Origin of the sequence: Delftia sp. CH05 (genome assembly GCF_009827015.1) — a bacterium.
GTDB classification, from domain to species: Bacteria; Pseudomonadota; Gammaproteobacteria; order Burkholderiales; family Burkholderiaceae_C; genus Comamonas; species Comamonas tsuruhatensis.
Genome location: NZ_WUMG01000003.1, coordinates 111231 through 167963, shown reverse-complemented (window position 1 = coordinate 167963; position 56733 = coordinate 111231). Strand labels below are relative to the sequence as shown.

The following is a 56733-nucleotide window of genomic DNA, read 5'->3' as shown; positions in this document are numbered from 1 at the left end:
AACACGGCCAGGCAGATGTAGGGGTAGAGGCCGAAGAGCAGGTGGTCTATCCAGGAGGGGGTCATGTCAGGCTCCTTTGGCGGGGTCCTTGGGCTTGGGGCGCCGCCGTGCGGCGCACGAAATGCACGGGCTGCTCGGCGCCGGGGCGCGATTGGCCCTGGCTGCTGCAGCCGTCGAAGGCGGCGGGTTCAGCCCAGGTCTCGTCCATGGCGGGCTCGGGGCGGATTTCCACGCGTTCGGCCCGGTGGCCGGTGATCTCCAGCACGGCCGCGATCACGCTGGCGTAGGGGCTGTCGCGCCGCGCCAGCGCCGTGAACAGGGCGTTGAGGATGTGGGCCATCTCGCCCAGGAATTCACGGGCGATGGCCGGCGGCTGGGTGGAGGCGAACTCCAGCACCACGGCCAGGTGGTCGGGCAGTTCGTCGGCCTCGAAGGCCAGGCCCGCGCGCTCGTAGGTCTGCTGCAGGTCGATCAGCGCCGGGCCCCGGTCGGCCGAGTCGCCGTGCACATGCTCGAACAGGTGCAGTGAGGTCTGGTGGCCCCGGTCGAAGGTGTCCACGTAGCGGGCCTCGGCCTCGAAGGGGTCCATGGCCTGCAGCTGCTCGGCCAGCTGCTGCAACTCGCGCAGCCGCGCGGGCGCCACGGATTGCTCCAGGCGCAGGGCGTCGATCAGGCCCGGCAGCAGGGCGCGCAGCTCGGCGCCGGGGTAGCCGATGAGGCAGGCCAGCGCGCGCAGCGTCAGGCGCACGGGGGTGGAGGTGTTGTGATTGAACATGGCGGCAGTCCTCACATTTGCGCGCGGATGGGGATGGTGCGCGGCTTCTTGCCGCCGAACAGGCTGGCGTCGGTGCTGCCGTCGGAGCAGCCGTTGCCGAACGAGAAGCCGCAGCCGCCGCGCAAATCGAACGCGCTTTCGGCGTATTCGCGGTGGGCCGAGGGGATGACGAAGCGGTCCTCGTAGTTGGCGATCGCCATGGTCTGGTACATGTCCTCGACCTCGTCCACCGTCAGTCCCGCGTACTGGAGCACGGCCAGGTTCTGCTCCTGGTCCACGTGCTTGCTGCGCTGGTACGCGCGCATGGCCAGCATGCGTTCCAGCGCGCGCACCACGGGCGTGGTGTCGCCGGCGGTGAGCAGGTTGGCCAGGTACTGCACGGGGATGCGCAGCTGCGAGACATCGGGCAGGTCGCCATTGATGGGGCTGCGGCCGACACTGTCGAGATGCCCGGCGTTCGCCGCCGAGGTGATGGGCGACAGCGGCGGCACATACCAGACCATGGGCAGGGTGCGGTACTCGGGGTGCAGCGGCAGGGCCACCTTCCAGTCCACGGCCATCTTGTAGACGGGGCTGGACTGGGCGGCCTCGATCCAGGCGTCGGGGATGCCGTCGATGCGGGCCTGGCGAATGACCTCGGGATCATTGGGGTCCAGGAAGATGTCCAGCTGCGCCTGGTAGAGGTCGCGGTCGCGCTCCACGCTGGCCGCTTCCTCGATGCGGTCGGCGTCGTACAGCAGCACGCCCAGGTAGCGGATGCGGCCCACGCAGGTTTCGGAGCAGACGGTGGGCTGGCCGGCCTCGATGCGCGGGTAGCAGAAGATGCATTTTTCGGCCTTGCCGCTTTGCCAGTTGTAGTAGATCTTCTTGTAGGGGCAGCCGGAGACGCACATGCGCCAGCCGCGGCACTTGTCCTGGTCGATGAGGACGATGCCGTCCTCCTCGCGCTTGTAGATCGAGCCCGAGGGGCAGGACGCCACGCAGGCCGGGTTCAGGCAGTGCTCGCACAGGCGCGGCAGGTACATCATGAAGGTGTTCTCGAACTGGCCGTAGATGTCCTTCTGGATCTGCTCGAAGTTCACGTCATGGCTGCGCTTGCTGAATTCGCCGCCCAGGATTTCCTCCCAGTTCGGACCCCATTCGATCTTCTCCATGCGCTGGCCCGAGATCAGGCTGCGCGCGCGCGCCGTGGGTGCGGCCTTGCTTTCCCTGGCCGACTGCAGGTGCTCGTAGTCGTAGGTGAAGGGTTCGTAGTAGTCGTCGATCTGGGGCAGGTTGGGGTTGGCGAAGATGCGCATCAACAGGCTCCACTTGCCGCCCTGGCGGGGCGCGATGGAGCCGTCCGTGCGGCGCATCCAGCCGCCGTTCCACTTGGCCTGGTTTTCCCACTCGCGCGGGTAGCCGATGCCGGGCTTGGTCTCGACGTTGTTGAACCAGGCGTATTCGACACCGGGGCGGCTGGTCCAGACGTTCTTGCAGGTGACGGAGCAGGTGTGGCAGCCGATGCACTTGTCCAGGTTCAGCACCATGCCGATCTGTGCGCGGATTTTCATCGTGTTTCTCCTTGTTGTTCAGGCATGGGCGGCTGCGCCGGCCGGAGCTTCGTCATCCAGCCAGTCGATGCGGCGCATCTTTCGGACCAGCACGAACTCGTCGCGGTTGGTGCCGATGGTTCCGTAGTAGTTGAAGCCGTAGCTGTACTGCGCGTAGCCGCCGATCATGTGGGTGGGCTTGAGCACGATGCGCGTGACCGAGTTGTGGATGCCGCCGCGCGTGCCGGTGATCTCCGAGCCCGGCGTATTGATGGTCTTCTCCTGCGCGTGGTACATCATCACCATGCCCGGCTTGACGCGCTGGCTGACCACGGCCCGCGCCGCGATGGCGCCGTTGGCGTTGTACAGCTCCACCCAGTCGTTGTCGGCGATGCCGGCGCTCTTGGCGTCGTCCTCGCTGAGCCAGACGATGGGGCCGCCACGCGCCAGCGTGAGCATCATCAGGTTGTCGCCATAGGTGGAGTGGATGCCCCACTTCTGGTGCGGCGTGATGAAGTTCAGCGCGATCTCGGGATGGCCGTTGGGCTTTTGGCCCTGCACTTCCTGCAGCGCCTTCATGTGCACGGGCGGGCGGTAGCTGACGAAGCCTTCGCCGAAGTCGCGCATCCACGGATGGTCCTGGTAGAACTGCTGGCGGCCGGTGAGGGTGCGCCATGGGATCAGCTCATGCACGTTGGTGTAGCAGGCGTTGTAGCTGACCTTCTCGCTTTCCAGGCCCGACCAGGTGGGCGAGCTGATGATCTTGCGCGGCTGGGCCTGGATGTCGCGAAAGCGGATCTTCTCGTCCTCGCGGTGCAGGGCCAGGTGGGCGTGCTCGCGCCCCGTCTGCTTCGACAGCGCCTCCCAGGCCTTGACGGCCACGTGGCCGTTGGTCTCGGGCGCCAGCATCATCACCACCTCGGTGGCGTCGATGTCGGTGACGATGCGCGGGCGGCCCTGGCTCACGCCTTCCTCGCGCACCAGGCCGTTGAGCTCGCCCAGCTGCTCCACCTCGGTCTCGGTGTTCCAGCCGATGCCCTTGCCGCCGTTGCCCAGCCTGTCCATCAGCGGGCCCAGGGCCGTGAAGCGCTTGTAGAGGTTGGGATAGTCGCGCTCGACCACGGCAATCTGCGGCGCGGTCTTGCCGGGGATCAGGGCGCACTCGCCCTTCTTCCAGTCGCGCACGCCATCGGGCTGGGCCAGCTCGGCGGGGGTGTCGTGCATCAGCGGCGTCAGCACCACGTCCTTTTCAACACCCAGGTGGCCCACGCAGACCTCGCTGAAGGACTTGGCGAAGCCCTTGTAGATCTCCCAGTCGCTCCTGGCCTGCCAGGCCGGGTCCACGGCCGCCGACAGCGGATGGATGAAGGGGTGCATGTCGCTGGTGTTGAGGTCGTTCTTCTCATACCAGGTGGCAGTGGGCAGGACGATGTCCGAGTACAGGCAGGTGGTGCTCATGCGGAAGTCCAGCGTGACCAGCAGGTCCAGCTTGCCTTCGGGCGCCTTGTCGTGCCAGCGCACTTCCTGCGGCTTGGCCGAATGGCCGGCGCCGGGCCGCCCCAAGCCGGCCGCCCCCTGGGGGGAGGCGCGCAGCGCATCGGGGGGGTCTTGTTCTCCCAGGTCTTTTCCTTGCACGCCGTGCGTGGTGCCCAGCAGGTGCTTGAGGAAGTACTCATGGCCCTTGCCCGAGCTGCCCAGGATGTTGGAGCGCCACACGAACATGTTGCGCGGCCAGTTGGCCGGGTGGTCGGGGTCCTCGCAGCTCATGGACAGCGAGCCGTCCTGCAGGGACTGCACCACGTGGTCCTTCACGTCCAGGCCCTGGGCCTGGGCGTCGCGCACCAGCTGCAGCGGGTTGGCCTGCAGCTGCGGCGCGCTGGGCAGCCAGCCCATGCGCTCGGCGCGCACGTTGTAGTCGATCATGGCGCCGCCGTACTGGCTGCGGTCGGCCAGCGGGGACAGCACCTCTTCCACGCCCAGCTTCTCGTAGCGCCACTGGTCGGTGTGGGCGTAGAAGAAGCTGGTGGAGTTCATCTGGCGCGGCGGGCGCAGCCAGTCCAGCGCAAAGGCCAGCGCGGTCCAGCCGGTCTGCGGGCGCAGCTTTTCCTGGCCCACGTAGTGCGCCCAGCCGCCGCCGCTCTGGCCTATGCAGCCGCACAGCATCAGCATGTTGATGATGCCGCGGTAGTTCATGTCGCAGTGGTACCAGTGGTTCATGGCCGCGCCGATGATGACCATGGACTTGCCGCGCGTCTTCTCGGCGTTGTCGGCGAACTGGCGCGCAATGGCGATCACCTGGTCACGCGGCACGCCGGTGATCTTTTCCTGCCAGGCCGGGGTGTAGGGCGCATCGGCGTCATAGCCGCCATCGGCGCCCTCGCCCTCCAGACCGCGGTGGATGCCGTAGTTGCCCGCCAGCAGGTCGAACACGGTGGCCACGATGGCCTCCTCGCCGTCCAGCACCATGCGCGAGACAGGCACGCGGCGCAGCAGCACATCCGTGCCCTGCTCGTTGGCGTCGAAGCCCGGCGACTGCAGGCCGCCGAAGTAGGGGAAGGCCACGTCGGCCACTTCACTGTCCACGCCCTGGCCGTCCAGCACCGAGAGCTTGAGCTGCACGTCGTTGCCCGTGCGCGCCTCCTTGGATTCGAGGTTCCACAGGCCCTCGTCGGCGCGGCCGGCCTCGCCCCAGCGAAAGCCGATGGAGCCGTTGGGCAGGGCCACGCCGCCGTCCTCGCCGTAGGCCACGGTCTTCCATTCGGGGTTGCTGTCCTGGCCCAGGTGGCCGTCGAAGTCGCTGGCGCGCACATAGCGCTCGGGCACCAGGGCCGTGCGGCCATCGGGCAGTTGCTGGCGCTTGAGGCGGATCAGCAGCGGCAGGTCGGTGTAGCGGCGCGCATAGTCCTCGAAATAGGCCGGGCGGCCGCGCTCGCCGAAGTAGAACTCCTTGAGGATGACGTGGCCCATGGCCATGGCCACGGCCGCGTCCGTACCCTGCTTGGGGTGCATCCACAGGTCTGCCAGCTTGGCGACCTCGGAGTAGTCGGGCGTGACGGCCACGACCTTGGCGCCCTTGTAGCGGACCTCGGTGAAGAAGTGGGCGTCGGGGGTGCGCGTCTGGGGCACGTTGGAGCCCCAGGCGATGATGAAGTTGGAGTTGTACCAGTCGGCGCTCTCTGGCACGTCGGTCTGCTCGCCCCAGGTCTGGGGGCTGGCCGGCGGCAGGTCGCAGTACCAGTCGTAGAAGCTCATGCACACGCCGCCGATCAGGCTCAGGTAGCGGCTGCCTGCGGCATACGAGATCATGGACATGGCCGGAATCGGCGAGAAGCCGATGATGCGATCCGGCCCGTGCTTCTTGATGGTGTAGACGTTGGCCGCCGCGATCATGCGGTTGACCTCGTCCCAGCTGCTGCGCACGAAGCCGCCCAGGCCGCGCTGCTTTTGCCACTCGCTGCGCGCATCCTCGTTCTCGACGATGGCGGCCCAGGCATCGACCGGGCTCCTGGCCACGGCCAGGGCGGCACGCCAGTGCTTGAGCAGCCGGCCGCGCACCATGGGGTATTTGACGCGGTTGGCGCTGTACAGGTACCAGCTGTAGCTGGCGCCGCGCGCGCAGCCGCGCGGCTCGTGGTTGGGCAGGTCGGCGCGCGTGCGCGGGTAGTCGGTCTGCTGGGTCTCCCAGGTCACGATGCCGCCCTTGACGTAGATCTTCCACGAGCACGAGCCCGTGCAGTTCACGCCGTGCGTGGAGCGCACCACCTTGTCATGCGCCCAGCGGTCGCGGTAGGTGTCTTCCCAGGTGCGGTCCTCGCCCGTCACCTGGCCATGGCCGTTGGAGAATTCCTGCCGGGGCAGGGAGAAGTAGGAAAGCTTGTCCAGAAAATGGCTCATCGCGGGACTCCTTGTTGTTCGTTACGGTGCGTTGCTGTTCGGTGCAGTGGTGCCTGCGGCCCGGGGCTCAGCAGGGCATCTCGGCGTTCCTGCGCGCGTAGTACCACCAGGTCACGCCCACGCACAGCACATAGAAGGCGGCAAACACCCACAGCGCCAGCTCGGGCCCGCCCGTGGCGGCGATGGAGCTGCCGTAGCTCTTGGGGATGAAGAAGCCGCCGTAGGCTCCCAGCGCGCCCGCAAAGCCCAGGGCGGCCGCGCCTTCGGTATTGCCCTCCTTGAGGGCATGGGCCTGCGCTTGCTCGCTGGGATGGGCTCCGAGCTCGCGCTGCTTGAGGGCCAGGAAAATCGCCGGGATCATGCTGAAGGTCGATCCGTTGCCGATGCCCGTGGTCAGGAACAGCACCAGGAACATCAGGAAGAAGCCCATGAAGCTGCCCTCGGCAGAGCCGAAGCCCAGCGCGTAGCCGCCGCTGCCCTTGGGCAGGAAATACAGCACGCCCACCACGCCCACGGCCATGACGAGGAAGTTCCAGAACGTCACGCGCGCGCCGCCCGCCTTGTCGGCCAGCCAGCCGCCAAAGGGCCGCGACAGCGCGCCCAGCAGCGGGCCCAGCCAGGCATAGGCCAGCGGATTGACCGCCGGGAACTGGCTCTTGATCAGCAGCGGAAAGCCGGCGGCAAAGCCGATGAACGAGCCGAAGGTGCCCAGGTACAGCAGGCACATCACCCAGTTGTGCTTGCGCCGGAAGATGGCGGCCTGGGCGGCGAAGCTGGCCTTGGCGTCGGCGATGTCGTTCATGCCGAACCAGGCGGCCAGCGAGGCGATGGCGATCCACGGCACCCAGATGAAGGCCGCGTTCTGCGCCCAGACCCGGGTGGTCTCGCCGGCCTTGGTGATGGTCTGCGCATCGCCGCCGAAGACGCCGAAGATGCCGGCCGTGATCACCAGCGGGCTCAGGAACTGCACCACCGACACGCCCAGGTTGCCCAGGCCCGCGTTCACGCCCAGGGCCGAGCCCTTGCGCTCCTTGGGAAAGAAGAAGCTGATGTTGGCCATGCTGGAGCTGAAGTTGCCCCCGCCCAGCCCACACAGCAGGGCCAGGATCAGCATGGTCGGATAGCCGGTGCTGGCATCCTGCACCGCGTAGCCGATGCCGATGGCCGGGATCAGCAGCGAGGCCGTGGACAGCGCCGTCCAGCGGCGCCCGCCCATCAGCGGCACCATGAAGGAATAGAAGATGCGCAGCGTGGCGCCCGACAGCGCGGGCGCCGCCGCCAGCCAGAACAGCTGGTTGGTGGAGTAGGTGAAGCCCAGCGCGGGCAGGTTCACGGCCACCACGCTCCAGACCTGCCAGATGGCAAAGGCCAGGAACAGGGCGGGCACCGAGATCCAGAGGTTGATCCTGGCGATGGCCTCGCCCTCGCGCTCCCAGAACTGTTTGTCCTCGGGGCGCCAGAGGGTCAGCACGCTGCCGGGGCGGCTGCGCGCGGATGCCTTTGCGGCGGTCTTGGTGTTCGCATGCATGTGCAACTCCTGCGGTTCAGCGCGCGGCCGGCTGCACATCGCTGTGGCCGCCGTGGCTGTTGAGCACGTCGGTGCGGCGCACCTCGGTGAAATACATCCAGATCAGCGACACCCAGACCACGCCGTACAGCAGCATGAAGGCGCTGGAGCGGATGCCCGTCCAGTCCAGCAGCACGCCGAACAGGATGGGCAGGATGAAGCCGCCCAGGCCGCCGGCCAGGCCCACGATGCCGCTGATGGCGCCGATGTTTCCGGGGTAGTCGTCGCTGATGTACTTGAAGACGCTGGCCTTGCCGAAGGCCATGGCAATGCCCAGCACGAACATCAGCGCGGTGAAGGCATAGACGTTCAGGCCCAGGTGAAAGCGGGTGCTGCCCTCGGTGGTGAGTACCGTGAAATCCGTCTGCGGATAGGACAGCAGGAACAGGCAGATCCAGCACACCCACAGCACCCACCAGGTCACGCTGTGTGCGCCGTACTTGTCCGACAGCCAGCCGCCGATGGCGCGCAGCACGCCGCCCGGCAGCGAAAAGCAGGCCGCCAGCAGGGCCGCCACGCGGATGTCCAGGCCGTACTCGCCCACGTAGTACTGCACCATCCACAGGCTCAGCGCCACATAGCCGCCGAAGACGATGCTGTAGTACTGGCAGTACTTGAGCACGCGCGGGTCCTTGAGCGCCTTCAACTGGTCGCTGAAGCGCACGTTGCTGGGCACCAGGTGGGCCGGGTCGCTGTGGCTGAACAGCCAGAACAGCACCAGCGCGCCCAGCATGATGGCCGCATAGGCATGCGGCACGGCGGCCCAGCCGAAGGCCACCAGGATCACCGGCGCCACGAACTTGTTGACCGCCGCGCCCGAGTTGCCCGCGCCGTAGATGCCCATGGCCATGCCCTGGCGCTCCTTGGGAAACCAGCGCGCCACATAGGGCGTGCCCACCGAGAACGAGCCGCCCGCCAGGCCCACGAACAGGCCGATGGTCAGGAAGTGCCAGTACTCGGTGGCATAGCCCATCACCCAGATCGCGGGCACGGTGACGGCCATCAGCACCGCCATCACGATGCGCCCGCCGAAGCGGTCGGTCCAGATGCCCAGCGGCACGCGCACCAGCGAGCCCGTGAGCACGGGCATGGCCGTGAGCAGGCCGAACTGCGTGGCGTTCAGATCCAGCATCTTCTTGATGGGGATGCCGATGATGCCGAACATCATCCAGACCATGAAGCAGACCGTGAAGGCCAGGGTGCTGACGGCCAGGACCGACCAGGCCTGGCGGTCGTGGCGTGTGCCTGTGCTGGTGCTCTTTCGGGGGTCGCCCTGTGCGGTGGGCGCTGTGTTTGCCATTTTGTTTTCCTCGTGGGGGCTATGGCTTGCATGGTCCCGCGCGAGGGCCGCGCCGCACATCCGCCAGCCGTACGCTCGGACAAGGCGGAAGAACTAGGAGCGCGCAGGCGGGCCTAGTTCCAAAGAACTATCGAGGATAAAAAGGCTTGACGCAGATCAGGAGCGCCGGCCGAAGACCGATTTCGGGCTGCGCCCGTAGAACCGCGTGAACGCGGCACTGAAGTTCGACGGATGGGCATAGCCCACCTGCCAGCCGGTCTGGGCGACCTGGCAGCCGGTCTCCAGCAACGCCCAGGCACGGCGCATGCGCAGCTCCAGCAGCAGGGCCTGGGGCGTGGTGCCGAAGACGGCGCGAAAGCCCTGCTTGAGGCGGTGCTCGCCCAGGCCCACGGCGGCGCTCAGGTAGGCCAGGGTCAGCGCGCGGTCCATCTGGGTGGACAGCAGTTCGCGCGCCTGCTCCAGCCGGGCCAGTTCGTCGGCCGACCAGCGCGGTGCCGCCTGGGCCGGCTGCGGCGCAGGTGCCAGGTGGCGCAGCTCCAGCGCGGCCAGGCTCAGCATGGCGATGTGGCGGTCCAGCGCATCGGTGGGCTGGTGCCCGGGCGGCTGGGCCAGGCGCCGCGCCAGCGCCAGGCTGGCCGGCAGGCTGGCACGGTGGTCCAAGGGCCGCACGCCGGCCGCGCCGTCCACCTGCGTCAGCCGCTGCGAGAGTTCAGGCCCCAGATAGCGGTCGAGCGCCGCGCCCGACAGCAGCAGGCGCAGCTGGCGCACGGTCTGCCCGGCCGCATAGCGGCGCTCGCCCTGGCTGCCGCGAAAGGCTGCCAGCGTGGTCTGCCCTGCGCCGAAGCGCAGCGCCGCGCCCGTGCGCGCCACAAAGCCCGATTCGCCCGCCAGCCCCAGCGTGATGACCAGGGTGCGGCCCTGGTCCGAGGCATCGGCCTGCACGCTGTCCTCCACCAGGTCGCGCAGCGGGCAGTAGTGCGAGCGCGCCAGCACGATGCCGTCGCCCAGCGTGAAGCGCTCCGCATGGCAGTCGCCCAGCTCGGCGGGCAGGGCATGCCGCGTCCAGCCCGGTGCACAGGGCTGGGGCAAGGCAAGCGAGGAAGGGATGCGGGAGGTCATGGGAGAGGAATGGAGGCGCGCTTCGCATAGGAAATGCTCCGGCGCGCATACGTTTTCAAATGATAGCGATTCTCATCTTCCCTAGCATCGGTCTCCAACGAGATTCCCTTTTGGAGAGGACGAGAAAACCATGGCATTCCCCCTTCGCTGGCCGGCCGCGCTGGCCCTGGCCCCCTTCACGGTGGCGGCCCAGGGCCAGGCGCCCGAAGCCACCCTGCCCGAGATCACGGTCACGGTGAACAAGCAGGCCGAAAGCCTGGACGCCGTGCCCGCCAGCGTCTCCGTCTTCGAGGGCGCGGCGCTGGAGGCGGCCGGCGTGCGCGGGCTGGACGCGCTGTCCGCCCAGGTGCCGGGCTTGGTGTTCCAGGCCTTCGGCCAGTCGGGCGTGCAGCCGCCCGTGATGCGCGGGCTGACGGCCAACTTCGTGTCGTTCTCCTCGTCCACGCTGCTGCTGGTCGATGGCGTGCCCACGCTGATGGCCCAGGGCTTCGAGCACAACCTGCAGGGCGTGGACCGCGTGGAGGTGCTGCGCGGCCCGCAATCGACCTTGTACGGCCGCAATGCCGAAGCGGGCGTGGTCAGCATCGTCACGCGCCAGCCCGGCGACGCGCCCTATGCATCGATCAGCGCCGAGGCCGGCAACCACGGCCAGCGCGCGGGCAGCTTCGAGCTGGGCCGCGCCCTGGTGCCGGGCCAGCTCTACATCGGCCTGTCGGGCGAGTGGCGCGCGCAGGACGGCTTCATACGCCAGCAAGCGACGGGAGCGCGCGTGGACGACCGCGAGCGCGCCAGCGGCCGCCTGGCCCTGCGCTGGACGCCCACGGCCGAGACCGAGGCCACGCTGCGCTACGCCCGGCAGCGCTGGGACGACGGCGCCGCGCAATGGGGCAGCATTGCCGCGCCGCGCGCCACGGTGAACTCGGGTACGGACAGCTGGAACCGCTCGCGCGGGCAGACACTGTCGCTCGATGTCTCGCACCGCTTTGCCTCGGGCCTGCGGCTGCGCTCCATCACCGCGCGCAATGTCTTCGACGACCGCGTGCTGCAGGACACGGACTTCCAGCGCGCCGACCTGCTCCACGTGCGGCGCGACTACCGCCTGGCCACGACCTCGCAGGAACTGCGCCTGGAGGGCGAGGCCGCAGGCCTGTGGAACGCGCGCTGGCTGGCCGGCCTGTACCTGGACCGCGACGACCATGACCTGCGCTACGAGCAAAAGCTGCCCGCCGCGCTGATGCGGCCCACGGCCGGACTCAAGGGCAGCACGGCGGCGCTGTTCACGCACTGGACCGTCCCGCTGTCCGAGCGCTGGACGCTGGCGGCCGGCGCGCGCGCGGAGCGCAACCGCGTGGAACTGGCCCCCGTGGGCGCGGCGGCGCGCAGCGACGACTGGTCGCGCTTGAGCCCCAAGCTCTCGCTGCAATACCAGTGGTCGCCCCAGGGCCAGGTCTACACCAGCCTCAGCGAGGGCTACCGCGCGGGCGGCTTCAACGTGTTCTCTCCGGCCATGGGCTATGCGGCCTACGAGCCAGAGACCGTGCGCGCCTGGGAGATCGGCACCAAGGGCCGGCTGCTGGGGCAGCGCCTGCGCTATGCGGCCTCGGTCTACACCCAGCAGGTGCGCGACATGCAGGTGCAGCAGATGGGCCTGCCGGGCGTGGTCTACATCACCAATGCGGCGCGGGCGCGCTCCACGGGTGCGGACTTCGAGCTGGACTATGTGTTCGGCGGCGGCTGGCAGTTGCAGACGGCCCTGGGCCTGAACCGCACGCGCTTCGGCAGCTTCCGCGACGGCGCCGCCGTCTACGACGGCCACCGCAACCCGTTTGCGCCCGACATGACGGCCCATGTGGCGCTGCGCTACGACGCGCCCGGTCGCTGGTGGGCGCAGGCCGCCGTGCAGGGCACGGGCAAGGTCTACCTGGACGCCGCCAACGCCTACCGCCGCCCCGGCTACGGGCTGCTCAACCTGTCGGCCGGCTATGCCCAGGGGTCCTGGGAAATCGCCGCCTACCTGCGCAATGCCGCCAACCGCCGCTACGACGCCGTGGGCTACCTCAACGGCCAGGTCGTGGTCTACAGCCCGCCGCGCGAGTTCGGCGTGCGGCTGACCTGGCGCATGTGACTCCCTTTCGTGAAAAGGACCTTCCGATGAATACACCCCGCCGTGAATCCCCTACCCACACCCCCTCCCACGCCCTGCAGCCGCTGTGGGACCTGGCCGCCGCCCAGGTCCAGGCCGAGGCCCTGGTGCTGGCGCTTGAATCGGGCGCTCTGGACCGCCTGGCCACGCCCCAGACGCCGGCCGAGCTGGCCCAGGCCCAGGGCTGGAACGAGGCCAATACCTCCCACTGGCTGGAATTGCTGTGGAGCATGGGCCTCCTGCGGCGCGGCCAGCACGCGCCCGTGAGATACCTGTTGGCCACCGATGCGCTGCGCTACCTGCACAGCGCATCGCCCGAGTCCTGCGGCGCGGCCTGGCTGTTCCGCCTGCGCTCGCTGCGCCACTCCGCCACGCTGCTGCGCGGCCTGGTCGAGCACGGCCCTGCCGGGGACGGCTCGGCCTGCAGCACCCCCTTGGCCACGGGCAATGCCGAAGGCTGGGCCGCCGCCGCACGCGCCCAGATCGGCCAGGAGCAGCGCGCCGTCAGCGTGCCTGCCGCGCTGAACCTGCTGCAGCAGGTTCCCGAGGCAGGCGCCGCGCGCCGCATGCTGGACCTGGGCGGCGGCCCCGGCTGGATCGCGCTGGCCCTGCTGCGCCGGCAGCCCTCGCTGCAGGCCAGCGTCTTCGACTGGCCCGAGGCCGTGGCAGTGGCGGCGGACAACGCCCGCCAGTCCCGCCTGTCCGACCGCTTCACCGCCCTGGGCGGCAATCTGGCCACGGACGGCATAGGCAGCGGCTACGACCTGGTCTGGTGCTCGTCCGTGCTGCACTTCGTGCCCGATGCGGCAGCCGTGGTCGCCAAGGTGTTCGACGCGCTGGCGCCCGGCGGCGTCTTCGTCTGCGCCCATGCCGAGGTGGATGAGACGCCCGAGGCCGCCCTGCGCACCCTGCCCTACTACCTGCCCATGCGCCTGCTGGGCCGCAGCGTGACGCGGCGCGGCGAGCTGCAGGCGCTGCTGGCGCAGGCGGGTTTCAAGCGCATAGAACGCATCGAGTCGCGCGAGTTTCCGATGGCGCCGCTGGTCGTGCTCATTGCCCGCAAGGCCGCGCCATGACGGCCGCATCTCCCCGCCCGGTCTGGCTGCTCCAGGCACTTTTCGGCTGGCTGCACCTGGCGCTCACGGCGCCCAGCGTCTACCTCTGGCTGGGCCTGCCCCTGGTCATGCGCCAGCATGGCTGGTCGGGCACGGCCATCGGCCTGTTCCAGCTGGCGGGCCTGCCCGCGCTGATCAAGTTCGCGCTGGCCGCGCCCGTGGAAGCGCGCAGCGCGAACGGCCAGCCGCGCTACCGCGCCTGGGCGCTGGCCCTGTGCCTGGCTTATGCGGCCGTGCTGCTGGCACTGGGCTGGCAGCAGTTGCTGGCCGAGCGCCTGTGGCTGTTCGGCCTGGCCTTCGCGGCCGCGCTGGCTGCCACCTGGGCCGACATTCCCGTCAACGCCCTGGCCATCCGCCTGCTGCCCGCGTCCGAGCGCATGCGCGCCGGGGGCGTGCGCGCAGCGGCGCTGTCGCTGGGCGCCATCGTGGGCGGCGGGCTGATGCTGCTCATGCAGGCGAAATGGGGCTGGCGCGCGCCCTTCCTCTGCCTGGCCGGCGCGCTGGCCCTGGGCGCCCTGCTGCTGGCCTGGGTGGTGCGCCATGAGCCGGGGGATGCGCCCTCGCCCCTGCTGCTGCCTGCGCCCAAAGCTGGACTGGCCGCCATGGTACGCGGCTATGGCACCCAGCCTGGGGCCTGGCGCTGGACCCTGGCGCTGGTCAGCTACTTCCCCTTCATCGGCGCGGCCTGGTTCTACCTCAAGCCGCTGATGCTGGACCACGGCTTCGCGCCCGCCCAGGCCGCCCTGCTGGCCGGCATGGGTGGCGGCGTGGTGGCCGCGCTGGCGGGCGCGGCCTCGCCCCTGCTCACGCGCCGCCTGGGCACCCGGCGCGCCCTGCCCCTGTATGCGGGCTGCAACGTGGCGGCGCTGGCGCTGCTGGCGGCCGTCATCGCAGCCGGCGCCCCGGCCCCGGGCCTGATCGCGGCCGTGGCCTGCGTGGCAGCAGCCATGGGCGCCTCCTCGGCCTGCGTCTTCGGACTGATGATGCAATTCGCCCGCCCGCGCTGGCAGGCCTTCGACTACGGCCTGCAGGCCAGCCTGTTCGCCGCCAGCCGCATGCTGGTGCCGCTGGCCGCCGGCGTGGCGCTGGACGCCATGGGCGCAGCGGCCATGCTCACCGGCCTGACCGTGGCGGCCGCGCTGGCCTGGGTCTGGGCGCTGCGGTGTGCGGGGGATGGTTGGGCTTCAGCCACAGCGTAGGCCGCTAATCCCGCTGCCGCTCCGACGCATACACCGCCGCCTGCACGCGCGAGCTCAGGCCCAGCTTGCGCAGGATGTGTTGCACATGGATCTTGACCGTGGTCTCGGCAATGTCCAGCGTGCGGGCGATTTCCTTGTTGCTGGCGCCCCGGGCGATCTGGACCAGCACCTCTTCCTCGCGCGGGGACAGCGGCGAGGCCGGGGCCTCGTCCGGCTCGGGCGCCTGGGGCTCGGGCGCGCCCTGGGACTGGAAGGCGGCCACCAGCTTGCCCATCATCTCGGGGCTGACCACAGGCTCGCCGCGCGCGGCGCGGCGCAGGGCTTCGGACAGCAGGTCGCCGTCGATGGTCTTGAGCAGATAGCCCTGGGCGCCGTTGCGCAGCGCGGCCGCCAGGTCCTGGCCGTCCTCGCTCACGGTGAGCATGACGACGCGACTGCCGGGCGATGCGGCCCGCAGGCCCGCGATGGCATCGACGCCCAACACGCCGGGCAGGTGGTTGTCCAGCAGGATGACCTGGGGCGCCAGCGCGGGCACCAGGCGCAGGGCCTCGCCCGCGTCGCCGGCCTCGCCGACCACGCGCAGGCCCGCATCCTGGGCGATGAGGGCGATCAGGCCGCGGCGGAACAGCGTGTGGTCGTCGATGACGAAGACGGAGATGGGGCTGGAGAAGGACATGGGGCGGTCTTTTTCTTGCGGGAGCGTGTCACGCGTTCGAGGGGAGGCCCTGCGCCGGCGCCCCGGCCGAGGCCGACGGCGGCAGCTCGATCAGCACGCGCGTGCCCTCGCCGGGGCGGGAGTGGACATGGACCAGCGCCTGGGCCAGCAGGGCGCGCTCGCGCATGATGCCCAGCCCCACATGCAGCGAGTCCGGCGCCACGTCGGCGGGGACGAAGCCGCAGCCGTCGTCGCTGACCTCGAAGCGCCAGGGGTGGCGCCCCACGCGCAGCTGCACATGCCTGGCACCCGCGTGCTTGCGCACGTTGGACAGCGCCTCCTGCACCATGTGCAGCACCTGGATCTGCACGTCGGGCGCCAGCGGCAGGCCCTGGCCCGACATGCTCAGCGAGGTGGCGATGCCCGTCTGGTGCTCGAACTTGGACAGCGTGGCGCGCAGCGCGGCCTCGATGTCCTCGGCGCTGGTGCGCGTGCGGAAATGCACCAGCAGCTCGCGCACGTCGGCATAGCATTCGCGCACGCCCACTTCCAGCTCGCCCAGGCTGCGGTCGCGCGCTTCGTCGCGGCCCTTGGCCACGGCGTCGCGCAGCAGCTGGGTCTGGATCTTGAGAAAGGCCAGCGACTGGGCAATGGAGTCATGCAGCTCGCGCGCGATCAGGCCGCGCTCCTCGGCCACGGCGGCTTCGCGCTCCAGCGCCGTGGCGCGCAGGCTTTCCATGGCGCTGGCCAGGTGGCGCGCCATGGCGGACAGCAGGTCGCGCATGTCGTCCGTGAGCACCACGGTGGAGCGAAAGAACAGGTTGACCTCGCCCAACAGGCGCTGCTGCAGTTGCACGGGGATGCTGACCACGGTCTCGAAGCCGGCCTCGCGGCAGTGGGGCAGCTGCAGGTCGCTGGCCGGCGTGATGGGGATCACGCGCAGCCTCGCCTGCTCGCGCGGCTGGCCGCACAGGCAGGCGCCCGTGTGCAGGCAGTGCTCCTGCACCGACATGGACTGGGGCAGGCCGTCGCCGGCCAGCAGCACGTAGCGCTCGTTGGCCTCGTCGGACCAGCGCACCGTGGCCGCATCGGCCTGGGCCGCCAGGCGGACCTGGCGCACAAAGCCTTCGGCCAGGGACTGCAGGCTGGCGGCCTCCGACGCCTGCACGCTGACCGCGTACAGCGCCTGCAGCTGCTGGTGCTGCACGTTGAGGCTGGCGGTCTTCTCGCGCACCTTGTCCTCCAGCTCGGCGTGAGAACTTTGCAGCGACTGGGCCATGAGGTTGAAGCCGGCCGCCAGCTGGCCGAACTCGTCGTTCACCTCCACGCTCATGCGCGTGTCCAGGTGTCCGCGGCGCATGCGCTCCAGCGCCGAGCGCAGCTGGCCCACGGGATGCAGCACCAGCCAGTAGCTGGTGGCCATGAAACTCACGGCCGCGATGATGACCAGCGCCATCAGACACATCTGAAACAGGTGCAGGATGGCCGTCCAGCGCGAGAGCCGGTCTTCGATGGCTTCGACAAAGCCGTCCACCTCGCGCACGAAGGCGTCGGCGCTGCCCATGATGGCCTGCGCATCGGCCTGGTCCTCGGCCTGCCAGCGCGCGTGCAGCGCGCTCCAGTCGCGGCGTATGCGCTCGTAGCGCTCCCTGACCTCGTCGCTCCAGGGCACGAACAGCGGGCGCGACATGTCGCCGCTGCGCAGCAGGTCCAGGCTGGCGTCGAACTGCTGCGCGCGCGCCTGCCACTGCGCAGGCGCCTCGTTCTGGCGCGCCATGGCCATGCGCACCATGCTCATGCGCAGCCGCCCGGCCTCGTTCACGGCGGCCGCGCCGCCCTCCAGCTGCCAGGCCACCCACAGCGTGAAGCCGATCGATGCCACGGCCGCCAGCAGGCAGGCCGCGCCCATGAGCAGCAGCTTGGTCGAAAGCGAGGGCTTGCCATGCATGGTCGCACTGTAGCCACGGCGCATTTGCACGTCTTGACCTGAATCAAGCGCCACCCGTTTGCGCCGTGCCCCCGCCCCGATTCCTAGGATCCTTTCAACTGCCCCCAATGCCCACAGGGCCTATGGGGGCCCCGGGCAAGGCCAGTGATTAGCATGGCGCCATGCATGTCCGCTCCCACCTCCGCCCCTTCATCCGCACCCCGCGCCTTGCCGGCCTGGCTGCGGCCGCATGGCTGGCGGCAGCCCTTGCCGGCTGCGCCAGCTCCTCCGCCCCGGCGCGGGACTGGACGCAGCAGCTGCAGCGCTGGTCCGACGCGCCCATCGTGCTGCTGGGCGAGCAGCACGATGCGGTCGCCCACCAGGCCTGGCAGCAGGCCACGGTGGAGCAGTTGGCAAAACAGGAGCGCCTGGCCGCGCTGGTGATCGAGATGGCGCCGCGCACGGGCTCCACGGCCAGCCTGGCGCGCGACGCCTCCGAGGACGCTGTGCAGCAGGCCCTGCAATGGCAGGACGCCGCATGGCCCTGGCCGCGCTACCGCGGCGTGGTCATGGCCGCCGTGCGCGCAGGCGTGCCCGTGCTGGGCGGCAACCTGCCCCGCGCCGACATGAAGCAGGCCATGCGCAACCAGAACCTGGACACCCACCTGCCGCCCGAAGCCTGGCAGCGCCAGCTCGACGCCATCCGCGAAGGCCACTGCGGCCTGCTGCCCGACACACAGCTGCCGCCCATGGCCCGCGTCCAGCTGGCCCGCGATGCCAGCATGGCCGAGGTGGCCAAGGCGGCGATCAGGCCCGGCAAGACCGTGGTGCTGGTGGCCGGGCGGGGCCATGTCCTGCGCGGGGTGGGCATCCCGACCTGGCTGCCGGAGTCCGCAGCAGCCAAAGTGGCCGTGGCGCAGGCAGGCGAGACATCGGTGGCGCACGAATCCGATGTGGACTGGCTGCAGAAGACGGACGCCTTGCCGGCCAAGGACCACTGCGCAGAGCTGCGCGAGAAGTTCAGGAACCCGCCGGCACCGCGGGCGGATGCGGGTCGGGTGGACTGAGCTTCACCCCTGCACGGCCCACATCCCCTCGTTGCCCGAGACCCACTCGCCGAACGCCTGCGCAGGCATGGGCTTGCTGCACAGATAGCCCTGGAAGAAGTCGCACCCCTTGCCGCGCAGGAACGCCAGCTGCTCGGCCGTCTCCACGCCCTCGGCCAGCACCTTCAGCCCCATGGCATGCCCCAGCGCGATCACCGACCCGCTGATGGCCATGTCGTCGGCGCTGTGCGGGATGTCGCGGATGAAGCCCTGGTCGATCTTGAGCAGGTCCAGCGGGAAGCGCTTGAGGTGGGCCAGCGAGGAATAACCGGTGCCGAAGTCGTCGATGGCCAGCCGCAGGCCCTGGGCCCGCAGGCGGCGCATGACGGCCAGGGCCTCCTCGGGGCGCTCGGCCAGGGCGCTTTCGGTGATCTCCAGCTCCAGGCAGTGCGGGGCGAAGCCCGTGGCGGCCAGCGCGTCGGCGGTGGCACCGGCGATGTCGGTCAGCAGGAACTGGTGCAGCGAGACATTGACCGCGATGGTCATCTCGGGCAGGCCCTGATCGCGCCAGCGCTGGCCCTGGGCGCAGGCCTCGCGCAGCACCCACAGGCCCAGCGCGCCGATGACGCCCGAGCTTTCGGCCACGGGAATGAAGCGTGCCGGGGAGATGAGGCCCTCGTCCGGGTCCAGCCAGCGCACCAGGGCCTCGGCGCCCACCAGGCGGCCAGTGGCCAGGTCGATCTGGGGCTGGAAGTACAGGCGCAGGTGGCCCAGGTCTATGGCCTGCCGCAGCCGTGCCTCCATGGCCAGGCGCTCGCGCGCGGCCGAGGTCATGTCTTCCTCGAAGAAGCACCAGGCACGGCCGCTGCGCGACTTGGCGCCGTAGACGGCCGCATGCGCGCCCTGCAGCAGGTCCTGGGCATTGCCGGCGTGGGAGGGGTACATGCAGATGCCCACGCTGACGCCGGCCATGACGGACAGGCCGTCCGGCGAGCTCCAGGGCTGGCCGGCCGCCGCGATCAGTTGCCGTGCGCGGGCGATGGCGTCGCCGCGCTCGCTCATGCCCTTGCACAGCACGGCCAGTTCGTCACCGGCCATGCGACCTATGAGGTCCTGGGGACCCAGGGAATCGTGCACACGGGCGGCGATGTGGCGCAGCACCTGGTCGCCGATGGCGTGGCCGTAGCTGTCGTTGACGTCCTTGAAGCGATCGATGTTCAGCAGCATTACGGCCAGCGTGCCCTGCTCGGCGGCCGCCTCGGCCACGGCGTCTTCCAGCAGCGCTGTGAAGCGCACGCTGTTGGGCAGGCCGGTGAGCATGTCGCGGTGGGCCAGGAATTCGAGCTGGGCCTCGCGCGCCTTCTCGGCCGAGATGTCGGTGAACATGCACACGTAGTGCGTGACCTTGCCCTGTGCGTCCTTGACGGCGCTGAGCGACATGCGCTCGGGAAAGACCTCGCCGTTCTTGCGGCGGTTCCAGATTTCGCCCTGCCAGTGGCCCGTGGCCTGCATGCTGTCCCACATGGCCTCGTAGAAGGCCTTGTCGTGGCGGCCGGACTTGAACATGCGCGGGGTCTTGCCCAGCATCTCCTGCTCGGTGTAGCCCAGCAGCCGCGTGAAGGCGCTGTTGACCGAGAGGATGCGGCTGCGCGCATCTGTGACGACCACGCCCTCCATGGTGTTGTCCACCACGGCGGCGGCCAGGCGCTGGCGTTCGTCGGCCTCCCGCCCGGCGGCCATCGCGGCATGGGCAGTGCGCTCTCCACGGCGCATGCGCCACAGCAGCCAGCCGCCGCCCACGGCCGTGACCAGCACCAGGGCCACCGAGGACAGCATGCGCCGCTGCGCTGCCGGCCCGGGCGGTATCTGCAGGTGCGCCAGCAGCCATTCCACGCCCCAGAGCCACAGCAGACCTGCGCACACATACAGGGTCAATGCGCCCCAGAGCGGTATTCGGGGCTGCTCTCCCTGATCTTGCATGTGGTTCCTCAGAACGTTCCCAGAACGTGTGACTTGCGCAGGGTCGTGTGCATGCTGCGACAATTGCGCCGCTATGACCCAAGCCTATATTCTTACCCTTTCGTGCCCCGACCGGCTCGGTCTGGTACATGCCGTCTCGGGCTTCCTGCTCGAGCAAGGCGGCAACATCGAAGAGGCCGCGCAGTATAACGACCCGGCCACCGGACTGTTCTTCATGCGCGTGCAATTTGCCTGCAACGGCTGCGATCCCGCGGCTCTGAGGGCGGCCCTGGCCGACCTGGGCGGCCAGTACCAGATGAAGTGGCGCCTGCACACCAAGGCCGAAGCCATGAAGACCGTGCTCATGGTCAGCAAGGAAGGCCACTGCCTCAACGACCTGCTGTTTCGCTGGAAGAGCGGCCTGCTGCCGGTGGACATCCGCGCCATCATCAGCAACCACCGCGAGTTCTACCAGCTGGCGGCCAGCTACAACATCCCCTTCCACCACATCCCCGTCACGGCTGCCACCAAGGCCCAGGCCGAGGCAAAGCAGTTCGAGATCATCGAGGCCGAAGGCGCCGAACTCGTGGTGCTGGCGCGCTACATGCAGGTGCTGTCCAACGACCTGTGCACCAAGCTGGCCGGCCGCGCGATCAACATCCACCACAGCTTCCTGCCCAGCTTCAAGGGCGCCAAGCCCTACTACCAGGCCCATGACCGCGGCGTGAAGCTGATCGGCGCCACGGCCCACTATGTGACGGCCGACCTGGACGAAGGCCCGATCATCGAGCAGGACGTGGCCCGCGCCGACCACACCGACACCGTGGAGGACCTCACGGCCCGCGGCCGCGACACCGAGAGCCAGGTGCTGGCCCGCGCCGTCAAGTGGCACAGCGAGCACCGCGTCATCCTCAACGGCCACAAGACCGTGGTCTTCCGCTGAAGCCGGCTCCCGGCCGCCCATGGCGAACGTGACCCTTGCCGCCGGCAGCGGCTTTGCCCCGCCCGGCAGCGGCGCCCGCCGCATCCCGCCCATACAGTGCCTGCTCACTTTCGAGGCGCTGGCGCGGCTGCGCAGCGTGACGCAGACGGCCGAGGAGCTGTGCGTCACGCCCAGCGCCGTCAGCCACCGCGTGCGCCAGCTCGAGCAGATCCTGGGCACGCGGCTGTTCGGCCGCTCGGACTTTTCGCTCACCACCGAAGGCAGCGCCTACCTGTCCCACGTGCGCGAGGGCCTGGGCGCGCTGCAGCGCTTTCCGGGCGAGGTCACGGCACCGGGCCGCCGCAGGCTCAAGCTGGCGGTCACGCCCACCTTTGCGCGCGTGATCCTGATCCCGCGCCTGCGCCAGTTCACGGAAACCTATCCCGAGATCGACATCGCCCTGCAGGTCTCCATCCCGCTGCTGGACGTGGTGGCCGAGGATGCCGACCTGATGGTGCGCTTCGGCCCCGGCCACTACGCCGACGTGGAGCACATCGAGCTGGCGCGCGACGTGGTCACGCCGCTGGCCTCGCCGGCCTTCATCCGCGAGCATGGCCCCTTCGAGCAGCCCCAGGACCTGGAAGGCATGCCCCTGCTGCGCAGCCCGCTGGAGCCCTGGCGCACCTGGTTCGGCGCCACCGGCCTGGACTGGCCCGAGCCGCACGAGGGCTCGCAGTTCAACGACATCGGCCTGATGTGCGACGCGGCCTCGGCCGGCATGGGCATTGCCCTGGTGCGCCACAAGCTGGGCGCACCCTGGATGGACAACGGCACCCTGGTGCGCCTGTTCGACATGGACACGGCCAGCCCCCATGCCCACTACCTGTGCTGGCGCACCGGCACCATGGACCGCTGGGAATGCGCGGCCTTTGCTGAATGGTTGAAGAGGGCGATGGCCTGCTGAGGCGCCCACAACGGAATTCACGGATTTCGCGGATTTCACGCGCCGTTGCAATAAACATCAGCGCAGTCCCGCTGCACAAAGACGGCGGCATCGCCTAAAGTCAGGCTCCATGACTTCCGCCAGCTCCCCAGCCAGCCCTGCCCCCGGCGCCATGGCGTCGGCCGCCGCCGATGCCGCCCACCAGCAGCCCACGGCCTCCGAACGCGCACGGCGCCAGGCCGAGGTCGTGGCAGCGCTGGCCCGCCATGTGCCCGCGCATGCCCTGCTGTGGAACGCCGAGGACACCACCCCCTATGAATGCGACGGACTCACGGCCTACCGCCAGCGCCCCCTGGTGGTCTGCCTGCCCGAGACCGAGGCCCAGGTCCAGGCCGTGCTGCGCGCCTGCCACGCCATCCAGGTGCCCGTGATCGCACGCGGCGCGGGCACCGGGCTGTCGGGCGGCGCCCTGCCCCATCCCATGGGCGTGACGCTGTCGCTGGCCAAGTTCAACAAGATCCTCCAGGTCGATGCCGCCAGCCGCACGGCCGTGGTGCAGTGCGGCGTGCGCAACCTGGCCATCAGCGAGGCTGCCGCGCCCCTGGGCCTGTACTACGCGCCCGATCCCAGCAGCCAGATCGCCTGCACCATCGGCGGCAACGTGGCCGAGAACTCGGGCGGCGTGCACTGCCTCAAGTACGGGCTGACCGTGCACAACGTGCTGAAGGTGCGCGGCTTCACGGTGGAAGGCGAGCCGGTGGAGTTCGGCTCCACGGCGCTGGACACGCCGGGCTTCGACCTGCTGGCCATCCTGGTCGGCAGCGAAGGCATGCTGGCCGTGACCACCGAAGTCACCGTGCGCCTGATCCCCAAGCCCCAGCTGGCGCGCTGCATCATGGCCAGCTTCGACGACGTGCGCAAGGCCGGCGACGCCGTGGCCGCCGTGATCGCGGCCGGCATCATCCCGGCCGGGCTGGAGATGATGGACAAGCCCATGACGGCCGCCGTCGAGGACTTCGTCAAGGCCGGCTACGACCTCACGGCCGAGGCCATCCTGCTGTGCGAGAGCGATGGCACGCCCGAGGAAGTCGAGGAAGAGATCGCCCACATGAGCGAGGTGCTGCGCGGCGCCGGGGCCACGGCCATCACGGTGAGTGAAAGCGAGGCCGAGCGCCTGCGCTTCTGGAGCGGGCGCAAGAACGCCTTTCCCGCCAGCGGGCGCATCAGCCCCGACTACATGTGCATGGACTCCACCATCCCGCGCAAGCGCCTGGCCGACATCCTGCTGGCCATCCAGGAGATGGAAAAGAAATACGGCCTGCGCTGCGCCAACGTCTTCCACGCGGGCGACGGCAACCTGCACCCGCTGATCCTGTTCGATGCCAACGACCCCGACGAGCTGCACCGCTGCGAGCTGTTCGGCGCCGACATCCTGGAGACCAGCGTGGCCATGGGCGGCACGGTCACGGGCGAGCATGGCGTGGGCGTGGAAAAGCTCAACTCCATGTGCACCCAGTTCACCACGGCCGAGAACGACCAGATGTTCGCGCTCAAGGCCGCCTTCGACCCGCAGGCCCTGCTCAACCCCGGCAAGGTGATTCCCACGCTCAACCGCTGTGCCGAATACGGAAAGATGCTGGTGCGCGGCGGCCAGATCTCACACCCGGACCTGCCGAGATTCTGAGGCGTGGTGCAACGGGCGCGGTGCAACCGGCGCCGTGCAGTCCTTCCCGCCATCAGGGCTGCTGCAGGCAGCGCGCCCACAGTCCGTCAAGCGCCCGGGCCAATGCGCCTCCCTGGCGGGGCACGGCCTGGCCCTCGCCCAGGTCTTCGACCAGGGTGTCCAGCGGCGTGGCTTCGGTCAGCGTGCGCATGCCGCACTCCATGGCCAGGGCCGTGTCCAGGTAGACCACGCGTGCGCCGGCCACGCTCCAGCGCGTGAGCTCGCGCACGCGGCCCACCTGGCCCAGCCGCAGGCGCATGGCCTCCATGCGCGCGGCCAATGAGCGGCGTATGCGCTCGCCCGCCTCGGGGCGGTCTTCCTCCAGCCGGCGCAGCGCCGCCTCCTGCTGCTCCAGGGTGCGGTCCATCGCCTGCAAGGCCGCCTCGCGGCCCAGCCGGGCCTCGTCGTAGCGCGGCAGGGCCGCGCGCAGCCGCACCAGCGTACGCTCCCGCTCGCGCGCATAGACATGCCCGGCCGCGCGCCCGGCCTGTGCACAGGCCTGGGCTGCCAGCACCAGGCGCTGCGGCGCGGCCTCGGCACTGAGGCTTTGCGGACGGAAGCTGCCGCACTCCTTCATGTCCCCCAGCACACGCAGATCCTCCAGGTGCCGCTGCCTGTGGTCGGCATCCCTTTGCGCCTCCTGCGCGTGGCGCCGCAGCATCTCCTGCCGCTGCCGCTCCAGCACGAGCAGCTCACGCCATTCGCCACGCAACCGCGCCTCGAACCGGGCCTGTTCGCTTTCGGCGGCGCGCTGCAGTGGCCCGACCTCCTGGCGCAGACTGGCCTGCAGGTAGCCACGCACGCCTGCGCGCTCGCAGGCGTACTCGACGATGCGCCCGCCGCTGCCGTCTCCCACGCTGCGCCAGCTGCTGCGCGCGCAGGCCGACCTGTCCTGCAGCACCTGCCCTATCGACACGCCCGAGGCGGCGCCCCAGGGCGCAGCCCGCACGGTCAGCACCTCGCCATCGTCACCGCCGCAACCGCCCAGCAGCAGGGCCAGGCCCGCAGGCAGCAGCCACACTCCTTGCCAGCGCATGGGCCCTCCTGTGCTTGTGATTTCTGGTTGAGTCTTTGATGTTAACTATCAATCACATCAGATATGTGATTTTTCACAATACTCACTGCACAATCAGACTTATCCCATAGCGTGCCCGCATGCAGGATGCGAAGCAGCGGTTTGCGCAGAAATTACGTGATTCCCTGGAGGCTCGTGGCTATGAAGCCAAGCCCTCGGTGCTGGAGCGCGAATTCAACACACGCTTCTGGGGCAAGCCCATGTCGCAGCACGGCGTGCGTCTGTGGCTGCTGGGCAAGACCATGCCCAACACCAAGAAACTTGCTGCGCTGGCCGACTGGCTGCAGGTGCCGCTGGAGGAGTTCCTGCGCGCGCCGCAGCCGGCGCGCGAGGTGCGTGAGCCCAAGGTCAGCTGGTCCGCCGGCCTGGGCTACGAGGACAACGAGCTGTTCAAGATCTACCTGCGCCTTCCCGTACCCAAGCGCCGCCTGGCGCGCGACGTGATCCTGGCCATCGCACGCGCCCATGAGGCCGAGGAAGCGGAACGCGCCGCAGGCTCGTAGCCGCGCGGCGCGTCGGTCATCCCCTGATACGGCTGCTGCGGGGCAGCACTGCCTCGCCCCGCACGTGCATCAACCACCCATGGCACGCTGGCGTGCATCGCGCTGGGCAGGCGTTTCGTTGATCAGTTCATTGATCACTTCCTGCCGCGTCTTGCCGCCACCGGTCTGCGGTGCAGGCGCCGGGTAGACGCCGGCATTGAAGCGCGAGGTGCCGCCCTGGCGCACGGCCGCCTCGGCCTCGGCCGTCACCTGGGCGCGCGTCTTGCTGCTCTTGAAATGTTCGGGATGGACGACGGCACCCGCCTCGTTGTTGGCCGGGTGGATGTACCCGGCCGCCGATGCCATGCCCGGCAGCAGCAGCGCTGCCGATGCGACCAGGCCGGCGATCAGGGTAGCAGGGGTGAAACGGCGTTGCGACATGGTGTGTCCCTTTCAAAGAACGTTGGTGATTCGTTCTCCCCACGCCCCGCAAGGCGGAACGCCGGGGAGAGGACTCCAATGTAGAAATCGCCCCCCCACGCCACCCCCACAGGATGGTGACATTGCTGTCATACAACCGACACAGATGACCGCGCCACGGTGGCGCCTCGGCGCTCGTCAGCCCCGGTACTGCGCACGCGCGCGGCCGGGCGCCAGAGGGTCCAGGCGCACGTCCAGCAGGCCCTCGGCATCGCCCGCGATGCGCGCCAGCGTCTGGCCGAAGGGATCGGCGAACTGGCTGCCTCCGCTGAAAGCGTAGCTGTCGCCAGGGCCCACGCGGTTGGCCATGGCGATGTAGCACTGGTTGTCCATCGCACGCACGGGCACGGCATGGCGATGGATGTGGCCGTGGGGGTGCATCATCCCGTCCATCAGCACGATCAGGTCCACGCCCTGCGCACCCAGCGCGCGGGCCGGTGCCGCAAACTCGATGTCGAAGCAGATCAGCATTCCCAGCCGCAGGCCGCGCCATTCGCATGTGGGCCAGCGCTCACCTGCCTCGAACACGCCCTGGTCCGAGTCGTAGAGCATGGTCTTGCGGTAGTGCAGCAGCACCTGCCCGTCGGCATCGATCAGCAGGCCGGCATTGAAGCGGCGGCCCTGGTCTGCTTCGGCCAGGCCGATGGCGACAGCCACGCCGGCTTGCCGCGCGGCCTCGCGCAGCGCGGTGGCCGAGGGGCCGTCCAGCGGCTCGGCCAGCTGCGCCACGTTGTCGGGCCGGGGAAATCCGCTGATGCAGGTTTCGGGAGAGACCAGCAGGTCGGCCTGCCCCGCGCTGGCCTTGATCGTCTTCAGCGTCATCGCCAGGTTGCCGGCAATGTCGCCGTCACGCAGACGGGGCTGGATGATGCGGATGCGGTGCTCCGTCATGGTGTGCGCTCCTTGGGATGCAAAGGGTGGCTGTCCTGCCGCGGCTGGCAACGGGCGGCCTCCTCGGCCTGCAGATCCAGGTTGCGGGCCAGCCCCCAGTAAAGGCTGCCGGCGACGAGAATGCCCGGCAGCCAGGCGAAGTCCACGCCGCCCAGCCGCTGCGCAGCCCAGCCGATGAAGACCGCATGGCCATCGGTGGCGTCGTGGATGTGCATGAACGGCACCATGGCTGCAAAGCCGCCCAGATAGGCGCAGATGCCGCGCCAGCCCCAGGCGCCGTAGATGCCCTGTGGCGTGAAGAAATCAGCGATGGCGTAGCGGCCCTTGCGCACCAGGAAGTAGTCCACGAGGTTGACCGCCGTCCACGGCACCAGGAAGTACAGCAGCAGCGCCAGGAAGGAATGCAGCAAAGCCACGCCGCTGCCCTGGATGGACAGCACGCACGCGAGGATGCCGACGCTGATCGCCGCGATGGCAAAAATACGGGCGGCGCGCGTGGGGCGCAGGCCGCCCAGCGAATCCGCCGCCGTGAGCACGGTCAGTGCCGCGCTGTACGTGTTCAACGCGATGATGGGCAGGAAGGCCACGACGGCCAGGGCAGGCAGCAGCCGGTCCGCGCCCGGGAACAGGCCGGTGCCGATCCGTCCCAGCGCCGCCAGCGCGTCCCCGGCCTGCAGCCGCTGCGCCATCCATGCGCCCAGGCCGATCATCCAGGCCCCGGACAGCGAGGCACCCAGGAAGATGGCCGCGATCAGGCGCCGGGGCGCAGTGTGGCTCGGCAGGTAGCGCGAATAGTCGGACACATAGGGCGCATAGGAGATGTTGTAGCTGGCCGCGATGGTGAACTGCGCGGCAAAGGCGCTCCATGCGAATCCTGGCAATGGCTCCGACCGAACGTGCAAGGCGGGCTCGCCCACGCCTGCCAGCAACGCCAGCGTGGCCAGCGCATACAGGGGCAGTGCCAGCATCAGCGCATGGCGAAAGGCCTTGTGCATCACATCGTGGCCGCAGACCGCCAGCAAGGCGCCTGCCGCCACGGCCACGCAGGCCGTGGGCGCTGGCGGCAGGCCGAACACGGCCTGCATGCCCTGCATGATGAGCGAGACGTTGACGACGTTGAACCCCGTGAACACCAGCAGCGTGGCGCACAGCGGCAGGGTGACGCCGCGAAAGCCGAACTGCGCGCGCGACTGGATCATCTGCGGCAGCCCCAGCTGCGGCCCCTGCGCGCCGTGCAGCGCCATGAACAGCGTGCCGAACATGATGCCCAGCGTCCCGGCCAGGGCGCTCCAGGGCGCCGAAAGCCCCAGCGACGGGCCGACGAAGCCGATGGAAAGCGTGAAGAAGTGGAAGTTGCCCAGGAACCAGAACGGCCCCTGGTCGGCGAGCCGCGCGTGGCGCTCGCTGTCGGGAATGCAGTCGATGGACCGGCTCTCCACGGCGATGCGGGCACGGCCGTGCCGTCCGCTGGCGGGGCTGTTCATGGCCTTGTCCCTCCCGTTGTCCTTGCTGTTGTGGGACGAATTCTAGGCAGGGGTTCGCAGCCGCTCCATGCCAAATGCGCGAGGTTCACATCGATGGGCAAAGATGTGTGGCCCGGGATATCCCGGGCATGAAGAAACCCGCTGCAGCCAGGCTGCAGCGGGTTCCAAAGTGGCCGCCCGGGTGCTGCCCGGGCGCCGCGTCACACGGCAGGTGCCGGCGCGGCGGGCGCGGGGTCTGTGCCGCTGGCCTCCGACGGATCATTGCGATGCACCAGCCGGTACAGCAGCGGCAGCACCAGCAGGGTCAGCAGCGTGGATGACAGGATGCCGCCGATCACCACCGTGGCCAGCGGCCGCTGCACCTCGGCACCCGTGCCCGTGGCAATGGCCATGGGCACGAAGCCCAGCGAGGCGACCAGGGCCGTCATCAGCACGGGGCGCAGCCGGGTGAGCGCGCCTTCGGTCACGGCGTCGGGCACGCTGGCGCCCTGTTCGCGCAAGGTTCTGATCCAGGAGATCATGACCAGGCCGTTGAGCACGGCCACGCCCGACAGCGCGATGAAGCCCACCGCCGCCGAGATGGACAGCGGTATGTCGCGCAGCCACAGCGCCAGGATGCCGCCCGTGAGCGCGAACGGAATGCCCGTGAAGACCACCAGCCCGTCACGCACATTGCCGAACATGGCGAACAGCAGCACGAAGACCATGAGCAGGGCCACGGGCACGACGATCTGCAGGCGGCGCGTGGCCGACTCCAGGTTCTCGAAGGTGCCGCCCCAGCGCGTCCAGTAGCCGGGCGGCAGCGACAGGCCCTGCAGCTTCTGCTGTGCCTCGCCCACGAAGGAGCCCATGTCGCGCCCGCGCACATTGGCGCTGACCACGATGCGGCGCTTGCCGTCCTCGCGGCTGACCTGGTTGGGGCCGGGCGCGGTCTCGAACGTGGCCACGGCCGACAGCGGCACGAAGCCGATGCGCCCGTCCGCCCCGCGCGGCAGGGCGATGGGCAGGCGGCTCAGGGCCTGCAGGTCGTTGCGCACGGCGTCCGGCAGGCGCACCTGGATGTCGAAGCGCCGGTCGCCCTGGAATACCGTGCCGGCCTCGGTGCCGCCCATGGCGGTGCTGATGGCGTCCTGCACATCGCCCATGTTCAGGCCGTAGCGCGAGGCCTTTTCGCGGTCGATCTGCACGGTGAGCATGGGCAGGCCCGTGGTCTGCTCGACCTTGACCTCGGAGGCGCCCGCGATCTGCTGCAGCATGCCGGCCACGGTCTGGGCGCTTTTCTCCAGCACGGCCATGTCGTCGCCGAAGATCTTCACGGCCACGTCGCTGCGCACGCCCGAGATCAGCTCGTTGAAGCGCAGCTGGATGGGTTGGGAGAACTCGTAGTTGTTGCCCGGGATGCGGTCCACCGACGCCTGTACGGCGGCCAGCAGCTCATCGCGCGGGCGCGCCGGGTCGGGCCACTCGCTGCGGGCTTTCAGCATGATGTAGCCGTCGGAGATGTTGGGCGGCATGGGGTCGGAGGCGATCTCGGCCGTGCCGGTGCGCGCGAACACGCGGTCGATCTCGGGGAACTCCTTCTTGAGCGCCTTCTCGATCTGCATCTGCATTTCCAGCGACTGCGTGAGACTGGTGCCGGGGATGCGCAGCGCCTGGATGGCGAAGTCCCCCTCGTTGAGGTTGGGCGCGAACTCGCTGCCCAGGCGCGTGGCCAGCAGCAGGCTCAGCGCCACGGCCACGGCGGCGGCCGTGAGCACCACGGCGGGCGCGGCCATGACGCGCGCCAGCACGGGCGCATAGCCGCGGCGCGCCCAGCCCATGAGGCGGTTTTCCTTCTCGGCCACCTTGTCGCCCATGAACAGCGCAATCGCCGCCGGGATGAAGGTGATGGACAGCAGCATGGCGCCGGCCAGCGCAATGACCACAGTGAGCGCCATGGGGTGGAACATCTTGCCCTCCACACCCGTGAGCGCGAAGATGGGCAGGTAGACCACCATGATGATGAGCTGGCCGAACAGCAGCGGGCGGCGCGCTTCCTTCGCGGCGGCGAAGACTTCATGGAAGCGTTCGCTGCGCGTCAGCGACCGTCCGCGCGCCTCCTGCGCATGGGCCAGGCGGCGCACGCAGTTCTCCACGATGACCACGGCGCCGTCGATGATGATGCCGAAGTCCAGCGCCCCCAGGCTCATGAGGTTGGCGCTGACCTTGTAGTGCACCATGCCCGTGAAGGTGAACAGCATGGACAGCGGGATGATCAGCGCCGTGATCAGCGCCGCGCGCAGGTTGCCCAGGAACAGGAAGAGGATGACCACCACCAGGGCCGCGCCCTCCACCAGGTTCTTCTTGACCGTGGCGATGGCCTTGTCCACCAGGTTGGTGCGGTCGTAGACGGTGATGGCCTTGACGCCCGGGGGCAGGCCCCGGTTGATCTCGGCCATGCGCTGGTCCACGGCGCGCGAGACGGTGCGGCTGTTCTCGCCGATCAGCATGAACACCGTGCCCAGCACCACCTCGCGGCCGTTGTCGGTGGCCGCGCCCGTGCGCAGCTCCTGGCCCAGGCCGACCTCGGCCAGGTCGCGGATGCGGATGGGCTGGCCCTGGGCCGAGCCCACGATGACCTCGCGGATGTCGGCGATGCCGCCGACCTGGCCCGGCGCGCGGATCAGGTACTGCTCGCCCTGGCGCTCGATATAGCCCGCACCCACGTTGCTGTTGTTGCGCTGCAGGGCGGTGACGATGTCGGCCAGCGTGAAGCCGTAGGCCGCCAGCTTCTCGGGCGCGGGCGCCACCAGGTACTCCTTGGCGTAGCCGCCGATGGAGTTGATCTCGGTGACGCCGGGCACGTTGCGCAGCTGCGGCTTGATGACCCAGTCCTGGATCTCGCGCAGGTCCATGGGCGTGTAGGGCGTGCCGTCGGGCTTTTTCGCACCGTCCTCGGCCTCCACGGTCCACAGGTAGATCTCGCCCAGGCCCGTGGAGATGGGGCCCAGCGTGGGCGTAATGCCCGCAGGCAGGCTGTCGCGCGCCTGCTGTATGCGCTCGCCCACCAGCTGCCGCGCGAAGTAGATGTCCGTGCCGTCCTTGAACACCACGGTGACCTGGGACAGCCCGTAGCGCGACAGCGAGCGCGTCTGCTCCAGGTGGGGCAGGCCGGCCATCACCGTCTCTATGGGATAGGTGACGCGCTGCTCGGTCTCCAGCGGCGAGTAGCCGCTGGCCTGGGTGTTGATCTGCACCTGGACATTGGTGATGTCGGGCACGGCGTCGATGGGCAGGCGCTGGTAGTTGTAGATGCCCAGGCCCGCCATGGCCAGCACGGCCAGCAGGACCAGCCAGCGCTGCTCTATGGCGAATCGGATGATGCGTTCAAACATGGACTCTCCGATCAGTGGCTGTGTTCGGCGCTGGCCTTGCCCAGCTCGGCCTTGAGCATGAAGCTGCCCTCGGCCACGTAGGATTGGCCGGGCTTGAGGCCTTCGAGCACCTCGGTGGCCTTGCCATCGCTGCGGCCCACGCGCACGGGCTGGGCGCGGAAACCGCCCTGCACGGGCACGAAGACCACGGTCTGCTGCTCCATCTTCTGCAGTGCCTGCGTGGCCACGGCCAGCGGCGCCTGCCGGGACGATGCCGTCAGCTCCACATTCACGAACAGGCCCGGGCGCCACACGCCGTCGGGGTTGGGCAGGGTGATGCGCGCGGGGGCCGTGCGCGTGTCCTGGCCGATCAGGGCGCCCACATAGGCCACCTCGCCCGTGGCCGAGGAGTCGAAGGCCGTGGCGCGCACCGTGGCCTTCTCGCCCACGCGCACGGCGGGCAGGTCGGACGCGGCCACGCGCATCTCGGCCCAGACGCTGCGCAGGTCGGAGATGGTGAAGACCTGGGTGGTGTCCTGCACGGCCTCGCCCACGGACAGGTGCTTTTCCACGATCACGCCGTCAAACGGCGCGCGCAGCTCGAAGCGGTTGAGCCCGCCCGCACCACCGCCGGCACCGGCGCCCGTGGCGGCCAGCTTCTGTTGGGCGTTGGAGACGGCGATCTCGGCCTCGCGCAGCGCCTGGCGCGCCTGCAGGTAGTCCTGCTCGGCCGAGACCTTTTCCTCCCACAGCTGCTTTTCACGTGCGTAGGTGGTGCGGGCCAGCTCCAGGCGCTTGCCGGCGGCCAGCAGTTCGCTGCGCTGCTCGGACACGGCGGCGCTGCTGAGCACGGCCAGCAGCTGGCCCTTCTTCACGTTCTGGCCCAGGTTGGCGGGAACGCTCTCGGCAATGCCGGCCACGCGCGGCACGACGTGGGCCGTGCGGTCTTCGTTGAAGCGGATCTCCCCGGGCAGCTGCAGCACGGAGCGCACGGTGGCCGGGCCGGCCTCGGCCAGGCGCACGCCAGCCGCCTGCATGCGCTGGGCGTCCATGGCGATCAGGCCTTCGTCGTCGCCATGGCCGGCTTCGGCGGTGGCTGCGGGTTTGGCGGCGGGCTTGGCCTCGGCTTTTTCCGCCTTGGAATCTTCATGGTGCTCATCGTCGGCATGGCCTTCGTCGTGCTTGTGGCCATCTCCGGCTGCAGCGCCGTGGTGCTCGCCATCGGCATGGCCTGCGGCCTCGCTGTGGCCGTGGCCATGGCTGTCGGCCTTGGCGGCACCCGGCGGGCCGCTGCGCAGGATCAGCGTGGCGGCCAGCGCACCCACGGCCAGGATGACGGCAATGGCCACGAGGGTGCGGCGCGGTCCGAGGGGGGAGGAGGAGGGCTTGGTGTTCATGGTCTGGATGCAATCAGGTTGCTATCGGGGTCAGAGGCCGGCTTCTGTGCCGAGCAGGCGGTCGATGTCGGCGGCGGCGCGGTGCGTGGCCAGCAGCTGGTCCAGGTACTGGCTGCGCGCCTCGGACCAGGTGCGCTGCGCGTCCAGCACGTCCAGGTAGGCGAACTTGCCCAGCGCAAAGCCGCGCGAGGCCAGCTCGTAGGCCGTGCGCGCCGTGGGCAGCACCTCCTCGGCCAGCTGGCGCGCCTGCTCGCGGCTGGACTGCAGCAGCTCGCGCGCCTCGAACAGCTGGGCCTGCAGCTGAACGCGCGTGGCCAGCAACTGCTCCTCGGCCTGGTCGGCCAGGCGCAGGGCCTGCAGCTGGTTGCCCCGGTTGCTGTCGAGCACGGGCAGGGGCACGGAGACGCCGACCACGAGCTGGTTGCGCCCGACCTCGGTGGCGCGCTTGACGCCCAGGCTGACGGTGGGATCGGGCAGGCGGCGCGCACGCTCCAGCTCGGCCGTGGCGCGGCTTTGCTCCAGCGCCTGGCGCGCACGCAGCACGGCGGGAGCCTGTTCGATGCGCTGCTGCAGGGCTGCCAATTCCGGCAGCTGGGGCAGCGCGTCCACGGCGCCCTCGGCCTGGCCGAAGGGGCGCACGCTCTCGCCCCACAGCGCCTGCAGCTGGCCGCGCGCCACGCGCAGGGCAGAGCGGGCCCGGGCCTGCTCCAGCAGGGCGCCGGACTCGGCCACGCGGGCCCGGGTCTCCTCCAGCGGCGCCACCTTGCCGGCCGCCACGCGCCGGGCCGCCGCCTCGCGCGCGCTGCTGGCGATCTCCAGCGTCTGCCCGGCCAGGACCACGCGCTGCTGCGCGGCCAGCACGCCGAAAAAGGCCGCGCCCACATCGGCGCGCAGCGCGGCCTCGGCCCCTGCCAGTTCGGCGCGGGCCAGGTCGCGGCCGCGCTCGGCCACGCGCATGCGGGCCTCGCGCTTGCCGCCCACTTCCAGGGTCTGGTTCAGCTGCACGGTCAGCGTGCGGGTGCTGCGGCGCGTGTCCTCCTGCGACCAGGCCAGCTCGGGATTGGGCCGGGCCTGGCTTTGCAGCACGGCCCCCTCCGTGGCGGCCAGCGCCTGGCGGGCCGCGCGCAGGCCGGGATTGCCGTCCAGCGCCAGGGCCCGTGCCTGCTGCAGGTCCAGCGGCGGGCCATCAGGAAGGGATGCGCCTGCAAAGGCGGGTGGCGCCACGGAATCGGCCGGTGGCTCGGCGGCCTGCACGACGCCACAGGCGGCCAGCGCCGCCAGCACCCACGGTGCGAAGGCTGTCCTCGACGGAAAGGACGAAGGAAAAGACATACACGGGCTCCTTGCCCGCAGCGCGGATCAGGCGTGATCGCTTGGTCGATCAGGCCCCACGCCACAGGGCGCGCACGGACGAGGGCCGCTGCGCGCGAAGGGATTTCTGGAAAATGCCGGTCCGGGGCGAAACAGGGCGATGAACGCCGAATGCCCGGCCGGCGGCTGCAGGAGCGTCAGCCCTGCCAGCGGGGCCGGTCGGGGCGCAGCAGCACGGCCGAGGCATGCCGGCGCAGCGGCTCGGCGAATTGCGCGGGCGGCGGGGCCACCGGCGCCGCCTGCCAGTGCTGTGTGGCAGCGGCCACCCAGGCGTGGCACATGGAGCAGTCCACGCTGAGCGAGGACTGCAGGCCCTGGTCGGCCTTTTGCGCAGGCGGGCCGGACTCGGCATCCGTGCCCGTGCCCGCATGGCGCTCGGCGCCCATGCCGTGCAGGCTCACGCCATGGACATGGTGGCCGAAGTGCCGGGTCTCATGCCCGTCGTGGCGGCACAGCGCAGCGGCCGCCATCCAGGTCCACTGGAACAGCAGCGCGATCACGAGGATGGCAAGGGCGGCAAGACGGGGCCGGGTCATGGAAGAGGGCATGGCAGAAGTGCGGGATTGTCGGGCATGGCGTTTGACCCCAATCGCGACTGCCCCATGCCGGCGAGTCTAGGGCGGCGCAGCGACCCGGCGCTGTCGGGCACATGACAAATTTGTCATCTCCGAAAACCCTTGCCTGCCCCGACAATGCTCGGCATGAAAGTCCTGGTCATCGAAGACGAAACCAAGCTGGCCGACTACCTCCGCAAGGGCCTGACCGAGGAGGGGTTCGTGGTCGATGTCGCGCACAACGGCATCGACGGCCTGCACCTGGCCACCGAGCTGGCCTACGACCTCATCGTGCTCGACGGCATGCTGCCCGGCATCGACGGCCTGGCCGTGCTGGCGGCGCTGCGCCAATCGCGCCAGACGCCGGTGCTGATGCTGACGGCACGCGGCCAGGTGGAGGACCGCGTGCGCGGCCTGCAAGGCGGCGCCGACGACTACCTGGTCAAGCCCTTTGCCTTCTCCGAACTGGTGGCGCGCATGCATGTGCTGCTGCGCCGCGGCGGCGGTACGGCCCAGCCTGCGGCCGAGGCCACCACGCTGCGCATGGCCGACCTGGAGCTGGACCTGATACGCCGCCGCGCCACGCGCGCCGGCCAGCGCCTGGACCTGACGGCCAAGGAATTCAACCTGCTGAGCCTGCTTCTGCGCCGCCAGGGCGAGGTGCTGTCGCGCACCGAGCTGGCCTCCCAGGTCTGGGACATGAATTTCGACAGCGAGACCAATGTGGTCGAGGTGGCCGTGCGCCGCCTGCGCCTGAAGCTGGACCAGCCCTTCGCGCAGCCCCTGCTGCACACGGTGCGCGGCATGGGCTATGTGCTGGAGTCGCGCGCACCGTGAGCGTTGCCCCTGCCGACATTCCCCATCTGGGCCGGCGCCTGTCGCGCTGGCTGGCCCTGCAGACCATGCTGGGCCTGGGCCTGGTGTGCGCGGCCGTCTACGGGGTGGCATCGATGACGCTGGAGCAGCACCAGCACGAGACGCTGGACCTCAAGCAGCAGGCCGTGCTGCACCTGATGACCGAAAGCCGCAGCGCCCACAACGAAGCCGGGCTGGCCCACATGCTGGACGACTTTCTCACGGGCCTGGACGAGATGTCGCTGCGCATCACCGACCTGCAGGGCCGCGTGCTCTACGAGCGCCTGCGCACGCCCAAGAATCCCGGCCGCACGCTGCAGCGCAGCTTCGAGGTCGTGCTGGCCGACTCCGGCCAGCAGGCCCGTGCCCAGCTCACGCTGGACCGGGCCGAAGACGACCGGCAACTGTCCCTGCTGGCCTGGACGCTGGCCCTGGCTGCCGTGGGCGGCGCGCTGCTGGTGTCGCTGACCGGCATCTGGCTGGTGCGCCTGGGCCTGGCGCCGCTGCGACAGCTGACCGAGCAGACGCGCCAGCTGTCGGCCCAGGACCTGCAGCGGCGCCTGGACGACAGCGGGCAGCCGCAGGAGCTGCGGCCGCTGATCGCACAGTTCAACGCCCTGCTGGAGCGGCTGTCCGTGGCCTACCGGCAGATGGAGGCCTTCAACGCCGACGTGGCCCATGAGCTGAACACGCCGCTGACCACGCTGATCAGCAGCTGCGAGCTGGCCCTGCGCAAGCCGCGCAGCGAGGCCGAGCTGCGCGAGGTGCTGGCTTCCAACCTGGAGGACCTGCGGCGCATGGCCGGCATCGTGGCCGACATGCTGTTTCTCTCGCAGGCCGACCGCGGCCAGGGCGCGCGCCTGGCGCCCTGGGCCAGCCTGGCCGCGCTGGCCCATGAGGTCATCGACTTCCACGAGGCCGCGCTGCAGGAGGCCGACCTGCAGGTCGTCGTCCAGGGCGACGCGGCCGCCGAGGTCGATGCGCGGCTGCTGCGCCGGGCGCTGTCCAACCTGCTGGGCAATGCCACACGCTATGCACAGCGCGGCTCCACCATCACCGTGCAGATCGGCGCCCGGCCCTGTACCCACCACGGGGGCGCCGGCGATGTGGCGCTGGCGGTGCTCAACCGGGGCCCGGCCATCGATCCCGTCCACCTGCCGCGCCTGTTCGACCGCTTCTACCGCGCCGACGCCGCGCGCAGCCAGGCCGACCGCAACCATGGCCTGGGCCTGGCCATCGTGGCCGCCATCGCTCGCATGCACGGCGGGCGCTGCTTTGCCGAGTCCGAGGGCGGCTTCACGCGCATCGGCCTGGAACTGCCCGACAGCCCGAGCCCGCCGCGCGATTCCCCGGCCTGAACACAGGCACCGGAGCGGCGGCACAATGGCGCCCCATGACGCAAGACGCCCCCTCCTCCTACGCAACGCTGCTGGCCGAAGGCAATGCCCTGGTGGCCCAGGCGCAGCGGGCCGCCACCCAGGATTTCGCCCAGGCCCGGGCGCTGTGGCAGCAGGCCGGCAAGCATTTCTATCTGGCCCATAAGGCCGACCCCGATCAGGCCGAGGGCGCGTTTCGCCTGGCCCAGGCCTGGATGGCCGAAGCCCATGCGCTGCAAAAGGAAGAATCGCCAGACGCCGTGGTGATGTGGCGCAACGCCGCCGCGCAATGCGAGCTGGCGTTCGACCTGGAACCCGATAACGGCCGCCTGGCCATGACGGCCGCCAGCTGCCACATGTTCGGCGGCCAGCATGACGCGGCCAAGGCCTGGCAGCAGATCGGCCAGCATCTACTGCCGCCGGCGCCCGAAGGCGACGGCGCCTGAAGCCAGGCTACAGCGCGATCAGCTTGAACACGGCCCGCGCAGTGCACACGGCCTGGCCCGCGCTGTCCAGCACATTGCCCTCGCAGAACACGGTGCGCGCGCCTGCGCGCAGCACGCGGGCCTCGATCAGCAGGTCGGTGGTGGCCGAGGCGAGGAAATGCGTGCTCATCTCGATGGTCACCACGCCCAGCCCCAGCGGGTTGGACGAGCGCGCGGCCGCGCTCAGCGTGAAGTCCAGCGCGCTCATCAGCGCACCGCCATGGCCATGCCCCCGGCTGTTGGCCAAGTGCGGGCGCATGGGCAGCCGCGTGCGCGCCAGGCCGGGCGCCAGGCTCACGGGCTCCAGGCCGATATGGGACATGAAGGGCACGTCGATGCCGAAGTAGCCGCGCGCCAGCGCGGCGGCCTCCAGGTCCGGGGTGGTGGAGATTCCAACGGCGTTCATCCGATCTCCGCAATCGCCTGGCCTTCGGCCACCGGCTCGCCCACGGCCACGAGCATGCGGCGCACGACGCCTGCCACCTCGCTTTCCACGGGAATCTCCATCTTCATGGACTCCACGATGATGAGGGTGTCGCCCAGGGCGACGGTGCCGCCTTCGGCGGCTTCCACAGCGGCCACGAGGCCGGCGATGGGGCTTGTGATCTTGTTCGGGGTGGTGGTCATGGGTAGGGCTTTCAAAGGGGGGCCAGCACGCGCTGGGCGATGCCGGTGTCGATGCGCAGGTCCAGGAAATCGGCGTGGCCCAGGATGCGTTCGATGAAGGGGATGTTGGTCTTCACGCCCTCGATGCGGGTCTGCGCCAGTGCCTGGCGCAGCCGTGCGATGGCCTGGGCGCGGTCGCTGCCATGGGCCACGAGCTTGGCGACCATGGGGTCGTAGAAGGGCGTGACGCTGCAGCCCTGGGCATAGCCGGTCTCCACGCGCAGGCCTTCTCCCTGGGGCATCTCGAAGCGGTCCAGGCGCCCTGGCGAGGGCAGGAAGCGCACGGGGTCTTCGGCATAGATGCGCGCCTCGATGGCATGGCCGCTGGCCACGGGTTCGGCGGGCAGCACGTCGCCCATGCGCTCGCCGGCGGCCAGGCGGATCTGGGCCTCGACGATGTCGATGCCCGTGATCTCCTCGGTCACCGCATGCTCGACCTGCAGCCGCGTGTTCATCTCCAGGAAGACAAAGCCGTGCTGCGGCGTGTAGAGCATCTCCACGGTGCCGATCACGTCATAGCCCGTGCGCGCCAGCAGGCCGGCCAGCAGTTGCCGCATGTCGGCCAGGGCCTGCGCGGGAATGCCTGCGGGGCGGGCCTCTTCCACCACCTTCTGGTGGCGGCGCTGCACCGAGCAGTCGCGCTCGAACAGCACGCGCACCTCGCCATGGCGGTCGGCCAGCACCTGGAACTCGATGTGGCGCGGCGCCTCGATCAGCTTTTCCAGGTACAGCTCGGCCGTGCCGAAGTACTTGGCGGCCATGCCGCTGGCCTTGGACCAGGCGGCCTCCAGCTGCGGTGCATCGTGCGCGGGCAGCATGCCGATGCCGCCGCCCCCGCCTGCGGGCTTGACCAGCACGGGAAAGCCGATGCGCGCCGCCTCCGCCTGCGCCTCCTGCACGCTGTGCAGCACGGCCGAGCTGGCCGCCTGCGGCATGCCCTGGGCGGCCATGAAGGCCCGCGCCTGGGTCTTGTGGCCCAGCGTGCGTATCCAGTGCGGCGAGGGGCCGATGAAGCACAGGCCCTGGCGCTGCACGGCCTCGGCGAAGTCCGCGTTCTCGGAGAGAAAGCCGTAGCCCGGGTGCACGGCATCGGCGCCGGTCTCGCGCGCCACCTGCAGCAGCCGCGCCTGGTCCAGATAGCTTTGCGCGGCGGGCGCAGGGCCTATGCACACGGCCTGGTCGGCCGCGCGCACATAGGGCAGGCTGGCATCGGCCTCGGAGTACACGGCCACGGATTCAAGGCCCATGCGCCGCAGCGTGCGGATCACGCGCGCGGCCACGGCGCCCCGGTTAGCGACCAGCACGCGGCGGATGGGGTGCGGGGCGCCGCTCATGCCGCCTCCGAGGACGCCGCTGGCGTGGCGGCCACGGCCACCACCGCATCGACGATCACCGGCGCCTGCGCGCCGCGCGCCACGAGCACGGGATTGGCGTCGACCGACTGCACGCGCCCGCCCTGGGCCAGCATCCAGTCGCCCAGCCGCACCATCATGGCGGCCACGGCATCCAGCTCCACGGCCGGCATGCCGCGCACGGCCGCAAAGGCCGGGGCGATGGACAGGCGCGCAAGGGCATCCAGCGCCTGCCGCGCACTGAAGGGGGCGACAAGGAACTGCACGTCCCTGAGCGCCTCCACCAGCACGCCGCCCTGGCCGACCATGACCACCACGCCGAATTCGGCATCCACATGGGCACCCAGCGCCAGCTCGAAGTCGGCCTTGTGCTGGGCGCCCAGCAGCAGGCCACCATCGGCCGCGCCCAGGCGGGCCAGCGTGGCGGCGAAGTCGCCAAAGGCCTGCAGCGCCTGCTCCGCCTCGCGGATGTTGAGCCGCACCAGGCCATGCTCGGACTTGTGCGAGAGATCGGCGGACACGCCCTTGGCCACCAGGGGCCGTGGCAGGGACTCGATGGCGGCGCGCACCTCGTCCTCGCTCCTGCAGACCAGATGGCGCATCACCGGCAGGCCGGCGCGGGCGAGTTCGGACAGGCTGGAGGGCTCGTCCAGCGTAACCAGCGTGAGGGAGCGGGAGGCCGCCACCGGCACCGATGCCTCGGCAGACGGCGCCTGTGCCTGCCTGCCACCGGCCTGCTCGGCCAGCAGCGCCAGGCCGCGCATGGCGGCGCGTTCGCACCAGAAGGTGGGCACGCCCTGGTCCTGGAAGGCCTGGGCCACCCAGTCCTGGTTGACGCTGACCGCAATGGGCACGCCGGTATCGCGCGCAAAGCGGCTGGCCTGGCCCGCGAAGTCGGCGAAGTCATAGCCCTCGCCGCCGATCGGGAAGCCCACGTGCACCAGATCGGCGGCACCGCTGCCCGACAAGGCCCGCAGCGTGTCGCCAAAGGTCTGCGGCCTGCCCAGCAGGGCCGTGGTCATGTCGATGGGATTGCGCGCCGTGACATAGGACGGCAGTGCCTGGGACAGGCTGTCCAGCGTGGCGGCATCGAACGGCTCCAGGGCCAGGCCGTATTCCTCGGCCGCGTCGGCCGACAGCACGCAGGTGGCGCCCGAATTGCTGATGCTGACCACGCGGCGACCGCGCGGCGCAGGCTGGGACAGGAACAGCGGCGCGTAGTCGATCAGCTCGCGGAAGTCGGCCAGGCGCGGTATGCCGTGCTGGCGCAGGAAGGCATCGGCCAGCGCGTCCTCGGCCGCCAGCGCGCCCGTGTGCGAGCTGGCCGTGGCCTGGCCTGCGCGCGTGCGGCCGGCCTTCACGGCCAGGATGGTGACGCCGCGCGCATGCGCCAGGCGCGCGGCCTCGGCCAGCCAGGCGCTTTGCCGCAGCGTCTCGATGTAGAGCACGACCAGGCGGATGCCTTCGTCCTCGACCACGGCGCGCACGGCCTCGGCTGCGCAGACATCGGCCTCGTTGCCCGTGGACAGCATGTAGCGCACGCCGATGCCCGCGCGGCGCAGGCCGCCGTAGAGAATGGCCGCGCCCGCACCGCTCTGGCTGACGATGGCCACGGGGCCGTCGGCCGGCGCGTTCTCGTTGATCATGGTCGAGAAGTTGAGGATGGCGCCCGTGGCGAAGTTGGCCACGCCCTGGCAATTGGGGCCGAACAGGCGCAGCCCGCCGCCTGGCGCCCTGCGCGCCCGCGCCACCAGGTCGGCCTGCTGCCGGCGGCCTTCCTCGCCCAGCTCCGCAAAGCCCGAGGAATAGATCACGGCCAGGCGCGCGCCCACGGCCACGCAGTCGTCGATGGCGGCGGCCACGTCCTCGCCGGGCAGGCTGATGACCACGGCGTCGGGCGCCTCGGGCAGCGCGCGCAGCGAGGGGTAGGCGGCCAGGCCCTGGACCTCGGCGCGCTTGGGATTGACGGGCAGGATGCGGCCCGCGAAACCATGGCGCCGCAGGTAGTCGATGGGCCGGCCACCGGCCTTGATGGGGTTGTCGGATGCGCCAAGGATGGCGACGGAGCGGGGGTTCAGTGCTTGCAACAGAGACATGCGTACCTCATCAATCCAAAGACAAGGCTTCGCGCTGGATGACTTGGCCCCAGTCGGCCACTTCCTTGGCGATGCGCTGGCCGAACGGCGCGGGCGGCATCATCACGGGCTCGCCCTGGCTGCTGAGCACGGCGCGGATGCGTGCGTCCTGCAGCACGCCCCTGGAGGCCTCGTAGAGCCGGTTGACGATGGCCGGCGGCGTGCCTGCGGGCGCCAGCAGGCCGGCCCAGAAGGTGACGTCGAAATCGGCATAGCCGGCCTCGGCCATGGTGGGCACCTCGGGCAGCTGCTGCATGCGCCGGGGCGCGGTGACGGCCAGCGCCACGAGCTTGCCGCTGGCGATGTGGGGCAGCGCGCTCCAGGTGTCGAACTGCGTGTCCAGCTCGCCGCTGAGCACGGCCATCTGGGCCTGCGACGCGCTCTTGTAGGGCACATGCGTGGTCTTCACGCCCGTGCGGTTGCTCCAGGCCGCATAGGCCAGGTGGGCGATGTTGCCGGGGCCGGCAGAGCCGTAGCTGAGCTTGTCGGGATGGCCCTTGGCGAAGGCGATCACATCCTTGGCCGAGCGGATCTGGTGCTTCTGCGCCCACTCGGGGTTGACGGTGAGGATGAAGGGCGCATCCAGCACCATGGTGATGGGCGCGAAGTCCTTGGCGCGGTAGGTGATCTTCTTGTAGATCTGGGGGTTGATGGTGATGCTGCTGGAGTTGGTGACCAGCAGGGTGTAGCCGTCGGGCGCGGCGCGCGCCACCTCGCCCACGCCGATGGCGCCGTTGGCGCCGGGCTTGTTCTCCACCACCACGGGCTGGCCCAGCGACTTGCTCAGCGGCTCGGACAGCGCGCGTGCAATGGTGTCGGTGAACGAGCCTGCAGGAAAGCCGACCACGATGCGCACGGGGCGCGTGGGCCACTTGTCCTCCTGGGGGGCCTGGGCCTGGGCCGCCGTCGCGGCGCAGATGGTCAGGCAGGGCGCCAGGCACAGGGCCAGGGCGGTGCGGCGCGAGGGCGCGCGCGGTTGTCTGGTTGCCATTGCTTTGTCTCCTTGGGTTTTTATGCGTTCAGGGCCGCAGGCCGAACTGCGGCGCTCCGGCCTCGCGCAGCGGCGCGGCCAGTTCCACGAATTCGCTGAGCAGGGCGCGCGTGTCGCGCGGATCGATCACCTCGTCGATGCCGAAGGCCTCGGCCGTGCGGAAGGGCGAGGTCAGGCTGCGCACGCGCTGCTCGATCTCGGCGCGCTTTTGCACGGGGTCGTCGGCGCCTTCGATCTCGGCCTTGTAGGCCACCTCCAGCCCGCCCTCGATGGGCAGCGAGCCCCAGTTGGCCGAGGGCCAGGCATAGCGGAAGTTGAAGCGGCCCATGTGCTGGTGGCCCGCCGCCGCCACGCCGTAGGCGCGGCGGATGAGGATGCTGCACCAGGGCACGGTGGCCTGGTAGACGGCGGCCAGGGCGCGCACGCCGTAGCGCATGACGCCGGCCTTCTCGGCCTCCACGCCGATCTGGAAGCCCGCGATGTCCACCAGGTTGACCACGGGCAGGTGGAAGGTCTGGGCCATGTCCACGAAGCGCGTGAACTTCTCGGCGGAGGGGCCGTCCCAGCCGCCGCCGTAGAAGTACGGGTCGCTGGCCACCACGGCCACGGGCCAGCCGTCGATGCGCGCCAGCCCCGTGACGATGGCCCGGCCCCAGTGGCGGCCCGTCTCCAGGAAGGAGCCCTCATCGACCAGGCATTCGACGATGGGCCGGATCTTGTAGACCTTGCGGCCATCACGCGGAATGGCCGACAGCAGCCATTCGTCGCGCCGCCGCGGATCGTCCTGCGGCGCGGTGCGCGCAGGCAGCTCGTACACCGACGATGGCAGGTAGGACAGGAAGCGGCGCACGCGCTCGAAGGCCTCCTGCTCGGTGGCCACCTCGTCATCGACCACGCCGTTGCGCGTGTGCACCTGGCTGCCGCCCAGCTCGTTCTTGGTCACGTTCTGGCCAATGCGCGCCACCACGGGCGGGCCGGCATTGAACAGCTGGGCGGTCTCCCTGACCATCACTGAGTAATGGCTGGAGGCCACGCGCGCCGCGCCCATGCCGGCCACCGAGCCCAGGGCCAGCGAGACCACGGGCACGGTGGACAGGTTCTGCACCACCTGGCTCCAGACCTTCATGGTGGGCACGCTGGTGTAGCCCTTGGTCTCGATGTTGCGCACCGAGCCGCCGCCGCCCGTGCCGTCCACCAGGCGCACCATGGGCAGGCGCAGGTCGTGCGCCATCTTCTCGGCAAAGATCAGCTTGTCGCCCACGGCGCCGTCGTTGGCGCCGCCGCGCACCGTGAAATCGTCGCCCACCACGACCACGGGCCGCCCGCCCACGCGCGCCCGGCCCATGATGAGGTTGGAGGGCGTGAAGTCCGTCAGCCGGCCCAGGCCGTCGTACTGGCCCGAGCCGGTGAGCGAGCCCACCTCCACGAAGGACTGCGCGTCCGTGCAGGCATCGATGCGCTCGCGCACCGTGAGCTTGCCGGCAGCCTTGTGCCGCGCCACCTTGTCCTCTCCGCCCAGTTTGGCCGCCAGTGCGCGGCGGTATGCGATCTCGTCCACTTCGGGTTGCCAGCTCATGTCGTCGTGTCTCCTTGTTCCTGTAAAGATGCACAAGGCGTGCCAGAACGCAGCGCGTTGAATTCAAAGGATTTTTTCCACAGCCGACCTACACATGTCCACATCAAGGACAACCTCGAAGACACGGGTCGGGCACTGTCTTCAATGGAGACACCACGGGGACAGACCCGTGGCCTGCGCGCCGATAGAGTGCGTTCAACCCCAGCGACTGCCCGCCATGCCCATGCCCAGCTCCCCCGACCACCGATTCGGCGTTCTCGTCTGGCGGCGCGACTCGCCCGAGCCCGTGGCGCGGCTGGGCCTGGCGCAGGAGCCGCTGCTGCATGCAGCCGTCACCGAGGCCCTGGCCCGCGCGCACGGCGACGGGCACAACCCCATCGGCCATGGCCAGTTGCTGCACGTGGAAACACCGGGTCCGCGCGGCACGGTGGCCCGCCATGTGGCCGTGGTGCTGGCCGATGCCGAGGGCGAGGTCGCCCTGCTGCGCCCGGCCGACGAGGCGGCGGCGCTGTTCGACATGGTGGCCAGCGTGCCCTTCGCCTTCGCCATCCTCAACATGTTCCTGACCAACCCGTACCAGGCGATCACGGTGGCCGACCATGAAGGGCTGATGCGCTACATCAGCCCCGTGCACGAGAAGTTCTTCGGCCTGGCGCCCGGCACGGCCGCAGGCCGGCGCGCGGAGGACGTGATCCCCAACTCGCGCCTGCCCCATGTGGCACGCAGCGGCCGCGCCGAGATCGGCGACCTGCAGCAGCTGGGGCCGGGCGTGAGCCGCATCGTCAACCGCATGCCGGTCTACGAGGGCGGCGCCGTGGTGGGCGCCGTGGGCCAGGTCAGCTTCAGCGGCGTGGAGGCACTCAACCGCATGCAGCAGCGGCTGAACCAGCTGCATGACGAGGTGCAGCACTACAAGCGCGAACTGAGCCAGCTGCGCGGCGGCACGCCCACGGCGCAGATGGTGGGCGCCAGTGCCCCCATGCAAAGGCTGGCCCGCGAGATCGACGCCGTGGCGCGGCTGGACGTGCCTGTGCTCATCCTGGGCGAGAGCGGCAGCGGCAAGGAGCTGGTGGCCCAGGCCCTGCATGCGCGCGGGCGCGATGCCGAAGCGCCCCTGGTCAGCCTCAACCTCGCGGCGCTGCCGGCCACGCTGATCGAGTCCGAGCTGTTCGGCTACGAGGCCGGCGCCTTCACGGGCGGGCGCAGGCAGGGCCAGCCCGGCAAGCTGGAGCAGGCCGAGGGCGGCACCCTCTTCCTCGACGAAGTGGCCGACATTCCCATGGAGATCCAGGTCAAGCTGCTGCGCGTGCTGGAGGACCGCCAGGTGCAGCGCCTGGGCGCGCACAGCGGCCGGCAGGTGAACTTCCGCATCGTGGCCGCCACGCACCGCGACCTGCGCGGCCTCATCGACAGCGGCCGCTTCCGGCTGGACCTGTTCTACCGCCTCAGCGGCGTGGTGCTGCATGTGCCCGCCCTGCGCCAGCGCCTGGAGGACATCCCGGCCCTGGTGCAGCGCTTTGCCCAGTCGTTCTGCGAGCGCAACGGCATCGCGCTGCCCCGCATCGCGCCCGGCGTCATGCCCTACCTGGCCCGGCAGGCCTGGCCCGGCAATGTGCGCCAGCTGCGCCAGCGCGTGGAAGAGGCCCTGGTGTTCTGCGACGGCCACCTGCTGGGCGTGGACAACTTCGCGCGCCACGAGGACCCGCTGGCCGGCGCACGGCCTTCGCCCGTTGCCGAGCCCGGCCTGCCCGCCACCGGCGCCGTGGCCCCGCTCAAGGACCAGGAGCGCAACGCCATCCTCGACGCCATTGCACGCTGCGGCGGCAACAAGAAGCTGGCCGCGCAGGAGCTGGGCATCTCGCGCTCCTATCTGTACAAGGTGCTGGGCGCGGCAAACCAGGGCTGATCCCTGCGGGCCCAGGGTCTGCAGGGGAATGAAGCAGCGGGCCGGCTGTGCCGTTGCCATACTAGGCGCCCCACATCCGCCCCACATCCGCGTACCCGCCCCGTACCCGCCGCCATCGGCCTCCTGAATGCAAGACACCCGAGACGCGCTCGAACAGCGCCAGATCCCCATCTACTTCGCCGCCGTGGCCCTGGCCGCAGTTGCCGCCTGGGCGCTGCCCGGCACAGGCGTGCTGGAGCGCGCCATCAACCCCGCGCTGGCACTGATGCTCTATGTGACCTTCTTGCAGGTGCCCGTGGCCGAGCTGCGGCGCGCCTTCGGCCAGGTGCGCTTCCTGGCCGCGCTGATGGTGGCCAACTTCATCGTGGTGCCGCTGCTGGTCTGGGCCCTGCTGCAGTTCCTGCCCGCCGACCCCCTGCTGCGCCTGGGCGCGCTGCTGGTGCTGCTGGCGCCCTGCATCGACTACGTGGTCACCTTCTCCCACCTGGGGCGCGCCGATGCGCGCCTGCTGCTGGCGGCCACGCCGGCCCTGCTGATCGCGCAGATGCTGGCCCTGCCCGGCTACCTGGGCCTGTTCCTGGGCGACGATGCGGCGCGGCTGGTGCAGGCGGGGCCTTTCCTGCATGCGTTCGTGTGGCTGATCGCCGTGCCGCTGGCCCTGGCCGTTGCCACGCAGCTGTGGGCGGCCCGCAGCCGGCGCGGCGCCAGCGCCTCGGCATGGCTGGGCCTGCTGCCCGTGCCGGCCACCGCGCTGGTGCTGTTCGTGGTGATCGCCTCCGTGCTGCCCCAATTGGGCCCGGCCACGCAGGCCGCCTGGAGCATGGTGCCCGTCTATGCGGCCTTTGCGGTGGCAGCGCCCGCGCTGGGCTGGCTGGTGGCGCGCGCCTTCCGGCTCCCGGCAGCCTCGGGCCGCGCCGTCGCGTTCAGCGCGGGCACGCGCAACTCCCTGGTCGTGCTGCCGCTGGCCCTGGCCGTGCCCGGCGCCATTCCCGTGCTGCCGGCCGTCATCGTCACGCAGACGCTGGTGGAGCTGCTGGCCGAGCTGGCCTATGTGCGCGTGATTGCGCTGTGGGGCCGGGACCGGGAGCCGGCCCTGGCCCGCGGTCAACGCGATGACGCCGCGCCATAGGCCTGGCGCAGCTGCGCCATGTTGTCCAGCAGCGCCGTCGGCCCGGCGCTGCCCATCAGGTACCAGCCCTTGGGATCGAGGAAGACGACCTGCCCCTTGCGGCCGGCCGCCGTGGCGTGGATCCGCGCGTTGTCGAACACCTTGCGCGAAGCCATGATCTCGCCGCCGCCTGCCGCCTGGCCCGTGGCCGTGTTGCGGTCGATGACGTAGATCCACTCGGGGTCCAGCCGCGCCACATCATCGAAGCCGTAGGCGGTGCCGCGGGCTGGCAGTTGCGCGGCCGATAGCGCCGAGCGCGCGCCGAACACATCGAACAGAAAGCCGAAGCGCGATCCCGGCGCCTGCGGCAGGAGCTTGTCGTTCACGGCCATCAGCAGCAGGCCCGGCGCGGCCTGCGAGGCCTGGGCACGCAGGCCCTGCAGCTCGGCGTGGATGCGCTGCACCAGCGCACGGCCCTGCGCCTGGCGGCCGAACAGCAGCGCCAGCGTGGCGATGTTGCGTTCGATATCGGCCAGCATGTGCTTGCCGCTGACGCTCAGGTCCAGCGTGGGCGCGATGCGTCCCAGCACCTCGGCCTTGCCGGCCGAGCGCCCGCCCACGACGATCAGGTCGGGCGCCAGCCGGCTCAGCGCCTCGTAGTCGGGCTCGAACAGCCCGCCCGCCGCAGGCCGCTGCGCGAAGCTGTCCAGGTACCGGGGCAGCTGCGCCCGGGGCACGCCTGCGACCGCCGACGCGGGCACGCCCAGCGCATGCAGTGCATCCAGCGCCCCCAGGTCATAAATTACCGCGCGCCGGGGTGCGCCGGGCAGGCTGGTCATTCCCCCGGCATGCCGCACGGACAGCGTGGCCGCCGCCGCAGTCCCCAGGAACAAGGCCGGCAGGGCCAGCGCCGCCGCGCGGCGCGTGATATCGAAGGTCATGGCAAAGAATCCCAGGAAAAAATGAAAGGAGTTCCGGGCTCCGGAGGCGGGTGCCGCGCCGGGAAGCGGCGCGGCCCGATCCGCAGGCCACGGGCAGCGGCCGCCCTTGCGGCCGGGATGCCTAGAACTTCACGTTCATGCCGATCCAGTAGCGCCGGCCGTCCTGCACCGTGGCGTAGTCCTCGTAGTACACGTCCTTGTCGAACAGGTTGTAGATGCCTGCGTAGAAGGTCACGTCCTTGCTGTAGTTGTAGGAGCCGCCCATGTCGAACATGGCATAGCTGCCGGCCACCCAGGTGCGCGCCGAACGGCCGCCCGTGGGCTGGCTTTCCTTGCCCCGGTAGGACAGCTTGGCCCAGCCCGCCCATTGCTGCGAAGGCTTCCAGTTCAGCGCCAGGTTGAGCATGTGGCGCGGCAGCTGGCTCAGCGGCTGCCCCGCGAACTCGCCGCTCTTTTGCTCGGACTTGGTGAAGGTGTAGCTGCTGCTCAGGTCCAGCGTGCGCGCCAGCGGGGCCTTGAACGTGGCTTCGATACCGCGCGTGATGGCCTTGTCGATATTGACGTTGGTGGTGGGCGTGTTGCCCGAGGAATTGGCCGGTCCGCACTCGGGACAGGCGATGCGCGTGATCTTGTCGTTGAACTCGTTGTCGAACACCGTCAGGCCTGCCGACAGGCCGGCGCCGTTGTTGTAGAGCACGCCCAGTTCCTTGCTCAGCGAGGTTTCGGGCTTCAGGTCGGGGTTGCCGTAGATGTTGCCGCCGCGGCTGGACTGGCCCCAGTCGCCCAGGGTCTGGCGCAGCGAGGGCGCGCGAAAGCCGGTGGACACGCCGCCCTTGACGGTCCATTGCGCGTCGAGGTTCCACACGCCGTACAGGCGCGGGCTCCATTGCGATCCGCCCTTGCTGTCGTGGTCGTAGCGCAGGCCGCCGGTCAGGGCGAAGTTCTCGCGCAGGCGCCACTCGTCCTCGGCGAACCAGGCGTACTGCGTGCGATCGGCCGTGGTGCGCGCCGAGCCCGGCAGCGTATTGGTCGTCGTGTCGCGCAGGTCCTGCTGGTTGTAGTACACGCCCGTGGTCAGCAGGTGCTGGCGGCCCAGCGGCGCCACCCAGCTGCTGTTGAACACCGTGTTCCTGATGGTCATGTCGCGCGACAGGTTGCGCGTTTCCTCGCGCTGCAGATAGGTGTCGGAGGAAGCCCAGCCCCAGCGGCCCTTGTGCTGCAGCGAGTAGTTCTCGCGCTCGAACTTGCGGTCGCTGGGCGCATCGGTGGGCAGCAGGGTCATGCCAGGCGACGAAACGAAGTGCTGGCGCGAAGTGCCGATCTCGGCGATCAGGTCGTGGTCCTTGCTGGGGGTCAGCGCCAGGCGCAGGTTCAGCGAACGGTTGTCGCTCTTGTTGTAGCCCTGGTAGATGCGGTCCTGGTCGCGCTTGCTGTAGTTGCCGTACAGGCTCAGGCCCAGCAGGTCGGTCTTGATCGGGCCTGACAGGTAGAAGTTGGTCTGGTAGGCATCGCCCGAGGTGGAGCGCTCCTGCAGCGTGGCGTCGGCGCGCACCGAGCCATGCCAGTTCTTCGCCACCTTGCGCGTGATGACGTTGATCACGCCGCCCATGGCGTCCGAGCCGTACAGCGAGGACATGGGGCCGCGCACCACCTCGATGCGCTCGATGGCCTCCAGCGGCGGAATCCAGCTCTGGTCCGTGCCCGTGCTGCCGTTGGTCTGGGTCTCGCGCGTGCTCATGCGCTTGCCGTCCACCAGGATCAGGGTGTAGTTGGCGCCCATGCCGCGCAACGAGATGTCGTTGGAGTTGTTGTCCGAGGGCGTGAGGATCACGCCGGGCACATCGCGCAGGGCATCGTGCAGGTTGCGGTAGGCGCCCTGCTCCAGTTCCTGGCGCGTGATCACCGAGATCGAGGCCGGCGCCTGGCTGATCTCCTGCTCGAAGCCGCTGGCCGTCACGACCAGGGTTTCCAGCGTCGCCCCGCCTGCTGCCTGGGCCAGCGCGCTGCCCGAGGCCAGCAGGCCCAGGCAGGCGCCCAGCGCGGTGCGGCGCAGGGGAACGACGGTGGAGGGAAACGAAGCACGCAGGGAGGTGCAAAGGGCGGACAGGGCAAAGCCACGGCCCGCCGCGGGGGCTGTGCAGTTGTGCATGGGAAAGCTCGCAAGAAGAATCACGGACGGTCGAACGACCGGGGTGCGCATCCGCTCTGTTGTTTTTGATGAGTGCGAATCGTTCTTATTTTATTTTCCCGCCGACAACGGCCTGGCCGACAGCAGCGCAGCTGCTGTTTTTCTTTACAAGCGGACCGATCTGTGAGCAATTCATTCAGGATGCTGAATGTTGCCTTGTTCATCAATGACATGCAGGGCCGCCAGTGCCCGGGCGCGTGCAGCGCCCGGCCCGATTCACGGCGTTCCGGCGAACACGGCGGCTTTGTAAAGTTGGCCCGATGTGGCCGGCAGGCAACATCCTGATACGAAGATCAGGACCACAGCCGCCCCGCATTGGAGACCAGGAACAGCAGCAGCCCTACGGCACCGCCGACCACGGTGCCATTGATGCGGATGTACTGCAGGTCCTTGCCGATGTGCAGCTCGATCAGCTCGGACAGCTCGCGCGCATCCCAGCGCCGCACGGTGTCGGCGATGTGCTGGGCCAGGAACTGCGAGACATCGGGCGCCAGCGCCTGGGCCCAGCGCTTGAGGCGTTCGTTCATGGAGTGGCGCAGCGCCTCGTCATGCGCCAGCGACTGGCCCAGCCAGCGGCCCATGGCCGCGGTCTTGCGCGCCACCTGCGAATGCTCGTTGGCCAGGTCCGCCTGCAGCCTGGCGCGCAGGCCCAGCCACAGCGAACGCAGGTAGCCGGCCAGCTTCTCGTCGTGCAGCAGGTAGTCGCGCAGGCGCTCGGCGCGATCGGCCATTGCCGGGTCGGACTGCAGCCGGTCAATCAGCCGCTGCACGGAGGCATCGAACGCCTTGCGCATGTGGTGCCCGGGATCGTTGGCGATGTCCTGCAGCAGGCTGTCCAGCGCCCCGGCGATGGCCGTGGCACCCTTGTCGCCGAGCCAGTCCGTGGGCAGCATCTTTTCCTTGAGCGGATGCTCGCGCTTGAGCCACAGCACGATGGTCCGGGCGATCAGCACATGGGTCTCGGATTCGCGCAGCACGCCGCTGACGCGCGCCAGCACATCGTCGAGCACGGCCTGGTGGCGCCCGTCCTGGGTCAGGCCCGACAGCAGGTCCGCCGCCGCGCGCGGCAGGTCCAGATGCTCCAGCAAGGCCTTGAACGAGTGCGAGAGAAAGCGCTCCACCTGCCGGTCCTGCACCATCTCCAGCGCCGCCAGCGCCAGCCGCGCCACCTGCCGCCCCAGCAGCGTGCTGTTGGCCGGTGAGGTCAGCCAGCCCGCCAGCACGCGCGCGGGATCGTGGCGCTCGATCAGCGCCACCAGCGAAGGCCCGTCCAGGAACTTGTCGCGCACGAAATTCGCCAGGTTCAGCCCGATGCGGTCCTTGTTGCGCGGAATGATGGCCGTGTGGCGCCCGACCACGGGCAGCGGAATGTGCCGGAACAGGGCAGACACCGCAAACCAGTCGGCCAGCGCGCCGACCAGCGAGGCCTCGGTCACGGCCTTGATGCAGGCCAGCCACAGCGGCACCTGCTGCCAGTGCGCTGCCGCCACCGACGAGGCCACGAAGCCCAGCGCCATGAGCAGCAGCAACGCCAGCGGCAGGCGCTTGGCCGACTTCAGTGTTTGACGTTGCTCTGGCGACAGCATGGAGCGCAGCATACGACGCCCGCCGGGCCCCGCGTGGCGATGCCTGCCGCCAATGCCTGTCAGCCAGCGCCTGACCCCGGATTGCGCGGACAATACCGGCTTTCTTCAGAACCCTCTTGCGAGAACAAGACCATGACCGACGCCAACGCATCCGCCGAGCGCCCCGCCCTGCCCGACCATCTGTCCATCGACCCGCGCAGCCCGCACCACGTGGCGGCCGTGTTCGAGCACGACATCGGCATCCGCTTCAACGGCAAGGAGCGGTTCGACGTGGAGGAGTATTGCGTGAGCGAGGGATGGATCAAGGTGCCCGCGGGCAAAACGGTGGATCGCAAGGGCAGGCCCTTGCTGATCAAGCTCAAGGGCACCGTGCAAGCCTTCTACCGCTGAGCCTTCGGACCTTGTCGCACCTCTTGCCACAGAGGTGCTACAAGGGGCGCGACAAGGGCGCGACAAAGGCATGCCAGGGGTGCGGCAAAGCCAGGAACCACCCAGGGCAGGCTCCGGCAAAGCCTACTGGAGCGCCTCGGCCGGCCCAAAAAACTCATACCGCACCTGCTCCTGCGGCACCCCCAGGGCCTTCAACGATTCCTTCACCGACCGCATGAACGGCCGAGGCCCCAGGAAGTAGACATCGGCATCCACGGCGGGCAGCCATTCACCCAGCTGGCGGGCGGTCAGCAGGCCCTGCGCATCGACCCCATCGCCCTCCTCCGCCCGGTCATAGCAGTAGTAACGGGTGAGCTGCGGATGCACGGCAGCCAGCGCATCCACATGCTCGCGGAAAGCATGCACCCCGCGCTCGCGTGCGCAGTGGATGAAGACCACGGGCCGCCGGGTCGGCAAGGCCGCGTCCAGCATGGGCAGGGTCGGCGTGATACCCACGCCGCCGCTGATCAGCACCAGCGGGCGCTCGCCGGGCTGCAGCGTGAAGTGGCCTGCGGGCGGGAACAGCTGCAGCGTGTCGCCGACCTGGACCCGGTCGTGCAGGAAGTTGGAGACCTTGCCACCCGCCTCGCGCTTGACGCTGATGCGCAGGCTGCGCCCGTCTGCAGGTGCGGACAGGGAATAGTTGCGCCGCTGCTCCTGGCCGTCCACCACCAGGCGCAGGCCGATGTACTGGCCGGGCTGGTGGGCGATCACGGGGCCGCCGTCGGCGGGCACCAGGTAGAAGGACGTGATCTCGGCGCTTTCCTGCACCTTGTCCTCGACCACGAAGGCGCGCTCGCCGCGCCAGCCGCCTTCGGCCGCCGCCGTGCGGTCATAGGCCTGGCGCTCGGCGCCGATCAGGATGTCGGCCAGCTGCTGGTAGGCGGCGCCCCAGGCGGCTATGACCTCGTCGGTGGCAATCTCGGCGCCCAGCACTTCGCGGATGGCGCGCAGCAGGCAGGTGCCGACGATGGGGTAGTGCTCGGGCTGCACCTGCAGCGCAACGTGCTTGTTGATGATCTGCGCGGGCAGGTCGCCCAGGGCGTCCAGCCGGTCGATGTGCCTGGCGTACATGAGCACGCTGTAGGCCAGGGCACGCGGCTGGGCGCCGCTTTGCTGGTGGGCCATGTTGAACAGGGCGCGCACCTCGGGGTACTCGCCCAGCATGGTTTGGTAGAAATGCGTGATCAGCGCTTCGCCGCCGGTTTCAAGCAGCGGAACGGTGGATTGGACGATGGCACGTTGGCGGTCGGTCAGCACGGAAAACTCCTTGGGTACGGGAACGGACATGCCCGGTGCGATGCCGGACATGCCTTGACAAAGGCAAGGGCCGTGCCAGTCCCGCGACCCTTGAAGAACAAGGGCTTGGCGTTTCATGCGTCAATATGACTCCCGTCAAATCGAGTCCTTTTGACAGCCATCGCAGTCTTTATGACCACATCCACCGCCCTGCACGCCCTCACCCCCCTGGTGGCCGACCTGGCCCAGGACCTGCCTGAGCGCGAGCGCTTTCGCCGCCTGCTGGCAGCCCTGCGCGCCGTGCTGCCGGCCGATGCCGCCGCCCTGCTGCGCCTGGAAGGCGAGTGGCTGCGGCCCGTGGCCATCGACGGCCTGGTGCCCGATGCGCTGGGCCGGCGCTTTCGCATTGCCGAGCACCCGCGCTTCGCCCAGCTGCTGGCCGCGGGCCAGGCCATGCGCTTTGCGCCAGACAGCCCGCTGCCCGATCCCTATGACGGCCTGGTGGCCCAGGGCCACGGGCCGCTGGAGGTGCACGACTGCATGGGCTGCGTGCTGCAGACCGGCGGCCTGCCCTGGGGCCTTCTCACGCTGGACGCGCTGGACCCGGGGCGCTTTGCCGACCCGGCCGCGCTGGCGGCGCTGCAGGCCTTCAGCAACCTGGCGGCGGCCACCGTGACCACGGCCGAGCGGCTGCGCCGGTTGGCGCGCAGTGCGCGCGCCCTGCCCGCACCCGGCGCCGCCCCGGGGGGCGATTCATCGCGTCCGCTGATCGGCCAGAGCCCGGCCATGCGCGCGCTGCAAAAGGACATCGCCCTGGTCGCGGCCAGCGACCTCAACGTGCTGATCACGGGCGAGACCGGCACGGGCAAGGAACTGGTGGCCCAGGCCGTGCATGCGCAGTCGGCGCGTGCAGGCCGGGCGCTGGTCAGCATCAACTGCGCGGCCCTTCCCGACAACCTGGTCGAAAGCGAGCTGTTCGGCCATGTGCGCGGCGCCTTCACGGGCGCGCTGTCCGAGCGCAGCGGCAAGTTCGAGCAGGCCGACCAGGGCACACTGTTCCTGGACGAAGTGGGCGAGCTGTCCCTGCCCGTGCAGGCCAAGCTGCTGCGCGTGCTGCAAAGCGGCCAGCTGCAGCGCCTGGGCTCGGACCGCGAGCACCATGTGGACGTGCGCGTGATCGCCGCCACCAACCGCGACCTGGCCGCCGAGGTGGCGGCAGGCCGCATGCGCGCCGATTTCTTCCACCGCCTGAGCGTCTACCCGCTGCGCGTGCCCGCGCTGCGCGAGCGCGACAGCGACGTGCTGATGCTGGCCGGCTTCTTCCTCGAGGAAAACCGTTCGCGCCTGGGCCTGGGCGGACTGCGCCTGCACCCCGCTGCGCAATCGGCCTTGCTCGCCCAGGACTGGCCCGGCAATGTCCGGGAACTGGAGCACCTCATCAGCCGCGGCGTGCTGCGGGCGCTCAGCCGTGCGCCCTCCGGCACTCCGGCCGGTGGCCGGGCACGCATGGTCACGCTGGGGCAGGCCGATCTCTGGGATGACGCGCAGCCCCCGGCGACGGCCACCCCGACCCTGCCCGTCCCACAGGCCGCATCGCCCGGCGCCAGCCCCCAAGGCCTGCGCAATGCCGTGGAGAGCTACGAACGCCAGCTGATCAAGGCCAGCCTGCAGCGCCACCACGGCAGCTGGGCCGCCGCCGCACGCGAGCTGCAGATGGACCGCGCCAACCTGCAGCGGCTGGCGCGGCGGCTGGGACTGGCATGAGGGGTCATGCGGCCGGCCCGCCGCCTTGAGACGAAGGCTTATTTAAGTCTGCTTAACTTGGCGCTCTCGTTATTTAAGAAAAACCGCATTTGCTTAAATAAGCGTCCGAAGCCATAGTCAGCCCATGCCCGATTCCCCTACCAGCCAGCGGCTTGGCCGCTTCATCGAGACATCCGCAGCAGGCGAAAAGGTGCGCGCCTTCGTGCCGCCACCGCTGCCGCCGGAGCCGGCCATCGATGTGCTCGTCCTCCTGGAAAAGCTCAGCCTTGCCGAGCGTGCGCTGGGACGGCTCGATGGCATCACCATGCTGCTGCCCCGCCAGGAGCTGTTCCTCTACATGTACGTGCGCAAGGAGGCCGTGCTTTCTTCGCAGATCGAGGGCACGCAATCGACGCTGTCGGACCTGCTGCGCTTCGAAGCCGAGGCCCAGGCGGGCCAGCCCATCGACGACATCCGCGAAGTTTCGAACTATGTGGACGCGATGATGTACGGACTGGAGCGCCTGCGGGACCTGCCGCTGTCACTGCGCCTGATCCGCGAGATGCATGGCCGGCTGCTGCAAAGCGGACGCGGCGGCACCAAGAGCCCCGGCGAGTTCCGGCGCTCGCAGAACTGGATTGGCGGCACGCGTCCAGGCAATGCCTTGTTTGTGCCGCCGCCTGTCAACGAACTCGGCCCCTGCCTCAACGCCTTTGAACGCTTCATGCACGAAGATGCCTCCCGCCTGCCCGCCCTCATCAAGGCCGGCCTGCTGCACGTGCAATTCGAGACACTGCATCCGTTCCTCGATGGCAATGGCCGTATCGGCCGCCTGCTGGTCACGCTGTATCTCTGCATTAACGGCGTGCTGAACAAGCCGCTGCTCTACCTCAGCCTCTTTCTCAAGACGCACCGGACCGAGTACTACCGGCTGCTCCAGGAAGTGCGCGAGAACGGCAATTGGGAAGCCTGGCTCGACTTCTTTCTCACCGGCGTGGCACAGACCGCGAACCAGGCCTTCGAGGCCGCCACCCATATCGTCGACCTGTTCAGGCAGGACCGCGAACGCATCGCGACCGAAGGCGAACGCGCCAGCTCCACGCTGCGCATCCACGACCTGTTCCAGCTCAACCCCTTCCTGACGTCGAACCAACTGGTCCGGCAGATAGGGCTGTCCTCGCCCACCGTCAACACGGCGCTCGCCGACTTGCAGCGCCTGGGCATCATCGAGGAAGTGACCGGCCGCAAGCG

The 56733-nt window shown here is 69.8% G+C and carries 45 protein-coding genes (2 of these 45 running past the window's edge); 17 read left to right on the top strand and 28 right to left on the bottom strand.

The window, feature by feature from the left end:
• The 7 genes from narI to GRX31_RS04275 all read right to left on the bottom strand — a co-directional run.
• Nucleotides 1-65 carry the beginning of a respiratory nitrate reductase subunit gamma gene (gene narI / locus GRX31_RS04305; RefSeq protein ID WP_012203043.1) on the bottom strand. 673 nt of this gene lie to the left of the window's left edge, so only the first 65 of its 738 coding nucleotides appear in the window; it begins with the start codon at nucleotides 63-65; the stop codon falls past the left edge of the window.
• Nucleotides 62-775 carry a nitrate reductase molybdenum cofactor assembly chaperone gene (gene narJ, locus GRX31_RS04300; protein ID WP_160851640.1) on the bottom strand — a complete coding sequence of 238 codons (714 nt, stop codon included), beginning with the start codon at nucleotides 773-775 and terminating at the stop codon, nucleotides 62-64. The genes narI and narJ overlap by 4 nt, the downstream gene beginning before the upstream one ends.
• Nucleotides 776-786: 11 nt before the next feature.
• Nucleotides 787-2328 carry a nitrate reductase subunit beta gene (narH, locus tag GRX31_RS04295; RefSeq protein WP_012203041.1) on the bottom strand — a complete coding sequence of 514 codons (1542 nt, stop codon included), beginning with the start codon at nucleotides 2326-2328 and terminating at the stop codon, nucleotides 787-789.
• A gap of 18 nt (nucleotides 2329-2346) precedes the next feature.
• Entirely contained in the window at nucleotides 2347-6201 is a 3855-nt protein-coding gene (locus GRX31_RS04290; protein ID WP_160851638.1) for a nitrate reductase subunit alpha, read from the bottom strand.
• A 67-nt stretch (nucleotides 6202-6268) separates the two neighbouring features.
• Entirely contained in the window at nucleotides 6269-7729 is a 1461-nt protein-coding gene (locus GRX31_RS04285) for an MFS transporter (protein ID WP_160851636.1), read from the bottom strand.
• A gap of 16 nt (nucleotides 7730-7745) precedes the next feature.
• Entirely contained in the window at nucleotides 7746-9068 is a 1323-nt protein-coding gene (locus GRX31_RS04280; RefSeq protein WP_034363526.1) for an MFS transporter, read from the bottom strand.
• Nucleotides 9069-9224: 156 nt separating this feature from the next.
• The gene (locus tag GRX31_RS04275) at nucleotides 9225-10187 is read right to left on the bottom strand and encodes a helix-turn-helix transcriptional regulator (protein ID WP_160851634.1); all 963 of its coding nucleotides are present in this window, start codon (nucleotides 10185-10187) and stop codon (nucleotides 9225-9227) included.
• Nucleotides 10188-10317: 130 nt separating this feature from the next.
• Here GRX31_RS04275 and GRX31_RS04270 point away from each other — a divergent pair, with 130 nt between their 5' ends.
• The 3 genes from GRX31_RS04270 to GRX31_RS04260 are packed head-to-tail and all read left to right on the top strand — an operon-like array spanning nucleotide 10318 to nucleotide 14644.
• Nucleotides 10318-12312, top strand: a complete 1995-nt coding sequence (locus GRX31_RS04270) for a TonB-dependent receptor (RefSeq protein WP_160851633.1) — start codon at nucleotides 10318-10320, stop codon at nucleotides 12310-12312.
• Nucleotides 12313-12338: 26 nt separating this feature from the next.
• Nucleotides 12339-13406, top strand: coding sequence for a class I SAM-dependent methyltransferase (locus tag GRX31_RS04265; RefSeq protein WP_160851631.1), 1068 nt, complete (start codon nucleotides 12339-12341; stop codon nucleotides 13404-13406).
• Entirely contained in the window at nucleotides 13403-14644 is a 1242-nt protein-coding gene (locus GRX31_RS04260; protein ID WP_160851629.1) for an MFS transporter, read from the top strand. The genes GRX31_RS04265 and GRX31_RS04260 overlap by 4 nt, the downstream gene beginning before the upstream one ends.
• 4 nt (nucleotides 14645-14648) lie before the next feature.
• Here GRX31_RS04260 and GRX31_RS04255 read toward each other — a convergent pair whose 3' ends face one another.
• Complete coding sequence (locus tag GRX31_RS04255; RefSeq protein WP_012203037.1) at nucleotides 14649-15320, bottom strand: response regulator; 672 nt, start codon at nucleotides 15318-15320, stop codon at nucleotides 14649-14651.
• Nucleotides 15321-15348: 28 nt separating this feature from the next.
• Entirely contained in the window at nucleotides 15349-17247 is a 1899-nt protein-coding gene (locus GRX31_RS04250; protein WP_160851750.1) for a type IV pili methyl-accepting chemotaxis transducer N-terminal domain-containing protein, read from the bottom strand.
• 161 nt (nucleotides 17248-17408) lie between these two features.
• Here GRX31_RS04250 and GRX31_RS04245 point away from each other — a divergent pair, with 161 nt between their 5' ends.
• Entirely contained in the window at nucleotides 17409-18293 is an 885-nt protein-coding gene (locus GRX31_RS04245) for a ChaN family lipoprotein (protein ID WP_160851627.1), read from the top strand.
• A gap of 3 nt (nucleotides 18294-18296) precedes the next feature.
• On the opposite strand, the gene GRX31_RS04240 is transcribed toward GRX31_RS04245, so the two are convergent.
• Nucleotides 18297-20252 carry a putative bifunctional diguanylate cyclase/phosphodiesterase gene (locus GRX31_RS04240; protein WP_016451962.1) on the bottom strand — a complete coding sequence of 652 codons (1956 nt, stop codon included), beginning with the start codon at nucleotides 20250-20252 and terminating at the stop codon, nucleotides 18297-18299.
• 73 nt (nucleotides 20253-20325) lie between these two features.
• Here GRX31_RS04240 and purU point away from each other — a divergent pair, with 73 nt between their 5' ends.
• The 3 genes from purU (at nucleotide 20326) to GRX31_RS04225 (ending at nucleotide 23780) form a co-directional block, all read left to right on the top strand.
• Nucleotides 20326-21174, top strand: coding sequence for a formyltetrahydrofolate deformylase (purU, locus tag GRX31_RS04235; RefSeq protein WP_013804418.1), 849 nt, complete (start codon nucleotides 20326-20328; stop codon nucleotides 21172-21174).
• A gap of 19 nt (nucleotides 21175-21193) precedes the next feature.
• Entirely contained in the window at nucleotides 21194-22117 is a 924-nt protein-coding gene (locus GRX31_RS04230; protein ID WP_017405258.1) for a LysR substrate-binding domain-containing protein, read from the top strand.
• 151 nt (nucleotides 22118-22268) lie between these two features.
• Entirely contained in the window at nucleotides 22269-23780 is a 1512-nt protein-coding gene (locus GRX31_RS04225; RefSeq protein ID WP_016446647.1) for an FAD-linked oxidase C-terminal domain-containing protein, read from the top strand.
• Between the two features lie 52 nt (nucleotides 23781-23832).
• Here the strand turns inward: GRX31_RS04225 and GRX31_RS04220 are convergent, their stop codons facing one another.
• Nucleotides 23833-24855 carry a hypothetical protein gene (locus tag GRX31_RS04220; protein ID WP_160851626.1) on the bottom strand — a complete coding sequence of 341 codons (1023 nt, stop codon included), beginning with the start codon at nucleotides 24853-24855 and terminating at the stop codon, nucleotides 23833-23835.
• A gap of 119 nt (nucleotides 24856-24974) precedes the next feature.
• Here GRX31_RS04220 and GRX31_RS04215 point away from each other — a divergent pair, with 119 nt between their 5' ends.
• Nucleotides 24975-25397 carry an XRE family transcriptional regulator gene (locus tag GRX31_RS04215; protein ID WP_160851624.1) on the top strand — a complete coding sequence of 141 codons (423 nt, stop codon included), beginning with the start codon at nucleotides 24975-24977 and terminating at the stop codon, nucleotides 25395-25397.
• 69 nt (nucleotides 25398-25466) lie between these two features.
• On the opposite strand, the gene GRX31_RS04210 is transcribed toward GRX31_RS04215, so the two are convergent.
• The 7 genes from GRX31_RS04210 to GRX31_RS04180 all read right to left on the bottom strand — a co-directional run bounded on the left by GRX31_RS04210 (nucleotide 25467) and on the right by GRX31_RS04180 (nucleotide 34900).
• Nucleotides 25467-25817, bottom strand: coding sequence for a DUF4148 domain-containing protein (locus GRX31_RS04210; RefSeq protein ID WP_016446650.1), 351 nt, complete (start codon nucleotides 25815-25817; stop codon nucleotides 25467-25469).
• Between the two features lie 177 nt (nucleotides 25818-25994).
• Nucleotides 25995-26747: a carbon-nitrogen hydrolase family protein gene (locus GRX31_RS04205; protein ID WP_160851622.1), complete on the bottom strand. Its 753-nt coding sequence runs from the start codon at nucleotides 26745-26747 to the stop codon at nucleotides 25995-25997.
• Nucleotides 26744-28231 carry a purine-cytosine permease family protein gene (locus GRX31_RS04200; protein WP_160851620.1) on the bottom strand — a complete coding sequence of 496 codons (1488 nt, stop codon included), beginning with the start codon at nucleotides 28229-28231 and terminating at the stop codon, nucleotides 26744-26746. The genes GRX31_RS04205 and GRX31_RS04200 overlap by 4 nt, the downstream gene beginning before the upstream one ends.
• A gap of 200 nt (nucleotides 28232-28431) precedes the next feature.
• Nucleotides 28432-31605, bottom strand: a complete 3174-nt coding sequence (locus GRX31_RS04195; protein ID WP_160851619.1) for a CusA/CzcA family heavy metal efflux RND transporter — start codon at nucleotides 31603-31605, stop codon at nucleotides 28432-28434.
• Nucleotides 31606-31616: 11 nt separating this feature from the next.
• Nucleotides 31617-32981, bottom strand: coding sequence for an efflux RND transporter periplasmic adaptor subunit (locus GRX31_RS04190; RefSeq protein WP_160851617.1), 1365 nt, complete (start codon nucleotides 32979-32981; stop codon nucleotides 31617-31619).
• A gap of 30 nt (nucleotides 32982-33011) precedes the next feature.
• A complete protein-coding gene (locus tag GRX31_RS04185) occupies nucleotides 33012-34313 on the bottom strand; it encodes a TolC family protein (RefSeq protein ID WP_160851615.1) in 1302 nt (433 codons plus the stop codon).
• 176 nt (nucleotides 34314-34489) lie between these two features.
• On the bottom strand, nucleotides 34490-34900 hold the full coding sequence (locus GRX31_RS04180; RefSeq protein WP_223275155.1) for a hypothetical protein: 411 nt from the start codon (nucleotides 34898-34900) through the stop codon (nucleotides 34490-34492).
• A gap of 153 nt (nucleotides 34901-35053) precedes the next feature.
• On the opposite strand from GRX31_RS04180, the gene GRX31_RS04175 reads away from it, so the two are divergent.
• From GRX31_RS04175 to GRX31_RS04165, 3 genes are read left to right on the top strand one after another with little or no spacing between them, the layout of a single operon-like run.
• Nucleotides 35054-35743, top strand: coding sequence for a heavy metal response regulator transcription factor (locus tag GRX31_RS04175; protein WP_026062596.1), 690 nt, complete (start codon nucleotides 35054-35056; stop codon nucleotides 35741-35743).
• Complete coding sequence (locus GRX31_RS04170) at nucleotides 35740-37119, top strand: heavy metal sensor histidine kinase (RefSeq protein WP_043789226.1); 1380 nt, start codon at nucleotides 35740-35742, stop codon at nucleotides 37117-37119. The genes GRX31_RS04175 and GRX31_RS04170 overlap by 4 nt, the downstream gene beginning before the upstream one ends.
• 35 nt (nucleotides 37120-37154) lie before the next feature.
• Complete coding sequence (locus GRX31_RS04165; protein ID WP_160851613.1) at nucleotides 37155-37583, top strand: hypothetical protein; 429 nt, start codon at nucleotides 37155-37157, stop codon at nucleotides 37581-37583.
• Between the two features lie 7 nt (nucleotides 37584-37590).
• On the opposite strand, the gene GRX31_RS04160 is transcribed toward GRX31_RS04165, so the two are convergent.
• The 6 genes from GRX31_RS04160 to GRX31_RS04135 are packed head-to-tail and all read right to left on the bottom strand — an operon-like array spanning nucleotide 37591 to nucleotide 44342.
• Nucleotides 37591-38028, bottom strand: coding sequence for a PaaI family thioesterase (locus tag GRX31_RS04160; protein ID WP_016451973.1), 438 nt, complete (start codon nucleotides 38026-38028; stop codon nucleotides 37591-37593).
• The gene (locus tag GRX31_RS04155) at nucleotides 38025-38249 is read right to left on the bottom strand and encodes an acetyl-CoA carboxylase biotin carboxyl carrier protein subunit (RefSeq protein ID WP_160851611.1); all 225 of its coding nucleotides are present in this window, start codon (nucleotides 38247-38249) and stop codon (nucleotides 38025-38027) included. Before GRX31_RS04155 ends, GRX31_RS04160 begins: the two co-directional genes overlap by 4 nt.
• Before the next feature lie 11 nt (nucleotides 38250-38260).
• Entirely contained in the window at nucleotides 38261-39622 is a 1362-nt protein-coding gene (locus GRX31_RS04150) for an acetyl-CoA carboxylase biotin carboxylase subunit (protein ID WP_061287221.1), read from the bottom strand.
• Nucleotides 39619-41736, bottom strand: a complete 2118-nt coding sequence (locus GRX31_RS04145; RefSeq protein ID WP_160851609.1) for an acetate--CoA ligase family protein — start codon at nucleotides 41734-41736, stop codon at nucleotides 39619-39621. The genes GRX31_RS04150 and GRX31_RS04145 overlap by 4 nt, the downstream gene beginning before the upstream one ends.
• A 10-nt stretch (nucleotides 41737-41746) precedes the next feature.
• Nucleotides 41747-42766, bottom strand: coding sequence for a tripartite tricarboxylate transporter substrate binding protein (locus tag GRX31_RS04140; RefSeq protein WP_016451976.1), 1020 nt, complete (start codon nucleotides 42764-42766; stop codon nucleotides 41747-41749).
• A 28-nt stretch (nucleotides 42767-42794) separates the two neighbouring features.
• On the bottom strand, nucleotides 42795-44342 hold the full coding sequence (locus tag GRX31_RS04135; protein WP_017406246.1) for an acyl-CoA carboxylase subunit beta: 1548 nt from the start codon (nucleotides 44340-44342) through the stop codon (nucleotides 42795-42797).
• A 223-nt stretch (nucleotides 44343-44565) separates the two neighbouring features.
• On the opposite strand from GRX31_RS04135, the gene GRX31_RS04130 reads away from it, so the two are divergent.
• Together GRX31_RS04130 and GRX31_RS04125 are read left to right on the top strand one after the other, a co-directional pair.
• Entirely contained in the window at nucleotides 44566-46248 is a 1683-nt protein-coding gene (locus GRX31_RS04130) for a sigma-54 interaction domain-containing protein (protein WP_160851608.1), read from the top strand.
• A 127-nt stretch (nucleotides 46249-46375) separates the two neighbouring features.
• Nucleotides 46376-47377: an arsenic resistance protein gene (locus GRX31_RS04125; protein ID WP_160851606.1), complete on the top strand. Its 1002-nt coding sequence runs from the start codon at nucleotides 46376-46378 to the stop codon at nucleotides 47375-47377.
• On the opposite strand, the gene GRX31_RS04120 is transcribed toward GRX31_RS04125, so the two are convergent.
• The gene (locus GRX31_RS04120) at nucleotides 47353-48297 is read right to left on the bottom strand and encodes a siderophore ABC transporter substrate-binding protein (protein WP_160851604.1); all 945 of its coding nucleotides are present in this window, start codon (nucleotides 48295-48297) and stop codon (nucleotides 47353-47355) included. The two genes, GRX31_RS04125 and GRX31_RS04120, sit on opposite strands and share 25 nt — an antisense overlap.
• Before the next feature lie 121 nt (nucleotides 48298-48418).
• Nucleotides 48419-50446, bottom strand: coding sequence for a ligand-gated channel protein (locus GRX31_RS04115; protein WP_160851602.1), 2028 nt, complete (start codon nucleotides 50444-50446; stop codon nucleotides 48419-48421).
• Between GRX31_RS04115 and GRX31_RS04110 the strand changes: the two genes are divergently transcribed.
• Nucleotides 50445-50612, top strand: coding sequence for a hypothetical protein (locus tag GRX31_RS04110; RefSeq protein ID WP_160851600.1), 168 nt, complete (start codon nucleotides 50445-50447; stop codon nucleotides 50610-50612). The two genes, GRX31_RS04115 and GRX31_RS04110, sit on opposite strands and share 2 nt — an antisense overlap.
• Before the next feature lie 166 nt (nucleotides 50613-50778).
• Here GRX31_RS04110 and GRX31_RS04105 read toward each other — a convergent pair whose 3' ends face one another.
• On the bottom strand, nucleotides 50779-52083 hold the full coding sequence (locus GRX31_RS04105) for a DUF445 domain-containing protein (RefSeq protein WP_160851598.1): 1305 nt from the start codon (nucleotides 52081-52083) through the stop codon (nucleotides 50779-50781).
• A 120-nt stretch (nucleotides 52084-52203) separates the two neighbouring features.
• Between GRX31_RS04105 and GRX31_RS04100 the strand changes: the two genes are divergently transcribed.
• On the top strand, nucleotides 52204-52461 hold the full coding sequence (locus GRX31_RS04100) for a DUF3297 family protein (protein WP_016446670.1): 258 nt from the start codon (nucleotides 52204-52206) through the stop codon (nucleotides 52459-52461).
• A 123-nt stretch (nucleotides 52462-52584) separates the two neighbouring features.
• On the opposite strand, the gene hmpA is transcribed toward GRX31_RS04100, so the two are convergent.
• The gene (gene hmpA / locus GRX31_RS04095) at nucleotides 52585-53811 is read right to left on the bottom strand and encodes an NO-inducible flavohemoprotein (RefSeq protein ID WP_160851597.1); all 1227 of its coding nucleotides are present in this window, start codon (nucleotides 53809-53811) and stop codon (nucleotides 52585-52587) included.
• Nucleotides 53812-53931: 120 nt separating this feature from the next.
• Between hmpA and norR the strand changes: the two genes are divergently transcribed.
• Both norR and GRX31_RS04085 read left to right on the top strand, forming a co-directional pair.
• On the top strand, nucleotides 53932-55503 hold the full coding sequence (gene norR, locus GRX31_RS04090; protein WP_160851595.1) for a nitric oxide reductase transcriptional regulator NorR: 1572 nt from the start codon (nucleotides 53932-53934) through the stop codon (nucleotides 55501-55503).
• A 124-nt stretch (nucleotides 55504-55627) separates the two neighbouring features.
• On the top strand, nucleotides 55628-56733 hold the 5' portion of the coding sequence (locus GRX31_RS04085; protein WP_160851593.1) for a Fic family protein. Its footprint extends 76 nt past the window's final position; only the first 1106 of its 1182 coding nucleotides appear in the window; the start codon lies at nucleotides 55628-55630; the stop codon falls past the right edge of the window.

Excerpts from the sequence above, each read along its gene's own strand:
- narJ (WP_160851640.1), bottom strand. The coding sequence starts at position 775 with ATGTTCAATCACAACACCTCCACCCCCGTGCGCCTGACGCTGCGCGCG.
- narH (WP_012203041.1), bottom strand. The coding sequence starts at position 2,328 with ATGAAAATCCGCGCACAGATCGGCATGGTGCTGAACCTGGACAAGTGC.
- GRX31_RS04290 (WP_160851638.1), bottom strand. The coding sequence starts at position 6,201 with ATGAGCCATTTTCTGGACAAGCTTTCCTACTTCTCCCTGCCCCGGCAG.
- GRX31_RS04285 (WP_160851636.1), bottom strand. The coding sequence starts at position 7,729 with ATGCATGCGAACACCAAGACCGCCGCAAAGGCATCCGCGCGCAGCCGC.
- GRX31_RS04280 (WP_034363526.1), bottom strand. The coding sequence starts at position 9,068 with ATGGCAAACACAGCGCCCACCGCACAGGGCGACCCCCGAAAGAGCACC.
- GRX31_RS04275 (WP_160851634.1), bottom strand. The coding sequence starts at position 10,187 with ATGACCTCCCGCATCCCTTCCTCGCTTGCCTTGCCCCAGCCCTGTGCA.
- GRX31_RS04270 (WP_160851633.1), top strand. The coding sequence starts at position 10,318 with ATGGCATTCCCCCTTCGCTGGCCGGCCGCGCTGGCCCTGGCCCCCTTC.
- GRX31_RS04265 (WP_160851631.1), top strand. The coding sequence starts at position 12,339 with ATGAATACACCCCGCCGTGAATCCCCTACCCACACCCCCTCCCACGCC.
- GRX31_RS04260 (WP_160851629.1), top strand. The coding sequence starts at position 13,403 with ATGACGGCCGCATCTCCCCGCCCGGTCTGGCTGCTCCAGGCACTTTTC.
- GRX31_RS04255 (WP_012203037.1), bottom strand. The coding sequence starts at position 15,320 with ATGTCCTTCTCCAGCCCCATCTCCGTCTTCGTCATCGACGACCACACG.
- GRX31_RS04250 (WP_160851750.1), bottom strand. The coding sequence starts at position 17,247 with ATGCATGGCAAGCCCTCGCTTTCGACCAAGCTGCTGCTCATGGGCGCG.
- GRX31_RS04245 (WP_160851627.1), top strand. The coding sequence starts at position 17,409 with ATGCATGTCCGCTCCCACCTCCGCCCCTTCATCCGCACCCCGCGCCTT.
- GRX31_RS04240 (WP_016451962.1), bottom strand. The coding sequence starts at position 20,252 with ATGCAAGATCAGGGAGAGCAGCCCCGAATACCGCTCTGGGGCGCATTG.
- purU (WP_013804418.1), top strand. The coding sequence starts at position 20,326 with ATGACCCAAGCCTATATTCTTACCCTTTCGTGCCCCGACCGGCTCGGT.
- GRX31_RS04230 (WP_017405258.1), top strand. The coding sequence starts at position 21,194 with ATGGCGAACGTGACCCTTGCCGCCGGCAGCGGCTTTGCCCCGCCCGGC.
- GRX31_RS04225 (WP_016446647.1), top strand. The coding sequence starts at position 22,269 with ATGGCGTCGGCCGCCGCCGATGCCGCCCACCAGCAGCCCACGGCCTCC.
- GRX31_RS04220 (WP_160851626.1), bottom strand. The coding sequence starts at position 24,855 with ATGCGCTGGCAAGGAGTGTGGCTGCTGCCTGCGGGCCTGGCCCTGCTG.
- GRX31_RS04215 (WP_160851624.1), top strand. The coding sequence starts at position 24,975 with ATGCAGGATGCGAAGCAGCGGTTTGCGCAGAAATTACGTGATTCCCTG.
- GRX31_RS04210 (WP_016446650.1), bottom strand. The coding sequence starts at position 25,817 with ATGTCGCAACGCCGTTTCACCCCTGCTACCCTGATCGCCGGCCTGGTC.
- GRX31_RS04205 (WP_160851622.1), bottom strand. The coding sequence starts at position 26,747 with ATGACGGAGCACCGCATCCGCATCATCCAGCCCCGTCTGCGTGACGGC.
- GRX31_RS04200 (WP_160851620.1), bottom strand. The coding sequence starts at position 28,231 with ATGAACAGCCCCGCCAGCGGACGGCACGGCCGTGCCCGCATCGCCGTG.
- GRX31_RS04195 (WP_160851619.1), bottom strand. The coding sequence starts at position 31,605 with ATGTTTGAACGCATCATCCGATTCGCCATAGAGCAGCGCTGGCTGGTC.
- GRX31_RS04190 (WP_160851617.1), bottom strand. The coding sequence starts at position 32,981 with ATGAACACCAAGCCCTCCTCCTCCCCCCTCGGACCGCGCCGCACCCTC.
- GRX31_RS04185 (WP_160851615.1), bottom strand. The coding sequence starts at position 34,313 with ATGTCTTTTCCTTCGTCCTTTCCGTCGAGGACAGCCTTCGCACCGTGG.
- GRX31_RS04180 (WP_223275155.1), bottom strand. The coding sequence starts at position 34,900 with ATGCCCTCTTCCATGACCCGGCCCCGTCTTGCCGCCCTTGCCATCCTC.
- GRX31_RS04175 (WP_026062596.1), top strand. The coding sequence starts at position 35,054 with ATGAAAGTCCTGGTCATCGAAGACGAAACCAAGCTGGCCGACTACCTC.
- GRX31_RS04165 (WP_160851613.1), top strand. The coding sequence starts at position 37,155 with ATGACGCAAGACGCCCCCTCCTCCTACGCAACGCTGCTGGCCGAAGGC.
- GRX31_RS04160 (WP_016451973.1), bottom strand. The coding sequence starts at position 38,028 with ATGAACGCCGTTGGAATCTCCACCACCCCGGACCTGGAGGCCGCCGCG.
- GRX31_RS04155 (WP_160851611.1), bottom strand. The coding sequence starts at position 38,249 with ATGACCACCACCCCGAACAAGATCACAAGCCCCATCGCCGGCCTCGTG.
- GRX31_RS04150 (WP_061287221.1), bottom strand. The coding sequence starts at position 39,622 with ATGAGCGGCGCCCCGCACCCCATCCGCCGCGTGCTGGTCGCTAACCGG.
- GRX31_RS04145 (WP_160851609.1), bottom strand. The coding sequence starts at position 41,736 with ATGTCTCTGTTGCAAGCACTGAACCCCCGCTCCGTCGCCATCCTTGGC.
- GRX31_RS04140 (WP_016451976.1), bottom strand. The coding sequence starts at position 42,766 with ATGGCAACCAGACAACCGCGCGCGCCCTCGCGCCGCACCGCCCTGGCC.
- GRX31_RS04135 (WP_017406246.1), bottom strand. The coding sequence starts at position 44,342 with ATGAGCTGGCAACCCGAAGTGGACGAGATCGCATACCGCCGCGCACTG.
- GRX31_RS04130 (WP_160851608.1), top strand. The coding sequence starts at position 44,566 with ATGCCCAGCTCCCCCGACCACCGATTCGGCGTTCTCGTCTGGCGGCGC.
- GRX31_RS04125 (WP_160851606.1), top strand. The coding sequence starts at position 46,376 with ATGCAAGACACCCGAGACGCGCTCGAACAGCGCCAGATCCCCATCTAC.
- GRX31_RS04120 (WP_160851604.1), bottom strand. The coding sequence starts at position 48,297 with ATGACCTTCGATATCACGCGCCGCGCGGCGGCGCTGGCCCTGCCGGCC.
- GRX31_RS04110 (WP_160851600.1), top strand. The coding sequence starts at position 50,445 with ATGGGAAAGCTCGCAAGAAGAATCACGGACGGTCGAACGACCGGGGTG.
- GRX31_RS04115 (WP_160851602.1), bottom strand. The coding sequence starts at position 50,446 with ATGCACAACTGCACAGCCCCCGCGGCGGGCCGTGGCTTTGCCCTGTCC.
- GRX31_RS04105 (WP_160851598.1), bottom strand. The coding sequence starts at position 52,083 with ATGCTGCGCTCCATGCTGTCGCCAGAGCAACGTCAAACACTGAAGTCG.
- GRX31_RS04100 (WP_016446670.1), top strand. The coding sequence starts at position 52,204 with ATGACCGACGCCAACGCATCCGCCGAGCGCCCCGCCCTGCCCGACCAT.
- hmpA (WP_160851597.1), bottom strand. The coding sequence starts at position 53,811 with ATGTCCGGCATCGCACCGGGCATGTCCGTTCCCGTACCCAAGGAGTTT.
- norR (WP_160851595.1), top strand. The coding sequence starts at position 53,932 with ATGACCACATCCACCGCCCTGCACGCCCTCACCCCCCTGGTGGCCGAC.